Annotated in this window: 60 protein-coding genes and 1 pseudogene (1 of these 61 only partly in view); 50 read left to right on the top strand and 11 right to left on the bottom strand. The window is 70.1% G+C overall.

Annotated elements, in window-relative coordinates:
* The 3 genes in view from VFI59_06375 to VFI59_06365 are tightly spaced (at most 9 nt apart) and all read left to right on the top strand, a layout consistent with a single transcriptional unit that may run on beyond the window.
* Positions 1-233: the final stretch of a lysophospholipid acyltransferase family protein gene (locus VFI59_06375; GenBank protein ID HET6713317.1), read on the top strand. 448 nt of this gene lie to the left of the window's left edge; 233 of the gene's 681 nt are visible here — the last part of the coding sequence; the start codon falls outside the window, past its left edge; the stop codon is at positions 231-233.
* A 9-nt stretch (positions 234-242) separates the two neighbouring features.
* Positions 243-1,421: an aminotransferase class I/II-fold pyridoxal phosphate-dependent enzyme gene (locus VFI59_06370; GenBank protein HET6713316.1), complete on the top strand. Its 1,179-nt coding sequence runs from the start codon at positions 243-245 to the stop codon at positions 1,419-1,421.
* The gene (locus VFI59_06365) at positions 1,418-2,548 is read left to right on the top strand and encodes a D-alanine--D-alanine ligase family protein (GenBank protein HET6713315.1); all 1,131 of its coding nucleotides are present in this window, start codon (positions 1,418-1,420) and stop codon (positions 2,546-2,548) included. Before VFI59_06370 ends, VFI59_06365 begins: the two co-directional genes overlap by 4 nt.
* Before the next feature lie 19 nt (positions 2,549-2,567).
* Here VFI59_06365 and VFI59_06360 read toward each other — a convergent pair whose 3' ends face one another.
* Positions 2,568-2,801 (bottom strand): Lrp/AsnC ligand binding domain-containing protein, encoded by a 234-nt coding sequence (locus VFI59_06360; GenBank protein HET6713314.1) that lies wholly within the window; start codon positions 2,799-2,801, stop codon positions 2,568-2,570.
* A 74-nt stretch (positions 2,802-2,875) separates the two neighbouring features.
* Between VFI59_06360 and VFI59_06355 the strand changes: the two genes are divergently transcribed.
* Positions 2,876-3,193: a hypothetical protein gene (locus VFI59_06355; GenBank protein ID HET6713313.1), complete on the top strand. Its 318-nt coding sequence runs from the start codon at positions 2,876-2,878 to the stop codon at positions 3,191-3,193.
* Between the two features lie 12 nt (positions 3,194-3,205).
* Here VFI59_06355 and VFI59_06350 read toward each other — a convergent pair whose 3' ends face one another.
* From VFI59_06350 to VFI59_06335, 4 genes are all read right to left on the bottom strand, one after another.
* The gene (locus VFI59_06350; protein HET6713312.1) at positions 3,206-5,308 is read right to left on the bottom strand and encodes a copper-translocating P-type ATPase; all 2,103 of its coding nucleotides are present in this window, start codon (positions 5,306-5,308) and stop codon (positions 3,206-3,208) included.
* A gap of 140 nt (positions 5,309-5,448) precedes the next feature.
* Positions 5,449-6,948 (bottom strand): phosphoenolpyruvate carboxykinase, encoded by a 1,500-nt coding sequence (locus VFI59_06345; protein HET6713311.1) that lies wholly within the window; start codon positions 6,946-6,948, stop codon positions 5,449-5,451.
* A 222-nt stretch (positions 6,949-7,170) separates the two neighbouring features.
* Complete coding sequence (gene rpmB / locus VFI59_06340) at positions 7,171-7,371, bottom strand: 50S ribosomal protein L28 (GenBank protein HET6713310.1); 201 nt, start codon at positions 7,369-7,371, stop codon at positions 7,171-7,173.
* A gap of 28 nt (positions 7,372-7,399) precedes the next feature.
* Positions 7,400-7,807 (bottom strand): TlpA disulfide reductase family protein, encoded by a 408-nt coding sequence (locus VFI59_06335; protein HET6713309.1) that lies wholly within the window; start codon positions 7,805-7,807, stop codon positions 7,400-7,402.
* A gap of 192 nt (positions 7,808-7,999) precedes the next feature.
* Here VFI59_06335 and recG point away from each other — a divergent pair, with 192 nt between their 5' ends.
* From recG to mutM, 8 genes are read left to right on the top strand one after another with little or no spacing between them, the layout of a single operon-like run.
* Positions 8,000-10,243 (top strand): ATP-dependent DNA helicase RecG, encoded by a 2,244-nt coding sequence (gene recG, locus VFI59_06330; protein ID HET6713308.1) that lies wholly within the window; start codon positions 8,000-8,002, stop codon positions 10,241-10,243.
* A 39-nt stretch (positions 10,244-10,282) separates the two neighbouring features.
* Positions 10,283-10,849 carry an RsmD family RNA methyltransferase gene (locus VFI59_06325; protein ID HET6713307.1) on the top strand — a complete coding sequence of 189 codons (567 nt, stop codon included), beginning with the start codon at positions 10,283-10,285 and terminating at the stop codon, positions 10,847-10,849.
* A gap of 57 nt (positions 10,850-10,906) precedes the next feature.
* Entirely contained in the window at positions 10,907-11,401 is a 495-nt protein-coding gene (gene coaD, locus VFI59_06320; GenBank protein ID HET6713306.1) for a pantetheine-phosphate adenylyltransferase, read from the top strand.
* Positions 11,401-11,985, top strand: a complete 585-nt coding sequence (locus tag VFI59_06315) for a hypothetical protein (protein HET6713305.1) — start codon at positions 11,401-11,403, stop codon at positions 11,983-11,985. The genes coaD and VFI59_06315 overlap by 1 nt, the downstream gene beginning before the upstream one ends.
* Entirely contained in the window at positions 11,982-12,494 is a 513-nt protein-coding gene (locus VFI59_06310; protein HET6713304.1) for a YceD family protein, read from the top strand. Before VFI59_06315 ends, VFI59_06310 begins: the two co-directional genes overlap by 4 nt.
* Before the next feature lie 30 nt (positions 12,495-12,524).
* Positions 12,525-12,701 (top strand): 50S ribosomal protein L32, encoded by a 177-nt coding sequence (gene rpmF, locus VFI59_06305; GenBank protein HET6713303.1) that lies wholly within the window; start codon positions 12,525-12,527, stop codon positions 12,699-12,701.
* A 57-nt stretch (positions 12,702-12,758) separates the two neighbouring features.
* Entirely contained in the window at positions 12,759-13,484 is a 726-nt protein-coding gene (rnc, locus tag VFI59_06300) for a ribonuclease III (protein ID HET6713302.1), read from the top strand.
* Positions 13,471-14,313: a bifunctional DNA-formamidopyrimidine glycosylase/DNA-(apurinic or apyrimidinic site) lyase gene (gene mutM / locus VFI59_06295; GenBank protein ID HET6713301.1), complete on the top strand. Its 843-nt coding sequence runs from the start codon at positions 13,471-13,473 to the stop codon at positions 14,311-14,313. Before rnc ends, mutM begins: the two co-directional genes overlap by 14 nt.
* Positions 14,314-14,323: 10 nt before the next feature.
* Here mutM and VFI59_06290 read toward each other — a convergent pair whose 3' ends face one another.
* Positions 14,324-14,911, bottom strand: coding sequence for an isochorismatase family protein (locus VFI59_06290; GenBank protein HET6713300.1), 588 nt, complete (start codon positions 14,909-14,911; stop codon positions 14,324-14,326).
* A 9-nt stretch (positions 14,912-14,920) separates the two neighbouring features.
* Here VFI59_06290 and VFI59_06285 point away from each other — a divergent pair, with 9 nt between their 5' ends.
* From VFI59_06285 to VFI59_06270, 4 genes are read left to right on the top strand one after another with little or no spacing between them, the layout of a single operon-like run.
* Positions 14,921-15,244 carry an acylphosphatase gene (locus tag VFI59_06285; GenBank protein ID HET6713299.1) on the top strand — a complete coding sequence of 108 codons (324 nt, stop codon included), beginning with the start codon at positions 14,921-14,923 and terminating at the stop codon, positions 15,242-15,244.
* A 42-nt stretch (positions 15,245-15,286) separates the two neighbouring features.
* On the top strand, positions 15,287-18,736 hold the full coding sequence (locus VFI59_06280; protein HET6713298.1) for an AAA family ATPase: 3,450 nt from the start codon (positions 15,287-15,289) through the stop codon (positions 18,734-18,736).
* A gap of 10 nt (positions 18,737-18,746) precedes the next feature.
* A complete protein-coding gene (gene ftsY, locus VFI59_06275; protein ID HET6713297.1) occupies positions 18,747-19,808 on the top strand; it encodes a signal recognition particle-docking protein FtsY in 1,062 nt (353 codons plus the stop codon).
* Positions 19,809-19,837: 29 nt separating this feature from the next.
* Positions 19,838-20,227, top strand: a complete 390-nt coding sequence (locus VFI59_06270) for a response regulator (protein HET6713296.1) — start codon at positions 19,838-19,840, stop codon at positions 20,225-20,227.
* On the opposite strand, the gene VFI59_06265 is transcribed toward VFI59_06270, so the two are convergent.
* Positions 20,196-20,894: a HAMP domain-containing sensor histidine kinase gene (locus VFI59_06265; GenBank protein ID HET6713295.1), complete on the bottom strand. Its 699-nt coding sequence runs from the start codon at positions 20,892-20,894 to the stop codon at positions 20,196-20,198. The genes VFI59_06270 and VFI59_06265 overlap by 32 nt on opposite strands.
* 83 nt (positions 20,895-20,977) lie before the next feature.
* On the opposite strand from VFI59_06265, the gene ffh reads away from it, so the two are divergent.
* The 11 genes and pseudogenes from ffh to VFI59_06210 all read left to right on the top strand — a co-directional run bounded on the left by ffh (position 20,978) and on the right by VFI59_06210 (position 27,397).
* Entirely contained in the window at positions 20,978-22,327 is a 1,350-nt protein-coding gene (gene ffh / locus VFI59_06260; protein ID HET6713294.1) for a signal recognition particle protein, read from the top strand.
* Positions 22,328-22,351: 24 nt separating this feature from the next.
* Positions 22,352-22,834 (top strand): 30S ribosomal protein S16, encoded by a 483-nt coding sequence (gene rpsP / locus VFI59_06255; protein HET6713293.1) that lies wholly within the window; start codon positions 22,352-22,354, stop codon positions 22,832-22,834.
* 9 nt (positions 22,835-22,843) lie between these two features.
* Positions 22,844-23,074: a KH domain-containing protein gene (locus tag VFI59_06250; GenBank protein ID HET6713292.1), complete on the top strand. Its 231-nt coding sequence runs from the start codon at positions 22,844-22,846 to the stop codon at positions 23,072-23,074.
* 1 nt (position 23,075) lies between these two features.
* Complete coding sequence (gene rimM, locus VFI59_06245; GenBank protein ID HET6713291.1) at positions 23,076-23,588, top strand: ribosome maturation factor RimM; 513 nt, start codon at positions 23,076-23,078, stop codon at positions 23,586-23,588.
* 34 nt (positions 23,589-23,622) lie between these two features.
* A complete protein-coding gene (gene trmD, locus VFI59_06240) occupies positions 23,623-24,306 on the top strand; it encodes a tRNA (guanosine(37)-N1)-methyltransferase TrmD (GenBank protein HET6713290.1) in 684 nt (227 codons plus the stop codon).
* A gap of 82 nt (positions 24,307-24,388) precedes the next feature.
* Positions 24,389-24,727, top strand: a pseudogene (rplS, locus tag VFI59_06235) (50S ribosomal protein L19).
* Between the two features lie 258 nt (positions 24,728-24,985).
* Complete coding sequence (gene lepB / locus VFI59_06230; GenBank protein ID HET6713289.1) at positions 24,986-25,642, top strand: signal peptidase I; 657 nt, start codon at positions 24,986-24,988, stop codon at positions 25,640-25,642.
* A gap of 2 nt (positions 25,643-25,644) precedes the next feature.
* Positions 25,645-26,295 carry a ribonuclease HII gene (locus VFI59_06225; protein ID HET6713288.1) on the top strand — a complete coding sequence of 217 codons (651 nt, stop codon included), beginning with the start codon at positions 25,645-25,647 and terminating at the stop codon, positions 26,293-26,295.
* Between the two features lie 15 nt (positions 26,296-26,310).
* Positions 26,311-26,628, top strand: coding sequence for a DUF2469 family protein (locus tag VFI59_06220; GenBank protein HET6713287.1), 318 nt, complete (start codon positions 26,311-26,313; stop codon positions 26,626-26,628).
* Between the two features lie 66 nt (positions 26,629-26,694).
* Positions 26,695-27,063, top strand: a complete 369-nt coding sequence (locus VFI59_06215) for a YraN family protein (GenBank protein ID HET6713286.1) — start codon at positions 26,695-26,697, stop codon at positions 27,061-27,063.
* Between the two features lie 151 nt (positions 27,064-27,214).
* The gene (locus VFI59_06210) at positions 27,215-27,397 is read left to right on the top strand and encodes a hypothetical protein (GenBank protein ID HET6713285.1); all 183 of its coding nucleotides are present in this window, start codon (positions 27,215-27,217) and stop codon (positions 27,395-27,397) included.
* A gap of 21 nt (positions 27,398-27,418) precedes the next feature.
* Here the strand turns inward: VFI59_06210 and VFI59_06205 are convergent, their stop codons facing one another.
* Positions 27,419-28,954 carry a pyridoxal-dependent decarboxylase gene (locus VFI59_06205; protein HET6713284.1) on the bottom strand — a complete coding sequence of 512 codons (1,536 nt, stop codon included), beginning with the start codon at positions 28,952-28,954 and terminating at the stop codon, positions 27,419-27,421.
* A 92-nt stretch (positions 28,955-29,046) separates the two neighbouring features.
* Here VFI59_06205 and VFI59_06200 point away from each other — a divergent pair, with 92 nt between their 5' ends.
* The 19 genes from VFI59_06200 (at position 29,047) to VFI59_06110 (ending at position 48,828) form a co-directional block, all read left to right on the top strand.
* On the top strand, positions 29,047-30,582 hold the full coding sequence (locus tag VFI59_06200; protein ID HET6713283.1) for a YifB family Mg chelatase-like AAA ATPase: 1,536 nt from the start codon (positions 29,047-29,049) through the stop codon (positions 30,580-30,582).
* Positions 30,572-31,738 (top strand): DNA-processing protein DprA, encoded by a 1,167-nt coding sequence (gene dprA / locus VFI59_06195; protein HET6713282.1) that lies wholly within the window; start codon positions 30,572-30,574, stop codon positions 31,736-31,738. Before VFI59_06200 ends, dprA begins: the two co-directional genes overlap by 11 nt.
* Before the next feature lie 112 nt (positions 31,739-31,850).
* Positions 31,851-32,795, top strand: a complete 945-nt coding sequence (locus VFI59_06190; protein ID HET6713281.1) for a tyrosine recombinase — start codon at positions 31,851-31,853, stop codon at positions 32,793-32,795.
* Positions 32,796-32,798: 3 nt separating this feature from the next.
* Positions 32,799-33,674, top strand: a complete 876-nt coding sequence (whiG, locus tag VFI59_06185) for an RNA polymerase sigma factor WhiG (GenBank protein ID HET6713280.1) — start codon at positions 32,799-32,801, stop codon at positions 33,672-33,674.
* A gap of 73 nt (positions 33,675-33,747) precedes the next feature.
* Positions 33,748-34,254, top strand: coding sequence for a M23 family metallopeptidase (locus VFI59_06180; protein HET6713279.1), 507 nt, complete (start codon positions 33,748-33,750; stop codon positions 34,252-34,254).
* Positions 34,255-34,300: 46 nt separating this feature from the next.
* Positions 34,301-35,839 (top strand): PQQ-binding-like beta-propeller repeat protein, encoded by a 1,539-nt coding sequence (locus VFI59_06175; protein HET6713278.1) that lies wholly within the window; start codon positions 34,301-34,303, stop codon positions 35,837-35,839.
* On the top strand, positions 35,836-36,804 hold the full coding sequence (locus VFI59_06170) for a hypothetical protein (GenBank protein ID HET6713277.1): 969 nt from the start codon (positions 35,836-35,838) through the stop codon (positions 36,802-36,804). The genes VFI59_06175 and VFI59_06170 overlap by 4 nt, the downstream gene beginning before the upstream one ends.
* A 175-nt stretch (positions 36,805-36,979) precedes the next feature.
* Complete coding sequence (rpsB, locus tag VFI59_06165; protein HET6713276.1) at positions 36,980-37,972, top strand: 30S ribosomal protein S2; 993 nt, start codon at positions 36,980-36,982, stop codon at positions 37,970-37,972.
* On the top strand, positions 37,969-38,610 hold the full coding sequence (gene tsf, locus VFI59_06160) for a translation elongation factor Ts (protein HET6713275.1): 642 nt from the start codon (positions 37,969-37,971) through the stop codon (positions 38,608-38,610). The genes rpsB and tsf overlap by 4 nt, the downstream gene beginning before the upstream one ends.
* 47 nt (positions 38,611-38,657) lie before the next feature.
* Positions 38,658-39,386, top strand: coding sequence for a UMP kinase (pyrH, locus tag VFI59_06155; GenBank protein HET6713274.1), 729 nt, complete (start codon positions 38,658-38,660; stop codon positions 39,384-39,386).
* A 9-nt stretch (positions 39,387-39,395) separates the two neighbouring features.
* Complete coding sequence (frr, locus tag VFI59_06150; protein HET6713273.1) at positions 39,396-39,959, top strand: ribosome recycling factor; 564 nt, start codon at positions 39,396-39,398, stop codon at positions 39,957-39,959.
* The gene (locus VFI59_06145; GenBank protein ID HET6713272.1) at positions 39,956-41,683 is read left to right on the top strand and encodes a phosphatidate cytidylyltransferase; all 1,728 of its coding nucleotides are present in this window, start codon (positions 39,956-39,958) and stop codon (positions 41,681-41,683) included. The genes frr and VFI59_06145 overlap by 4 nt, the downstream gene beginning before the upstream one ends.
* 45 nt (positions 41,684-41,728) lie before the next feature.
* A complete protein-coding gene (dxr, locus tag VFI59_06140; protein HET6713271.1) occupies positions 41,729-42,886 on the top strand; it encodes a 1-deoxy-D-xylulose-5-phosphate reductoisomerase in 1,158 nt (385 codons plus the stop codon).
* A gap of 11 nt (positions 42,887-42,897) precedes the next feature.
* Positions 42,898-44,043, top strand: a complete 1,146-nt coding sequence (locus tag VFI59_06135) for a M50 family metallopeptidase (protein HET6713270.1) — start codon at positions 42,898-42,900, stop codon at positions 44,041-44,043.
* Positions 44,044-44,147: 104 nt separating this feature from the next.
* Positions 44,148-44,843: a response regulator transcription factor gene (locus tag VFI59_06130; protein HET6713269.1), complete on the top strand. Its 696-nt coding sequence runs from the start codon at positions 44,148-44,150 to the stop codon at positions 44,841-44,843.
* Positions 44,840-46,207, top strand: coding sequence for an ATP-binding protein (locus tag VFI59_06125; protein ID HET6713268.1), 1,368 nt, complete (start codon positions 44,840-44,842; stop codon positions 46,205-46,207). Before VFI59_06130 ends, VFI59_06125 begins: the two co-directional genes overlap by 4 nt.
* On the top strand, positions 46,204-46,653 hold the full coding sequence (locus VFI59_06120) for a secondary thiamine-phosphate synthase enzyme YjbQ (GenBank protein HET6713267.1): 450 nt from the start codon (positions 46,204-46,206) through the stop codon (positions 46,651-46,653). The genes VFI59_06125 and VFI59_06120 overlap by 4 nt, the downstream gene beginning before the upstream one ends.
* Positions 46,654-46,694: 41 nt before the next feature.
* The gene (ispG, locus tag VFI59_06115) at positions 46,695-47,792 is read left to right on the top strand and encodes a flavodoxin-dependent (E)-4-hydroxy-3-methylbut-2-enyl-diphosphate synthase (GenBank protein HET6713266.1); all 1,098 of its coding nucleotides are present in this window, start codon (positions 46,695-46,697) and stop codon (positions 47,790-47,792) included.
* Between the two features lie 64 nt (positions 47,793-47,856).
* Positions 47,857-48,828 (top strand): hypothetical protein, encoded by a 972-nt coding sequence (locus VFI59_06110; protein HET6713265.1) that lies wholly within the window; start codon positions 47,857-47,859, stop codon positions 48,826-48,828.
* Positions 48,829-48,838: 10 nt separating this feature from the next.
* Here the strand turns inward: VFI59_06110 and VFI59_06105 are convergent, their stop codons facing one another.
* Genes VFI59_06105 through VFI59_06095 form a run of 3 tightly spaced genes read right to left on the bottom strand, consistent with a single transcriptional unit; the run spans position 48,839 to position 51,529 of the window.
* On the bottom strand, positions 48,839-49,417 hold the full coding sequence (locus VFI59_06105; GenBank protein ID HET6713264.1) for a TIGR03086 family metal-binding protein: 579 nt from the start codon (positions 49,415-49,417) through the stop codon (positions 48,839-48,841).
* 58 nt (positions 49,418-49,475) lie between these two features.
* Positions 49,476-50,042, bottom strand: coding sequence for an aminodeoxychorismate/anthranilate synthase component II (locus VFI59_06100; protein HET6713263.1), 567 nt, complete (start codon positions 50,040-50,042; stop codon positions 49,476-49,478).
* Positions 50,039-51,529, bottom strand: a complete 1,491-nt coding sequence (locus VFI59_06095; protein HET6713262.1) for an anthranilate synthase component I family protein — start codon at positions 51,527-51,529, stop codon at positions 50,039-50,041. Before VFI59_06095 ends, VFI59_06100 begins: the two co-directional genes overlap by 4 nt.
* Positions 51,530-51,853: 324 nt before the next feature.
* Here VFI59_06095 and VFI59_06090 point away from each other — a divergent pair, with 324 nt between their 5' ends.
* The 4 genes from VFI59_06090 to VFI59_06075 form a co-directional block, all read left to right on the top strand.
* Positions 51,854-53,626, top strand: coding sequence for a hypothetical protein (locus VFI59_06090; protein ID HET6713261.1), 1,773 nt, complete (start codon positions 51,854-51,856; stop codon positions 53,624-53,626).
* A 74-nt stretch (positions 53,627-53,700) separates the two neighbouring features.
* A complete protein-coding gene (locus tag VFI59_06085; protein HET6713260.1) occupies positions 53,701-55,407 on the top strand; it encodes a proline--tRNA ligase in 1,707 nt (568 codons plus the stop codon).
* A gap of 129 nt (positions 55,408-55,536) precedes the next feature.
* On the top strand, positions 55,537-56,004 hold the full coding sequence (rimP, locus tag VFI59_06080) for a ribosome maturation factor RimP (protein ID HET6713259.1): 468 nt from the start codon (positions 55,537-55,539) through the stop codon (positions 56,002-56,004).
* On the top strand, positions 56,001-56,535 hold a 535-nt coding region (locus VFI59_06075; GenBank protein HET6713258.1), incomplete at its 3' end, for a NusA N-terminal domain-containing protein. The genes rimP and VFI59_06075, both read left to right, overlap by 4 nt.

The following is a 56,535-nucleotide window of genomic DNA, read 5'->3' as shown; positions in this document are numbered from 1 at the left end:
TCGCGAGCTGGGGTTCGCAGGCGGTGTGGCAGAAGTCCGGCAGGGGCAGCATGAAGCTCGGGCGTCCGGTGTGGCTGCAGGTCGGGCCGCCGATCGACCTCTCGGGCCGCAGCGACGAGGTCGACGACGTCGAGGTGCTGCGCGAGATGACCGCCGACCTCATGTCGGTGCTGACGACGATGGTCGAGGACCTGCGGGCCCGCTACCCGAGGCGCTGGTCCGACGACGGGTAGGCTCCGAGCATGACCGACGATCGGGGCTTCTCGACGAGGGCCGTGCACGGCGCGACCCCGCGGGTCGACCAGGAGACGCCGAGCGTGCCCTTGTATCAGACCTCGACGTTCCGCTTCCCCGACTCCGAGGCCTACGCCGAGACGATCGCGTTCCGCGCCCCGGGCTACACCTACACCCGCGGATACGGGAACCCGACGGTCGCCGCGTTCGAGCAGCAGATGGCCGCGCTCGAAGGCACGGGGGCTGCGTTCGGGTTCGCGTCCGGTATGGCGGGCATCCACTCGGTGTTCGCCGCGCATGCGGGGGCGGGCGACCGCGTCGTCATGAGCGCCGAGCTGTACGGGGGCACGTACGCGCTCGCGACCCGCGTGCTTCCTCGGAACGGCGTCGAGGTCACCCTCGTCGACCCGCACGACCTCGATGCCGTGCGGGCGGCCTTGCCGGGCGCGTCGCTGTTCCACGTGGAGACGATCGCCAATCCGAACGTCACCGTCGCCGACCTCGAGGGCCTCGGCGAGGCGTGTCGCGACGCCGGCGTGCCGGCGTCGGTCGACAACACGTTCGCCTCCCCCTACCTTTGCACGCCCGCCACGTACGGCTTCGATTACGTCTGCCACTCGGCCACGAAGTACGTCGGCGGTCACCACGACCTGATCGCGGGTGTGGTGTGCGCGAGCGAGGAGGGACGCGAGCGGCTGCGCGACGTGGCGATCGACACCGGGGGCACGATGGCCCCGTTCGAGGCATGGCTCTGCCTGCGTGGACTGATGACGCTCGCTGTGCGGCTCGACCGTCACTCGGCCAACGCGATGACGCTCGCGACGGCGCTGGAAGGACATCCGAAGGTGGAGCGCGTGCGCTACCCGGGCCTCGTCTCGCACCCGCAGCATGAGGTGGCGGCGCGACAGTTCGCCCACGGGTTCGGCGGCATGATGGCGATCGAGGTCGCCGGCGGTGTCGGCGGGGGGAAGCGGTTCTGCGACGCGCTCGAGCTCGCGTGGGTCGCGACCAGCCTCGGCGGCACGCACACCCTCGTGGGTCATGCTGCCTCGACGACGCACCGCCAGATGGACCCGGCGGCGCGCCGCGCCGCGGGCATCGCCGATGGGCTCGTGCGGGTGAGCATCGGTATCGAGGACGTCGAGGACATCCTCGACGACGTCGAGCGGGCACTGGAGAAGGTGTGAGCGAGCGGCGCCGCATCGTGGTGCTGTTCGGGGGTCGCTCGGCCGAGCACGAGATCAGCTGCATCTCCGCTCGCTCGGTGATGGACGCCCTCGATCCTGCGCGGTTCGACGTCGTGCCCGTCGGCATCTCGAAGCAGGGGACGTGGCACCTGATGGCGGGGCCGCCGGCCCTGCCGTCGGAGACGGGGCGGATGCCCGAGGTGACGGCGGGGGCCGGCGCGGGAACCGGGGTGTCGCTGGCGGGCGAGGGTGCCGCCCGCGAGCTCGTCGCCGCCGACGGCAGCCGCGCCCCGATCGACGTGGTGCTGCCCGTCCTGCACGGCCCGATGGGCGAGGACGGCGCGGTGCAGGGCATGTTCGAGCTCGCCGACGTGCCCTACGTGGGGGCCGGCGTGCTCGGGTCGGCGATCGGCATGGACAAGGCGATCCAGAAGGTGCTGTTCACCGCCGCCGGACTCCCCGTCGGCCCGTGGGACGCGGTGCGCGAGCCCGAGTGGCTGGAGGATCCGGAGGGGGTCGCTGCCCGGGTCGCGGCGCTCGGCTACCCGATCTTCGTCAAGCCGGCGACGCTCGGCTCGTCGGTGGGCATCACGAAGGCGCACGATCCCGGGGAGCTCGATGCCTCGATGGCCGAGGCCTTCCGGTTCGCCCGCAAGGCCGTCGTGGAGCACGGTTTCGAGGCAGCGCGAGAGATCGAGTGCGCGGTGCTCGGCAACGATGACCCTGTCGCGTCGGTCTGCGGCGAGATCGTTCCCACCGGTCACGAGTTCTACGACTACGCCTCGAAGTACCTCGACGCCAGGGGCGCGCGTCTCGACATCCCTGCCGACGTCGATCCCGCGGTGCAGGCGCGCGTGCAACGCATGGCGGTGACCGCGTTCCGAGCGATCGAGTGCTGGGGCATGGCGCGAGTCGACTTCTTCCTGCGGGGGGAGGAGCTCATCATCAACGAGATCAACACGATCCCGGGATTCACCGAGATCAGCATGTACCCGAAGCTCTGGGAGGCGAGCGGCCTCGGCTACGGCGGCCTGATCGAGCGGCTGATCGATCTCGCGATCGAACGCCACCTCGCGGAGCGGCAGAAGCGGACGACGGCGCCCGAGCTCGAGGCGCCGCCTGACTGACCGCCGCCCGGCAGGGCGGCTAGAGGTGCACGACCGGGCAGGTCAGGGTGCGCGTGATGCCCTCGACCGCTTGGATGCGGGCGACGACCAGCTTCCCCAGCTCGTCGACGGTCTTCGCCTCGGCGCGCACGATCACGTCGTAGGGGCCGGTGACGTCCTCGGCCTCGGCGACCCCGGTGATCGAGCGCACGGCGTCGGCGACCGCTGCGGCCTTGCCCACCTCGGTCTGGATCAGGATGTACGCGTGAACCACGGTGCCCCCTCCGCTCGTTGGGAGGCTGATGCTAGCCGTGGACGCGCGCCCGGCGCAACGCGCATCCTGGCGGGGTGGAAGCGATCGAGATCGTGGCCGCGCTCGTCTTCGCGGGGCTCGGCGTGCGCTCGTTGGTGCACTGGGTGCGCACGCCGTATGAGAGCACGAAGGCCTCGGACCTGGCCCTCTACGCGCTCTTCGTGACGGGGCGAGTCGGCATGTGGTTCGTGCTCGCGGTGGCGTTCGCGCTCTACGCGCTCACCGACACTCGCGGCCGCGCGTTCGTCGACGACGCCCGCGAGTACCAGTGGCTGTACCTGGTCTTCCTCGCGCTCGGAGCGGTGCAGTTCGTGGCCGCGTACTTCCTGGGGCAGCGCGCCAAGGGCCGCTGAGGAAGGGAACGATCACCCGGTGACGGGAGATGGGGCAAGGATGTCGGGGCGCAGGTCGACCCGGCGCAGCAGTTGCGCGTTCAAGGCGACCACGATCGTGGACAGGCTCATCAGCGCGGCGGCGAGCGCCGGCGGCATCAGGATGCCGGCCCACGCGAGGGCCCCGGCCGCGAGCGGGATGGCCACGACGTTGTAGCCGGTTGCCCACGCGAGGTTCTGGAGCATCTTCCGGTAGCTGGCCGCCGAGAGCCGCCGGACCGAGAGCACGCCGCGCGGGTCGTCGCTCGCAAGCACGACGCCGGCCGACTCGATCGCGACGTCGGTGCCGGCGCCGATCGCGATGCCGACGTCGGCGCGGGCGAGGGCCGGGGCGTCGTTGACCCCGTCGCCGACCATCGCCACCCTCAGCCCGCGCGCCTGCAGTTCGGCCACCTTGCCGTCCTTCTGCTCGGGCAGCACCTCGGCCATCACGTCGTCGACGCCGAGCTCGTCGGCCACGGCCTCGGCCACCTGGCGAGCGTCGCCGGTGATCATCACGACCCGGATCCCCTCTGCGTGCAGGGCGTCGACCGCGGCACGGGACCGGGGACGCACGGCGTCCTCGAGTGCGAGGGCTCCGACCACTTGCCCGTCGTCGACGACGGCGAGGACCGTGGCGCCCCGACCGTGCCACGACGCCACCTGCGGTTCGAGCGCCGACGGGAACGAGAGGCCACGCTCCTCGAGCAGCGCCGGTCCGCCGACGGCGGCGCGGGAGCCGTTCACCGCGGCCTCCACGCCCCGTCCGGCGATCGACCGGAAGTCCGACGCCTCGGGCACCTCGCCGACCGAACGGCCCGCGGCGACGATCGTGCGGGCGAGCGGATGCTCGCTGTCTGCCTCCACCGCGGCTGCCAGGCGCAGCACGGCGTCGTCGTCGCCATCGACCGAGGCCACGTCGTGCACCGTTGGCCGACCCTCGGTGAGGGTGCCGGTCTTGTCGAACAGCACCGCATCCACGGTCCGCATGCGCTCCAAGGCGAGGCGATCCTTGACGAGGATGCCCGCGCGCGCGGACATCGCCGTCGACAGGGCGATCACGAGCGGGATCGCGAGGCCGAGCGCGTGGGGGCACGCGATCACGAGCACGGTGACGGTGCTCTCGAGCGCCTGGTCGGGATCGCCGACGGCGAGCCAGGCGATGAACGTGACGATGCCGGCGCCGAGCGCCGCGTAGAAGAGCATGGCGGCGGCGCGATCGGCGAGGGCCTGGGCCCGCGACCTCGACGCCTGCGCATCGGCGACCAGCCGTCGGATGCCCGCGAGCGCTGTGTCGTCGCCGACCGCCTCGACCCTCACGCGCACCGAGGAATCGGTGGCGACCGTGCCGGCGACGACGCGGTCACCGACGCCACGCAGGACAGCCCGCGATTCGCCGGTGATCATCGACTCGTCGAACGCCGCCGCCCCGGTCTCGATCGTGCCATCGGCCGGCACCCGTCCTCCGGGGCGCACGAGCACGAGGTCGCCCGGCCGCAGGTCGGCGATGGCCACCTCCTCGGTGCTCGCGCCCGCGACGCGCTCGGCCACGTCGGGCAAGAGTGCGGCCAGCGCGTCGAGGGCGCTCGACGCCTGCCCGATCGCCTTCATCTCTTGCCAGTGACCGAGCAGCATCACGTCGATCAGCAACACGAGCTCCCACCAGAAGTCGAGGTCGAGCAGGCCGGCCTCGCTCGCGAGGCTCGAGGCGAACGCCACGGCGATCGCGAGGGAGATCAACAGCATCATCCCGGGGGCCCGATCGCGAAGCTCGTTCCAGCCGCCCCTGAGGAAGGGGGAGCCTCCGTAGACGAAGACCGCGGTTCCGAAGACCAGCGGGATCCACCGATCGGCCGGCACGCTCGGCGCCGAGTAGCCGAGGAGCTCTTGGAGCATCTGAGACCAGAGCAGTACGGGAACGCTCAGCAGCAGGCTCAGCCAGAAGCGGTCGCGGAACATCGCGACGCTGTGGCCCTCGTGAGCGTCGTGCCCTCCGCGTCCCGGGTGGGCGTCATGCCCGACGTGAGCACCGTGTCCCTCGTGGCCCGAGTGCGCAGAGCGGTCCTCGGCGCCGTGACGGTCGTGGTGCGTCTCCACCGTTTCCTCCTCCCGAGCCGTGCCGTCCTTGCGAGAGGATATATACCCAGGGGGGGTATCTGTCAAACGGTGGTGTTCAGGGACTCGCGACGCACTGAGCCCGGGCGGGTATGTCCACCGGTGCGCCGGCGGCGATGGGCTCAGCCCACGGCCTTGATGATCTCCTCGCTGAGCTGCGTGAACTGCTGCAGATGGGCGACACGGTCACTCTTCAGCGCCTCGACCATCTGTGCGTACTCGTCGCCGCGACCCTGGCGCGCGTAGAGCTTCCGCGGCTGGAGCTTCTCCTCGTCCTCGAGGTCGGCGACAGACGTCGCGACCAGGTAGCCGAAGTCGGGGTCCTCCTCGAACGCGATCGTCTGCTCGGCGATGCCCTTCACGCACGCCGAGGTGTCGGGGATGCGCAGCTTCTTCGAGCGGTCGTCGTCGTCCTTGCCGCCGACCCGCCCGGTGTTCAGCAGGTACGTCTCGATCGGGTGGGTCGCCAGCAACTCGAGCAGACGGTTGCCCTGCAGGCCGTGGGGGAGCGGGAAGAACGGGTTCGTGCCGGGCACCCGCAGGAACTTGCCCTCCTCAGCGGCGCCGCCGGCAGCGGTACCGGTGGTCTCGCCGAGCATGAAGAACGCGGCCGCCTGCTCCTGGTCCAGCTTCGACACGGCCGGAATGATGTTCTCGTTGCGGTTCAGGATGAGCAGGTAGTCGACGGGTCCGACATCGCGGGCGTCACCGTAGGCCATCAGATCCCTCATCTCGAAGACCGCGCGGCCGTTCTTCGTGTAGTTCTCGTTAAAGAAGTCGACCGAGCCGTCACCATCCATGTACACGTTCTCGAGGTAGGCGGTGGGCTTCACCACCGCCCCGTGGATCGACGGCTCGAAGTCGGGGTCGAGCCCGAACGTCTTCGCGAAGCAGCCGTTCTCCGTGCCGTATGCGTGTCCACCCGGCATCAGGCCCACGAAGTCGTCTTGGATAGGCAGCGAGCCGTTCTGCGTGGTGAACGTCGTCGTCGTCTTCCCGGTTCCGGACAGGCCGATGATCATGAAGACCTTGTCGCCGTGCGCGGTCGGGATCACCTTGAGCCCGGCATGCAGCGCGAGGCCGCCCTTGTTGTAGACGATGTCGTTCCACATGCGCAGGCCGCCCTTCTTGGACTCACCGAAGTAGTCCGAGTTCAGGACCCGCGTCACGTAGTTGTCGAGATCGACCGCGATCACGCGATCGTCGGGGTATCCGGGCGCCTCCAGACCGGGCGTGTAGATCACCTGGACCACGGGCTCGGCGCCGTCATCGCGCTTGAAATAGAGCTTCTGCTGCATGCCGGCGATGTTCGCGTAGCGCTTCTCCATCAGCAGGCGGGCGGCCGTGCGCATGTCGGGGTCGTTGCCGATGTAGCCGTCGATCTGGACCATGTCGTGCTCGGCGATGTACGCGTCCTGCGCCTTCGCGATCGCGTCGTAGTCCTCGCGCGTCATCGTCTTGCCGCTCGATTCCCGGTCGACCACGTACGTGCTGGCGGCGCTGCGCGAGAGCACGTTCGTCTGCGTGTTCGTGTTGCCGTACTCGGAGATGCGTGTCTCGGGCATCTCCTCGGCGAACGTCCTGAGTTCCTCAGGGGTGGGGTTGACGAGAACCTCTGCCACGGTGGGCCTCCTCGCGAGGGGTCGGGTGGAGCGCACGCCGCGTGAGGACACATCGGCGCATGCAGTCAGTCTATCGAACGGGCTTGGGGCGCCCCGACGCTCCACGGGGGCGACCTGGACCGGTCCGACTATACGGAAAGGACAAGTCGACGCGCAGAGGACGGCGCCCGGGACGACAGGCCGTGACCGGATGCCGCCGGAGACCGAAGGAGGACTTGGCCGCTAGGCGGAGCGGGGGATGCGCGTGACCTTGCCCGCCTTGATGCATGAGGTACATGCATTGACGCGGCGGGGAGTGCCGTCGACGAGGGCACGCACCTTCTGCACGTTCGGGTCCCAGCGGCGGTTGTTCCGCTTGTGCGAGAAGGTCACGGCCTTGCCGAAGAACGGCTTCTTCCCACAGATGTCACAGACAGCGGCCATAGCCCGACGAGGCTACCAGACGCGTCGTTCAGCCCGTGATCGCGGCGAGATGCTCGTCGAGGGCGCTCTGGCTGAGCTCGCCGTCGACCTTGGCGGCCTCGTCGCCCTCGGCGTCGAAGAAGACCGTCACCGGCAGGCCGAAGCTGCCGAGCTCGGTGCGGATCGCGCCGTCGGGATCGAACAACGAGGGGAACGGCACCGAGTACTCGGCGATGAACGCCTCGGCGCCCTCTCGCGAATCCAACGTGTCGACCCCGAGGAACTGGACGTCGGGATGGGCAGCGGTCGCCTCGGAGAGCATCGGCATCTCTCGCTTGCAGGGCTCGCACCACGAGGCCCACAGGTTCACGACCACCGGCGTCCCCCGCAGATCGTCGAGCAGCGCGCGGAACCCGTCGGCGTCGGCGGTGGGCAGCTCGTCTGCGGTCGAGGGCATGGCCAACGAGGGTGAGGCAATGCCGTCGGAGGACGGCCGATCACAGGAGGAGATCGAGAGCGCCGCGACGATGAGGAGCGGGACGACCGGACGAGGCATGAGCCCATCGTAGGTGTCGCGCAGCTGACCCGAGGTGCTCATGTGACCCGCGCTCGGCGCGGGTGGTCGGGGGCGCGTGATACAACCGGCTGCGTGAGCGCGCACCGAGCAGGCCCCCCACTGACACTCGCGTCTGCGATCCTCGAGATCGACCCCGCGATCGCCAAGCGCCGGGCCGGGTTCCGCACGAAGGGTGACCCCGCGTACGAGGTGCTCGCCGGGAGCGCGTTCGAGATCCGCACCGTCGGCGACCTGCTGCACCACTACCCGCGGCGTTACATCGACCGATCCCGCGTTGAGACGATCGCGCACATGAAGCTCGGCGCGTACGTCACGGTGATCGCGCGCGTGCGCAAGGTCGCGAAGCGCCTCACCCGCAGGCGCCAGACGATGGTCACCGTGACCCTCGGGGACGGCACGGGATACCTTGACTTGACGTTCTTCAACCAGCCCTGGGCCGCGACCCTCTACCGCGAGGGCGCCGAGCTTGCGGTCTCGGGGGTCGCCACGCTGTACAAGGGACGGCTGCAGCTCTCCAACCAGGAGGTCGAGTTCCTGCGGGGCGACGACGCCGATCTCGTTCACACGGCGCGCATCACCCCCGTGCATCCGGCCGCCGAGGGCGTGACCACCCGCACGATCCGCGAGTTACTCCATCGCGCGCTCGAGCGACTCGGCCCGATCGCCGATCCGATGCCGGCCGAGATCGTCGACGCCGAGGGCCTCGGCTCGTACGACCGCGCATTGCACGACATCCACTTCCCCGCCGACGAACGGGCGCTCGCGGCGGCCCGCGAGCGCCTGAAGTTCGACGAGTTGTTCACGCTCGAGCTGGGGGTAGCCTTCCGCAAGCACCGTGTGGAAGCCGAGAGCGCCGGAGTTCTCCACGACCTCGGGGGCCCGCTCGCCGATCGCCTGCTCCGGACGATCCCCTTCGAGCCGACCGAGGCCCAGCGCCGGGCGATGGGCGAGATCGGCGCGGCGATGGCGAGGCCCCACCCGATGAACGTGCTGCTGCAAGGCGACGTCGGCGCCGGCAAGACGCTCGTCGCCCTGCACGCGGCGCTCGTGGCGATCGACTCCGGCCACCAGGCGGCGATCATGGCCCCGACCGAGGTGCTGGCGGGGCAGCACTTCCGCTCGGTGCAGGATCTGCTCGGTCGCATGGGCGGCGTGTCGTACCTCGAATTCGCATCGATCCGGGCGGCCGGGGCGGCTGACGGGCAGGCCTCGCTGCTCGACGCGCTCGACGGGCCGTCGTCACCGGACGAGCCCACCGTGACCTACGCGCTCCTGACCGGCGCCGTCACGGGGAAGGACCGCCAGCGCACGGTCGACGCCGTGGGCGAGGGCAGCGTCGATCTCGTCGTGGGCACCCATGCCCTGGTGCAGGAGAGCGTGGCGTTCGCCGATCTCAGCCTCGCCGTGGTCGACGAGCAGCATCGTTTCGGCCTTCACCAGCGCACCGCCCTGAAACGTAAGGGTGGCGAGGCCGACGTGCTGATCATGACGGCGACCCCCATCCCGAGGACGCTCGCGCTGACCTACTACGGTGACCTCGACGTCGTGCTGCTCGATGAACTTCCGAAGGGGCGGCTCCCGATCGCGACGCAGGCCGCCCGCACCTCCGCGCAGCGGTCGGCGGCGTACGAGCTCGTCCGCGAGGAGGTCGCCGCGGGTCGCCAGGGGTTCGTCGTGTGCGCCGCGATCGACGAGGGCAACCGGACGCAGGTGAAGGCCGCCGAGGCCGAGGCGGAACGTCTCGCGACCGAGGTCTTCCCCGACCTGCACATCGAGCTCTTGCACGGACGCATGCGTCCGAAGGACAAGGACGCGATCATGGAGCGGTTCCGCGCCGGCGAAGCGCATCTGCTGATCTCGACGACGGTGATCGAGGTTGGTGTCGACGTGCCGAACGCGACCGTGATGCTGGTCGAGAACGCCGAGCGGTTCGGTCTTGCCCAGCTCCATCAGCTCCGTGGGCGTATCGGGCGCGGCGAGCACCCGGCCACGTGCGTGCTCTTCGACGAGTCCGACGAGGACAACGTCGAGGCCCGGGCTCGCATCGACGCGATGGTGCGCACGACCGACGGCTTCGAGCTCGCCGACGAGGACCTGCGGCTGCGCGGCGAAGGCACGCTGTTCGACGCGAAGCAGTCGGGCATGCCCGACCTGCGGCTCGCCCGGCTCGCCGAGGACATGGCCCTCGTCGCCCGCGCGAGGGCGCGCGCGTTCGCGGTGATCGACGATGACCCGCAGCTCGCACGCCACCCCGAGCTGCTCGACGAGCTCCGCCACCGGTTCGAGCGCTCGGTCGAGTGGCTGTTCCGCTCCTGAGCCCGGAGCCGCCGGAACCCGGCCCGATACCCTGAGCCGATGCGTATCGTCGCCGGCTCCGCGAAGGGGGTCAGGCTGGGGCCGGTCCCGCCGTCCGTGCGCCCCATCTCCGACCGTGCTCGTGAGGGGCTCTTCTCGAGCCTCGGGCCGGAGGCGCTCGAGGGTGCCGTCGTCCTCGACCTCTACGCGGGCACCGGCGCCGCCGGCATCGAGGCGCTCTCCCGGGGGTCCGAGCGGGCCCTGTTCGTCGACCGGGCGCCCGCGGCGGTGAGCGCGATCAAGCGGAACCTGGCTGCCACCAAGCTCTCGGATCGGGGCGAGGTCGTGCCGTCGAGCGTCGCCCGGTTCGTCGGCAGGGACGACGTGCCGGGGGCCCCGTACGACCTCGTGTTCTGCGATCCCCCGTACGACCTGGGCAGCCCGGAGGTGGACGATGTCCTGCGCGAACTCGCTGATGGATGGCTGCGAGATGAGACCTGGACGGTCGTGTTGACCCGGGGTCACAAGAGTTCCACGCCTGTCATTCCGCTACACTGGGCCGTCGCGAGGCAGCTGCGGTACGGCGACAGCCTCGTGATCCTGTTCCGGCCGGGGGGATCTGCCTGAGCGCTGGCCGAAGCGACCGGCCGAGACGACCGGCCAAACGACGACCGGGAGGTTCCATTGGGCCTGACCGCCCTGTGTCCGGGGACATTCGATCCCGTCACCAATGGCCATCTCGACATCATCGAGCGTGCGAGCCAGACGTTCGCGACCGTCGTGGTGGCGGTGCTCGAGAACCCCGCCAAACGACCGATGTTCCGCATCGACGAGCGCGTCGCGATGCTCGAGAAGGCGTGCGCCGGCATGGCCGGCGTCGAGGTCGAGGCGTTCGACGGTCTGCTCGTAGACTTCGCCCGCTCGCGCGGCGACGCCGTGATCGTGAAGGGCCTGCGGGCGGTCTCGGACTACGAGTTCGAGATCCAGATGGCGCAGATGAACCATCGCCTCGGCCGGGTCGAGACCCTCTTGATGCCGACGAACCCCTCGTGGTCGTTCCTGTCGTCCTCGCTCGTGAAGGAGGTCGCTCGGTTCGGCGGCGACATCGAGGGTCTGGTGCCCGACGAGGTCCGCACGCTGCTGCGGGAACGCCTCGAGAGCGAGCGGGGCGGTGCCTGATGGACATCACCGCCCGGCTGACGCATCTCGACGAGATGGTCCGTGAGGCAAAGGCGATGCCGTTGTCGTCGTCGGTGCTCGTGAACCGCGACGAGGTGCTCGACCTGATCGCGGAGATGCAGGAGGCCCTGCCCGACGAGATCAAGCAGGCGCGCTGGATCGTGAAGGACCGTGAGGACCTGCTGGCCAAGGCCAAGGCCGATGCCGAGGTCATCGTGGAGCAGGCCCGTGACGAGCAGTTGAAGATGGCTCGTCAGGAAGCCGTGGTCGCCCGGGCAGCCGAGGAGGCTGAGCACGCGTTGGCCGAGGCGAACGAGCAGGCGCGCTCGATGCGCCGCGAGGCAGAGGAGTACGTCGACGCCAAGCTGGCGCAGTTCGAGATCGCGCTGCGCCGCATCCTGGAGGAGTCTCAGTCGTCCTCGCGCGCGCTCGCGAAGACCCTGGACCAGGTGGAGGTCGGTCGCGAGAAGCTGCGGACGCCGGGCACCGTGGCCGAGCAGGCGCTCGGAGGGCCTGAGGACGACGACCGCGATGCCCGTTCCTCTCGTGCCGAGACCCCGCTGTACGACGAGGAGGAACGATGATCGCCGCGGTCGACGTCCGCGACCTGATCGGGCAGCCTGGGTCCTCGAGGCACCATGCCGTGGGTGACCCCCTCGTCGGCCTCGGCACCGAGCTCGCCCGCGTCCGCGAGGACGTGCCGGTCCGCGGCGACCTGCTGCTCGAGGCGCTGGTGGAGGGCATCCTCGTCTCGGGCACGATGCGGGGAACGCTCGCGTTGCGCTGCGCTCGCTGCCTCAAGGAGTTCGAGCGACCCTTCGCCGTCGAGGTGCATGAGATGTTCGTCGTCGATCCCGAGCCCGACACCGACGACTACCCGCTCGACCCCGAGGGTTCGCTCGAGCTCGACCAGATGCTCCGCGACGTGATCGGCGTCGAGTTGCCCTTCTCCCCGCTGTGCCGCCCCGAGTGCCAGGGCCTGTGCCCGGTGTGCGGGGGCGACCGCAACCTGGCCGAGTGCCCCGGCCACGCGGAGGTCGACCCGCGATGGTCGGCCCTCGACCAGCTCGCCCCCCTGCTCGACGAGAACTGAGACCTGACCGAACGATCGAAGGAGCGACCGATGGCGGTTCCCAAGAAGAAGCAGAGCAAGTCCCGCGGCGACAAGCGCGCCGCCAACTGGAAGGCGTCGGCACCCGCCTACGCCGAGTGTCCACGATGCAAGCAGCCCAAGCTCTCACATCGGGTCTGCGCGAACTGCGGCTACTACGCCGGTCGGCAGGCGATCGAGGTCGAGTAACCCGTCGTGGCCGGATCGCAGGCCGACGCCCGGGCCGGGGCCGGGGCGACGTCGCCGCTGGAATCGCTCGATGCCGCGCTGGGCGTGAGGTTCTCCGACCTCGCGCTGCGTGAGGCAGCGCTGACGCACCGCTCGTTCGCGTTCGAGCGCGGGCTGACGGTGACCAACGAGCGGCTGGAGTTCCTGGGGGACTCGGTGCTCGGCCTCGTGGTCACCGACATGGCCTACGCCGCGTACCCCGACATGCCAGAGGGCGCCCTCGCGAAGCTCCGCGCGGCGATCGTGAACATGTCCGCGCTCGCCGACGTGGCGCGTTCCCTGGGCCTCGGCGACGTGGTGCTGCTCGGCAAGGGCGAGGAACAGAGCGGGGGTCGCGACAAGTCCTCGATCTTGGCCGACGCCCTCGAGGCGGTCTTCGGCGCCGTGTACCTCGACCGTGGGCTCGCCGTCGCCACCGAGCTGATCGAGCGTCTGTTCCGACCACGCATGCAGGCCTACGTGCGAGGCGAGGGCGATCGCGACTACAAGACGATCCTGCAGGAGCTCGCCTCGCAGGCGCTTCGCTCGATGCCCGAGTACCGGCTCGAGGAGCGCGGACCGGACCATGAGAAGGAGTTCACGGCCACCGTGCACCTGGGCGGCGAGCCGATGGGAACCGGCATCGGCCGGTCCAAGAAGGAGGCCGAACAGCGAGCGGCCGCCCAGGCGTACGCACGCATCGCCGAGCGCCTGGCGCCGGACTCGGGCGGCCTCGTGAGGGGGGACCAGGGTGGAGCTGCCTGAAGTCGAAGTGATGCGCCGCGACCTCGAGAAGGACGTCGTGGGGCTGCGCATCAAGGAGGTCGAGGTCAAGGGCTCGAAGAACGCGATGCGCGTGATCCGACGTCACAAGACGCGGAAGGACTTCACCTCGCGCCTGGTCGGCCGCAGGATCACGAAGGTCGAGCGGCGGGGCAAGTACATCCTGATGACCCTCGACTCGGGTGACGTGTTGGTCGTGCACTTCGGCATGAGCGGGCAGTTCCACCGGGGCACGGGGCGCGTCGCGATGCCTCCCCACACGCACGTCGTGCTGACGTTCCAGCAGCGCGGCGACCTGCGCTACGTCGACCCGCGCACGTTCGGTGAGATGTTCGTGACGGGTGCCGACGACCTCGGCAAGGTCAAGGAGCTGCAGCACCTCGCGATCGACCCCCTCGACCAGGTGTTCACCTGGCCGACGTTCCAGTTCCTGCTCGCCGATCGCGCCTCGAAGATGAAGCAGCTCCTGATGGACCAGAAGTTCATCTCGGGCCTCGGCAACATCTACTCCGACGAGGTGCTGTTCCACGCGGGCATCCGCTACGACCGTATGAGCGACGCGTTGTCCTCGCAGGAGGTGCGGCGGCTCTACCGCGCGATCCAGGAGGTGTTGCAGGAGGCGATCAAGCTCCGGGGCACGACCCTGGACGACGAGGCGTACGTCGACCTCTTCGGGAACCCGGGCGAGTACGGGCCCGAGCTCAAGGTGTACGGGCGGCTCGGGCTTCCGTGTCGCCGGTGCCGCACGCCGATCGAGAGCGTGAAGATCTCGCAGCGGAGCTCGTTCTACTGCCCTCAGTGCCAGAGCTGAACGGCGACCTTCACACGAGCTCGGCGCCCGACTCGCGCATGCGCGCCAGGGCCGTGGCTCCGTCGCCGGGCCGGAGCTCGACGGGGCGCACGGCGTCGGTCAGCACCTCGACCGGATAGCCGAGCATCCTGGCGTCGAGCACGGTCTCGACCACGCAGTAGTCGGTGGCGAGCCCACAGATCACGAGTCGCTCGATGCCGTTGGCCACGAGCATCTCGTGCAGCAGCGTGTCCCCTCGCTCGCCTGAGAGGGGGTCTCGCACGCTGAAGCCGGAGTAGCCGTCGCGGCCGTCGTGGCCCTTGCGCACGACCTCGTGGTCCGCGACCAGCAGGTCCGGATGGAACGCGGCACCGGGCGTGTCCTCCACGCAGTGCACCGGCCAGATCCCCCCGTCGCGTTGGAAGTGCGGCGTGTGCTCGGGATGCCAGTCCTGCGTGTAGACGACGAGGGCCCCCGCCGCTCGTGCGCGTTCGACCTCGGCGTTCACGGTCGGTACGATCTGCTCCCCGTCGGCGACGTACAGACTGCCGGACGGGTCGGCGAAGTCGTTCTGGACGTCGACGACGAGCAGGGCGGTGTGGGCGTCGTAGGTTGCCATGGGCGCTCAATGTACCGAACGCGCGGACGGTCAATCGGCTGTCGCCGATGGCACGATGGCGGTGTGCGAAGGGTTCACGTCGAGGTTCGGGGAAGGGTTCAAGGCGTCTTCTTCCGGTCGACGTGCGTCGAGCGGGCACGGGCGCTCGGCATCGGCGGGTGGGTCCGCAACACCCTCGACGGCCGGGTCGAGGCGGAGTTCGAGGGCGAGCCCGATGCGGTCGACGCGATCGTCGCCTGGTGCTCGGAAGGCCCGCCGTTCGCCCACGTCGACGGGGTCGATGTCCGGCAGGAGCGGCCGACCGGCGAGCGGGATTTCCGGGTGGTCCGGTAGCTTGCGCCGGTCAGAATCACATCCCTGTTAGCATCCGCCCACATGTTCCTCCGGTCGATCTCGATCCGCGGGTTCAAGTCGTTCGCGGACAAGACGGTGCTCGAGTTCATCCCGGGCGTGTCGGTCATCGTCGGGCCCAACGGCTCGGGCAAGTCCAACCTGGTCGACGCGATCAGCTGGGTGCTCGGTGAGCAGGGAGCCCGGTCGCTACGAGGCGGGCACATGGCCGACGTGATCTTCGCGGGTACGCCCTCGCGCCCCGCGCTCGGCATGGCAGAGGTCAAGCTCGTGATCGACAACGAGGCGGGCAAGATCCCGGTGCCGATGAGCGAGATCGAGGTGGCGCGCACGATCTTCCGGTCGGGGGAGTCGGAGTACCGCATCAACGGTCAGGTCGTGCGACTGCTCGATGTGCAAGAGTTGCTCGCCGAGACCGGTATCGGGCGGGCGTTGCACACCGTCGTCGGGCAGGGCCAGCTCGAGGAGGTGCTCCTCGCCAAGCCCGAGGACCGCCGCAAGTACATCGAGGAAGCCGCGGGCGTCGCGAAGCACCGCCGCCGCAAGGAGCGCGCCGAGCGAAAACTTGCGAACCTCGACCAGGACCTGTTGCGCCTCGCCGACGTATTCTCCGAGCTGCGCCGGCAGCTGAAGCCGCTGCAGCAGCAGGCCGAGATGGCGAAGAGGCACGAGAGCCTCACCGCCGAGGCCGAGCGGCTCTCGCGCACCCTCGCGGTTGCGCGCCTCCGCGCCCTGCTGCGGGAGAAGGAACGCCGCGCCGAGGGGTGGCAGCGAGGTCTCGACGAGCGCACTGCCGCGCGCGAGCGGCTCGACGCTCTCGACGGCGAGGTGCTCGCAGCCGCCGACGCCCGTGCCGCCGCGTCGGTCGCGCTCGCCGAGGCCGAGGTCGGCTTCCGCAGCACCGCCGAGGACCGGCGCCGCGCGGAGCAGGCCTTCCGCGAGGCAGTGGCGCGGGAGGGCGCCGCCCACGAGCAGCTCGCGTCGCACGCCTCGCGCGCCGCGAGGATCGACGCCGCCGACACCGAGATCGCCCGCATCGAGGCCGAGCTGACCAGGGTCGTCGCCGAGCTCGAGGACCGCGAGCGCGATCTCGAGGCCGCCGAGCACGCGTTCCGGGCGGCCGAACAGGAACGCCACCGCATCGAGGAGCTCCGGCGCCGGGTCGGTGAGGAGGCGGCCGGTCGTCGCGCCGAGGTTGAGGCGCTCGAGCGCTCGCTCGCGTCGAGCGAACGCGAACGCGAGCGGCTGGCCGAGTCGCTGACGTCGGTGCGCGACCGTATCGCCGAGGTCGATGCCGAACGCGCTGGGCTCGAGGCCGAGATCGAGTCGTTCGACGACCAGTCCGCGCCCATGAGCGAGAAGCGCGCGGCTCTGGAGGCCGAGCGCCGAGGCCTGATCGACAAGATCGAGGAGCTCGACGACGTGCGGCGCCGGCACGAGGCGCGCCGCGATCTGCTCGAGGCCCGACGTCAGGACATCGAGGAAACGGCGGGGTCCCGCTTCCTGAAGGGGCACAAGGGCCGCGCGATCGGGTTGCTGAAGGACCTGGTCAGGGTCGAGTCGGGGCTCGAGCGTGCGCTGGTCGCAGCGCTCGGGCCGCTCGCCGATGCCGTCGTGTACGACGACGGCGAGCGTGCGCTTGCCGACGCTCCCGAGGGCGACGGCGCGATCCTCGCGATCGCGTCGGGCGGGCCCGTGCCGATGGGCCTGGCCGGCGAGCGCAAGCTGCTCGCCGCGGTCGTGGCCGAGCCGGCTGCCCGGGGCATCGTCAGCACGGTGCTCCGCGACGTCTACCTCGCCGAGACGGTCCACGAGGCGTCGGAGAAGCAGGGCCGCCACGCCTCCGCGTCGTTCGTGACCCCCGAAGGCGTCCTCGTCGGTCCCGCTGTGATCCACACGGCCAAGGAGGCCGACGGCCGCGCCCGCGAGATCAGGGCCGAGCTCCAGGTCGTCGTGCACGACCTGTCGGCCACCACGAACGCGCTCGGGCCGAAGCGTCAACGACTCGACGAGATCGGCGGTGAGGTCGACTTCCTGCGGCAGCAGATCGAGGCCGCCGACGCGGAGATCACCGCGGTCGCCGAGCGTCTCGCCGGCCTCGAGCGTGACCTCAGCGGCATGCGCAAGGAGGAGGAGCTGCTCGACCAGCGCCTGACGGCGCTCGACGAGACCGTCGCGGTGGCCCGTGAGCGCCTGATGTCGCTCGGGCCGGCGGCCGCCGAGCCCGTGCCCGAGTTGCCGCCGATGCCGCAGCCGCCGGTCTCCGCCCGGGTGGCGGTGGAGACGCTGCGCCGCGACCGCTCGGCCCACGACGTGCGGCTGGCGGCGCTGCGGACCGAGCGCAACGAGCTCGCCGCCGACGACCCGGTAGCGATGAGGGCCGCGCTCGAGGCCGCCGAGGCCGCTCGTCAGACCGCGGAAGCAGAGGTGGCTCGCGCCGAGGCCGCCGCGCTCGGGGCCGCAGGCGCGCGCGACACTGCCGCGGCCGCCGAGCGCGAGTTCGCCGAGCGTGAGGCCACCGTCAACAAGGCGTGGCGCGACGCGTCGAACGAGCTCGAGCGCCTGCGCGGGGCCTACGAGGGCGACGACCGCACGCGGGGCGACATCGAGCGACGCATCCGCGAGGCGGAGCGTCTGATCCGTGAGGGACACCAGGCCGATCCCGAGGCGCTCCTCACCGAGCTGGGCGACGACGATTCGATCGAGGCGCTCGAGAAGCGATCCGAGCTCGTGCAGCGCCGGCTCGCCCTGCTGGGCCGCGTGAACCTGCTCGCGACCGGCGAGTTCGAGGCGCTGCAGGAGCGGTACGACTTCATGGGTCGCGAGCTCGACGACGTGAGGAAGGCGCGCCGCGACCTGCTCGAGGTGATCGCCCAGGTCGATCGCGAGATCACCGAGACCTTCGCCGTGGCCTACCAGGACGTCGCGACGCAGTTCGAGCGCCTGATCAAGGATCTCTTCCCGGGCGGCGAGGGCCGCCTGGTGCTCACCGATCCCGCAGAGCCGCTCACGAGCGGTATCGAGATCGAGGCGAGCCCCGGCCGCAAGCGGGTCAAGCGCATCTCGCTGCTGTCGGGCGGGGAGCGCTCGCTCACGGCCATGGCGTTCCTCTTCGCGATCTTCACCGCGCGCCCCTCGCCGTTCTACCTGATGGACGAGGTCGAGCCCGCGCTCGACGATGTGAACCTTCACCGGTTCCTGCGGCTCGTCGAGGGCTTCGCCAGGGAGTCGCAGGTGCTGATCGTCACGCACCAGAAGCGCACGATGGAGATCGCCGCGATGATGTACGGCATCTCGCTCAACAAGGACGGCACCACGAAGGTGGTCGCCCAGCAGCTCGACCACCCGACGCCGCTCGAGACCGACGCCCGGCTCGAGGGTGAACGGGAAGCCGCGGCCGTCGCGTTTGCCCCCCAGACCTCCGCCGACGACGAGCCGGTGATCGAGGTGCCAGAGGGCGAGCCGGTCGGCTAGCCTCGCGACAGTGGAGTTCTACATCCTCGTCTTCGGGGTGCTCGCGATCGTCGCGGTCGTCGCCTTCTTCACGATCCGTTCCTCCAGGAGCGCACGCCTGCGCCGGCTGGAGCGCGACACGCACACGGGGAAGGGCCACGTCCGCGAGCCCACCCGCATGCATCCGGCGAAGCAGCGACACGAACCCGTGCGCCACGAGGCCGGGGCGTCGGGCGGCGTCTTCCACCGGGAGGGGCTCGGCGCCAAGGTCAAGGCGCTCTTCAAAGGCGGCGCGGGCGACGATGCCTGGGGCCAGCTCGAGGATCTCCTGATCAAGGCGGACGTCGGGCCGCGGGGTTCGGCCGACCTGGTCGGGCGCGTCAGAGCCGACTTCGCAGGCGGCGCCGATCCGGTTGCCTTGCTGCGGCAGGAGATCGTCGACGTGCTCGGGCCCGACGGTTCCTTGCGCCTGCCCCAAGGCCGGCCGGGCGTCGTGATGGTGGTCGGCGTGAACGGCGCCGGCAAGACGACCACGATCGGCAAGCTCGCGAAGCGGCTCGCCGGCGAAGGCAAGCAGGTGAGCCTCGCAGCCGCCGACACGTACCGCGCGGCGGCGGGGGAGCAGCTCGAAGTCTGGGCGACGCGGGCCGGTGCCCAGCTCGTGAGCCAGGAGCGCGGCGCCGATCCCGGGGCGGTGGCGTTCGACGCCGTGAGTTCGGCGATCGCCCGCGGTGCCGACGTGCTGATCGTCGACACCGCCGGCAGGCTTCACACGAAGACCCCGCTGATGGACGAGCTCGGCAAGGTCAAGCGCGTGATCGAGAAGGCCGGGGCGCAGGTCGACGAGACCCTGCTCGTGCTCGACGCCCAGACGGGGCAGAACGGCATCGCGCAGGCCCGGGCGTTCACCGACGCCGTCGAGGTGACCGGGGTGGTGCTCACGAAGACCGACGGCTCGGCGAAGGGCGGCATCGTGCTGGCCGTTCGTGAGGAACTCGGCCTGCCGGTCCGCTTCGTCGGCGTCGGCGAGGGAGCCGACGACCTGCGTCCGTTCGACGCGAACGCCTTCGCCGAGCGTCTGCTGTCCGGCTGACCTCACACAGGAGAGCGGAGGGGATCGCGTTGACCGATGTCCGCATCCTCATCGTGGAGGACCACCCCACGATGCGTGAGGCGATGCGCCTCGTGCTCGAGGGCGAGGGTTTCTCGATCGAGGAGGCGGCCGACGGTCAGCGCGCGCTCGAGATGGTGCGCGCCGACCCGCCCGATCTGATGTTCCTGGACATGAACATCCCGGGGTCGAGCGGTGCCGAGGTCCTGTCCGCGGTCCGTGCCGATCCGGTCACCGCGGGGGTGCGCGTGATCATCGTGACGGCCGACGGCGAGGAGGGGCGCGAACGCGCGATGGCGCTGGGCGCCGACGAGTACTTCACGAAGCCGTTCAGCCCCATCACCTTGCTGCGGACGGTCGAACGAGTGCTCAGCGCCCCGCCGCACGCACCGGAAGCGTGACCCGGAACGTAGTACCCCCGCCGGGCGTCGGCTCGGCGGCGACCTCGCCGTCGAGGGCATCGACGAGGCGTCTCGCGATCGCGAGTCCGAGGCCTGAACCCTCCGCGGAACGAGCGCCTTCGGCCGTGCGGTAGAAAGGCTCGAACACACGCTCGCGCTCGAGGGCCTCGATGCCGATGCCGTGATCGATCACGGCGATGCCGATCTCATCGCCCGCGACGGGATCGACCTCCACGGCGACCAGCGAGGCCTCTTCGGAGTACTTCAGGGCGTTGGTGAGCAGGTTCGTGAGCACCTGCCCGAGCCGCAAGGCGTCGGTCTCGATCGTCGGCGGCGTCTCGGTGGAGACGCGCAGCTCGACGCGTTCGCCGCCTGGGATCTCCCTGACGAGCTGCTCGAGGGCGGGCACGAGCACGATCGGCTCTGGGTGCACGGCGAGCGACGCGTCGACGAGGCTCTCCATCGTGACGAGGTCGTCGGCCAGGCGGATCAGCCGGTCGGTCTGGGCGGCGATCACCTGCAGGAACTCATCGATCTCATCCTCGGTCAGCTCGTCACGTCTGCGTTGCAGCATGTCCACGAACCCGCGGATCGCGGCGAGCGGACTTCGCATCTCGTGGCTGGTCACCGCGACCAGACTCACGTCACGCAGATCGGACTCCGGCATGCAACCCCCCAGTAGAATCCTAGTCGCCTCCCCGCCTCCGGGCAGGCCGCGCCACGATCCCGCAGACGACACGACGAGGTCCGATGTTCGACACGCTGACCGAACGGCTCGACGGCACGTTCAAGAAGCTACGGTCGCGAGGCAAGCTCCACCCGAAGCAGGTCGATAACGCTCTGGCCGACATGCGCACGGCCCTGCTCGAGGCAGACGTCGCCGTCGAGGTGGCCGACGACTTCCTCGAGCGGGTGCGAGCGCGCGCGCTCTCCGAAGAGGTGATGAAGAGCCTCACGCCGGGTCAGCAGGTGGTGAAGGTGGTGAACGAGGAGCTCACCGTCACCCTCGGCGGTGAGCACCGCCCGTTCGAGCTCGGCGGTGCCCGGCCGGCCGTGATCATGATGGCCGGCGTGCAGGGCTCCGGGAAGACGACCGGCTGCGCGAAGCTCGCGAGGCACCTCAAAGGCAAGGGCAAGCGCCCCTTGCTGATCGCGGCCGACCTCGAACGGCCCGCGGCCGTCGAGCAGCTGCGTCTGCTCGGGCGCGAGATCGGTGTGCCGGTCTGGTCCGAGGGCAAGGATCCCGTGAAGGTGGCGAAGCAGGGTCTGAAGGAGGCCGATCGCCAGGACGCCGACGTCGTGATCATCGACACCGCGGGCCGGCTGCACGTCGACCCCGAGATGATGCGACAGGCACGCAGGATCAAGGACGTCACGAAGCCGCAGCACGTGCTGATGGCTGCCGACGCGATGACCGGCCAGGACGCCGTCGTGCAAGCGCGGGAGTTCATGCGGGAGGTCGACACCACCGGCTTCGTGCTCACGAAGCTCGACGGCGACGCGCGCGGCGGCGCCGCGCTGTCGATCACCGCCGTCACCGGCCGCCCCGTGTACTTCGTCGGCACGGGTGAGAAACCCGACGACCTGGAGGCCTTCTACCCCGACCGCATGGCGGGCCGCATCCTCGGCATGGGTGACGTGCTGACCCTGATCGACAAGGCGCAGGAGAAGCTCGACACGGCCGAGGCGCAGAAGGCGGCCGAGAACATGTTGAAGGGACAGTTCACGTTCGAGGACTTCCTCGACCAGCTGCGGCAGGTGCAGAAGCTCGGCTCGATGGGCGACCTGCTGAAGATGCTGCCGGGGGTGCCGGGCGGCAAGAACGCGATGAAGGAGATGGCCAGCGCGATCGACGAGGGCGAGCTGAATCGCGCCGAGGCGATGATCCTGTCGATGACGCCGGCCGAGCGCCGCGAACCCGGTATCATCTCCGGGTCGCGCCGCCTGCGGATCGCGAACGGATCCGGGGTCACGACCGCCGACGTCAACTCGCTGCTCAAGGATTTCGAGAGCGCGAGGAAGATGATGCGCACGATGATGGGCGGCAAGCGCATCCCCGGCATGATGAAGATGCCTTCGGCGAAGCTGCCGAAGCGATAGGTGAACGAGGACTGGGAACGAGACATGGCGACACGCATCCGACTGCGGCGCATGGGGGCGAACAAGCGCCCGTTCTACCGCGTCGTGGTGGCCGATCAGCGCTCCCCGCGCGACGGCCGCTTCATCGAGAACATCGGCAAGTACCATCCGCTCGAGGACCCGAGCCTGATCGAGATCGACGCCGACCGCGCCCTGCACTGGCTGCGGGTCGGCGCCCAGCCGAGCGACCAGGTCCGCAACCTCATGGTGAAGGTGGGCATCTGGGACACGTTCGTCGCCGAGCGTCCGAGCGCGGCCGGCCAGGTCAAGGTGCGCGAGTCGAAGCCCGACGAGCCCAGGCTCTCGAAGAAGGCGGCGGCCAAGGCCGCCGCCGCGGCAGAGGAGGCAGCGGTCCCGCCTTCGGCAGTCGAGGCAACGCCCGCCGAGGTCGAGGCGCCGGCAGAGGCGGCCGCCGAGGCCGAGGCCGGGGACGTGTCCACCGAGGCCGAAGCTTCCGCAGAGGAGTGACGCCCGGCCGTGCGGGACCTCGTCGACTTCCTGGTGCGGGAACTCGTCGATGACCCCGATGCCGTCGAGGTGACCGAGTCCGAGGACGAACGCGGCCCGCGTTACACGGTGCGCGTGGCGCCCGACGACATGGGCAAGGTCATCGGCAAAGGCGGTCGCACCGCGAAGGCGATCCGCGCGGTCGTCCGCGCGGCCGCGACGCGTCAGGGCACGAGCGCCTACGTCGATATCGCCGACTGAGGTGCACGAGCCGACCGTCGCCGTCGGTCACGTCACGAAGGCCCACGGCATCCGGGGCGAGGTGGCGGTCGAGGTGCGCTCTGACAACCCCGAGCGGTTCGTCGACGGTGCGACGCTGTTCACCGAGGACGGTCGCTCGCTGACGATCGAGCGTGCGCAGCCGCACGGCGCACGGATGCTCGTGAAGTTCTCGGGCATCGACGACCGTTCCGCCGGGGAATCGCTGCGCGGTCACGTGCTCGTGGTGCCGGAGTCGTGGCTCCCGGAACTGCCCGAGGGGGAGTACTGGCCGTTCCAGCTCGAGGGATGCCTCGTCGTGACCGAGTCTGGGCGCGAGCTCGGCTCGGTGTCTGGCGTGATCCCCAACCCCGCGAACGACCTCTGGGTCGCGATCGGCGCGGACGGGCAGGAGACCTTGGTGCCGGCGATCCGCGACGTGATCGTATCGGTCGACGTCACCACGAGACGCATCGTGGTGCGTGACGTGCCTGGCCTCACCGCTCCCGAAGAGTGAGCCCCGATCGGCGGAGGCGCGGTAGCCTCCGGCCGTGCGGATCGACGTCATCACGATCTTCCCCGAGCTGGTGCGCGCCCCCCTCGGCCAGAGCTTGCTCGGCAAGGCGATCGAGGCGGGGGTGCTCGACGTGTTCGTGCACGACCTGCGCGACTGGACCGACGACCCGCATCACACCGTCGACGACGCGCCGTTCGGCGGCGGGCCCGGCATGGTGATGAAGCCGGACGTCTGGTTCCGAGCCGTCGAGGCGCTCGATCCCGACCGCGGCCGCGCGCTGCTGCTCTCGCCCGCCGGACGCCGGCTCGAGCAGGGCTTCGTGAGGGAGCTGGCGGCCGAGTCGCACCTCACGTTGCTGTGCGGACGGTACGAGGGAGTGGACGAGCGTGTCGTCGAGGGCCTGCCGGCGGAAGAGGTCTCGATCGGGGACTACGTGCTCTCGGGCGGCGAGCTGCCGGCGCTCGTCGTGATCGAGGCGGTCACGCGACTCGTGCCCGGGGTGATCGGCCGGCGGGAGTCGTACGAGCAGGACTCGTTCGCGGATCCGGGCAGGCTCGATCACCCGCACTACACCCGCCCCAGGGAATTCCGCGGCATGTCGGTGCCCGATGTCCTGGTCGGGGGGGACCACGGCGAGATCGAGCGGTGGCGGCGAGAGGCGGCCGAGGCCAAGACCCGTCGGAACCGGCCCGACCTGGCCGGCGGTCGCGGTTCCTGATCGACCCCGCTCCGTCGCCGGAACGTCACATCGGGCACGGCGGTCGGGCGGAGGCCCGCTGGTACACTCGTCGGCCGTTGCCATGAACAAGACCGATCTCATCGAGCAGTCCTACCTGCGCAGCGACATCCCGGAGTTCCGCCCCGGCGACACCGTGAAGGTGCACGTTCGGGTGGTCGAGGGCAGTCGAGAGCGCGTGCAGGTCTTCCAGGGCGTGGTGATCGGGCGCCAGAACGGCGGGCTGCGCGAGACCTTCACCGTGCGGAAGATATCCTTCGGCGTCGGCGTGGAGCGCACGTTCCCCGTGCACTCGCCGTCGATCGCGAAGCTCGAGATCGTGAGCCGCGGCCATGTGCGGAGGGCGAAGCTCTACTATCTGCGTGAGCTGCGGGGCAAGAAGGCCCGCATCAAAGAGCGGCGGATCGACGATGCGAAGCTCGCGGCGATCGAGGCTGCAGCCCTCACGGCGGCCGAGGAGGCGGACGTGACGGCCGACGAGGTCGAGGAAACCTCGGGCGAGGCGATCGAGGCTCGCGTCGAGGCGTCCGAGGTCGACGGGGTCGAGGTGGCGGACGAGGGCGAGGAGCCCGAAGCGTCCGCCGAGCCCGAAGCCGCCGAGCCCGGGGCGAGCCTCGACGAGGCGGAGCTCGTCGACGAGGAGAAGGCCGAGGCCTGATCCGTGGCCGATGGGCCCACCGGCGTCGCCGAGCCCACCGCCTCACCATCCGAAGCGCAGCGACGCAGCCGCTGGCGTGAGCTTCCCGTGCTCGTGGGCGCCGCGGTGCTGCTCGCGATCGCGATCAAGCTCATCGTCGTGCAGGCGTTCTCGATCCCGTCGGCGTCGATGGTGCCGACGCTGATCGGAGGAGATCGGATCCTGGTCTGCCGCATCTGTCTGCGTTTCGACGACGTCGATCGCGGCGACGTGATCGTCTTCGAGGGTCCCGACGCAGCGACCCCCGATCGCGGGCTCGTCGGCGGAGCCCTGCACTGGCTCGGCGAGACCCTCGGCGTGGCGAACCCCCCGCACGAGGATTTCGTGAAGCGGGTGGCGGGTCTTCCCGGCGACACGGTCGAGATCGACCGCTCCGGCGCCCTCTACGTGAACGGTCGGCCGGTGGAGGAGCCGTATCTGAACCGACCGGTTCCCAGGCAGGATTTCCCACCCACGACGGTGCCCGATGGCATGCTATTCGTCCTCGGCGACAATCGGGGCAATTCGGGTGACTCGCGATGCGACCCGCCTGGATGCACCGGCCTCGTGCCGGAGGACCGGGTGATCGGGGTGGCGTTCCTGCGGGTCTGGCCCCCGGCCAGGATCGGAGTCGTGCGGTGACGATGGATCGGTACGAGCGGCTGCTCGCGGCGCAGGGGTTCACGCGGGTCGCGGGCGCCGACGAGGCAGGCCGGGGGGCCCTCGCGGGGCCCCTCGTGGCCGCCGCCGTGATCCTGCCCGACGGCTTCGACATCGACGGCATCAACGACTCGAAGCTGTTGAGCGAGCCGCAGCGCGAGGCGGCGTACGAGCGCATCGTCGCCTCCGCCGCCTGGATCGCTTGCAAGGCCGAACCGGCGGCGATCGACGCGCGCGGGCTACACCGGACAAACATCTTCCTGCTGCGCCGCGCCGCGAAGGCGCTTGAGCCCGACTACGTGCTCACCGACGGGTTCCCGGTGCCCCGCATCCCGTGCCCCTCGATCGGGGTCAAGAAGGGCGACGCCGTGAGCGCGAGCGTCGCGGCGGCATCGATCGTCGCCAAGGTGACGAGGGATCGCATCATGCGTCGGCTGCACCGGCGCTTCCCCGACTTCGGGTTCGACCACAACAAGGGCTACGGCACACCTGATCACCTCGGGGCGCTCGAGCGCCACGGGCCGACCCCGGTGCACCGACTGTCGTTCGCGCCATGCTCCCAGCCGTCCTTGTTCGCGCCCGATCCGGCCGCCGAGCCCGCCGAGGGACGGGATGAGGCTCATGCCCGGGCGTGAGAAGCTGAACCCATGATGAGCGACGACGACATCGAGCGGTTCGAAGAGGAGCGCGAGCTCGAGCTCTATCGCGAGTACCGCGACGTCCTCCCGATGTTCACCTACGTGATCGAGACGGAGCGTCGCTTCTACCTCGCGAACCAGGTGCATCTGACGCCCCTCGACGAAGGGTGGGTGCAGATCGACCTGACCGACGCTTGGGTATGGGACATGTTCCGCCCGGCCCGCTTCGTCGCCAGCGTGCGGGTCATGACCCGGCGCGACGTGAACGTCGAGGAGCTCGCCAAGCGCGACGAACCCACGACGATCCCCGACACCCCAACCGCTCCGTAGACCGGCGACCGCGGCTAAGGGCCCCGCACGCTCGCCGTGTCACACCCCCAGCGTAACGTCCTTGGCATGTTCGACGCGCGCTCGAGCCTCGGCGCCCGCGGCGAGCGGTTCACGCTCGATCTCTACCGGCAGCGCGGGTTCACGCTCGTCGCCGCGAACTGGCGATGCAGCCTCGGCGAGATCGACCTCGTGCTCAGGCGCGGCGACCTGCTCGTGTTCTGCGAGGTGAAGACGCGCCGCGGATCCCGGCGCGGGGCGGGGTTCGAGGCGGTCGACCAGCGGAAGCAGCGCAAGGTGCGGGCCCTCGCCGAGGTCTTCCTGCTGACCCACGGCCTGGGGCCGGTCTCGGTACGGTTCGACGTGGCGAGCGTGGCGGCCGGCCCGGGAACGCCCGGCCACCCGATGCACGTCGAGCTCTTCGAGGACGCGTTCTGAGCGCGGTGTCTCGGAGCACGCTCGGCATGCCTGCCGAGGCGTGCGCTCGGCTTCCCTCGCACTAGGCCGAAGGTACAAGCCGCCGTCTCCGTCGACGGTGCCGTTCGGCGGTGGCGTGCCCGGCGTGGCTCGCCCTACCATCGGCGGCATCATGACGACCGGGCCGCACCAGTCCGACGAGGCCAGGCCGCGACGGCGGCCGTGGGACAACACCGGCCTGCGCCACGGTATGGAGGGCCGGCCGATCGAGGGTGTCGACGGGCTCGCGCTCCAATCGTCGATCGTGGCCCGCGCCCCGGAGCCGGCACGGCGGTGGCTGCGCCCGTCGCGCTGAACGACCCTCCGGCAGGCGCGGCTACTCGAGATCCATCGCTCGACGCACGTCGGGTGATAGCCGACGCAGCGCGTCGAGCATGCGATCGACGTCGGCCTCGGTCGACAGATAGTTCACGATGCCGGCACGAAGGAACGTGCGTCCCCGCAGCGTCGTCACGCTCACCCACGCGTCGCCGCTGACCTCGAGCGCTCGCTGCAGGCCCGCCTGGTAGGCGTCGAGCACCTCGGGCGGCCGGTCGTCGTGTCCGGGCGGCAGGTGCCGGAAGCAGACGACGCTCAGCTCCGGCTGGGCCGGCACGGCCTCGAGGTCGGGCTCCTGGCGGCATCGGGCCGCCAGGTAGGCGGCGAGGTCGTCGTTCTGCTGGATCAGGGAGCCCAGCCCGTCCGTGCCGAGCTGCTTCCAGCTCATCCAGAGCTTCAGCCCGCGGAATCGGCGCGTGCCCTCGAGCGAGTACTGGTACCAGTTCAGCGGCTCGTCCTCTGGACGGCTCGACGCGTAGTACTCGGGCGCCTGGTGGAACGTGCGCAGCAGGTCCTCACGCCGGCGCACCACGAGCGCTCCGATGTCGTAGGCCTGGAAGAACCACTTGTGCGGGTCGACCGTGACGGTGTCGGCTCGCTCGAGCCCGGGCACCCGATGTGCATCTCGCCGTGAGAGCCGCGCGGCCCCGCCGTAGGCGGCGTCGACGTGCAGCCAGACGCCCTCTCGCTCGGCGACGTCGGCGAGCGCCGGCACGTCGTCCACCGATCCGGTGTTCGTCGAGCCGGCGACGGCCGCGATCGCGAGCGGCGTCAGGCCGGCGCCTCGGTCTCGCTCGATCGCGGCGGCAACCGGTTCCGCCAACATCCGAAAGCGGTCATCGCTCTCGACGATCACGAGCGTCTCGTCGGGGAAGCCGAGCACGCCGAGCGCCCGGGCGATCGAGAAGTGCGTCTGATCACTCGCGTACACCCGCACGCCTTCGAGGTCGCCGCCCCGCGGGGCTCCGGCGGAGCCACGGAGCTTGGTAAGCCAGACGTCACGGGCGACCGTCATGGCCATGACGTTGGCCATCACGCCGCCGCTCGTGAGCACCCCCCATCCGTCGGCGCCGAAACCGATCAGGTCGCGGAGCCAGGTGGTGACCTCCTCCTCGACGAACGTGCCGATCGGGCCGGCGTGCCAGACGTCGACGCCCTGATGGATCCACTGCGAAAGCATCTCGCCGGCGATCGAGCTCGGCAGCGGCGGCGGCGTGAAGTAGCTGAACGAGCCCGGGTGCTGGGCGTTGTAGGTGGCAGGTGCGACGCGCGCACGGAACTCGGCGAGCACGTCGACCCAGGGACTGGGTGACATCGGTGCCGGCGCGGCACGGTTCGTCGGCCCGAAGAAGTCGCGCCGCGCTTCGGGATACGTGCGCGCGTGCATCGGGCGGCGCAGCGCCTCGCCGTAGAGCCAATCGAGGGCCTCGCGCCACGTCTGCGCCCCGAGGGCCTCCAGCGCCGCGCGTGCCCGAGGCTCGTCGGCGAAGCCGATCAGCTCGGGCTCCGGGCTCCAGTCGAAGCGGTCGGACACGGCGGCGAGGCTAGCAGGGGACCCCGGGACCTGGGCACGGCGGTGACGAACGTCACCGACACCGGAGGATGCTCGCCGTAGCGTGCCGTCGCATGTACGGACGGGTGCTCGGGGTGACCGTGCTCGGGGTCGGAGGGCACCTCGTGACGGTCGAAGCCCATGTCGGACGCGGCCTGCCGTCCCTCACGCTCACCGGGCTGCCCGGCGCCGCCGTGCGCGACGCGTGCGAACGCATCCGCCCGGCGGTCGAGAGCCAGGGACTCGAGTGGCCGCTGCGACGCGTGGTGGTCAACCTCGCGCCGGGGACCGTTCGCAAGGAAGGGCCGGGCCTCGATCTCCCCGTCGCGGCCGGTGTCTTGGCCGCCACGGCTCAGATCCCGGCCACCGCGCTCGGGCGATACGCGCTCGCGGGTGAGCTGTCGCTGAAGGGCGAGCTGATGCCGACCCCCGGTGTGCTGTCGGTCGCCATCGCGGCGGCGCGAGCGGGCCTCGAGGGCGTGATCGTGCCGCGCGCGAACGCGCTCGAGGCCACGCAGGTCGATCGGCTCCGGGTCGTGTCGGCGGTCACGCTCAGCGAGGTCGCGGGCTTCCTCAGGGGAACGTGGCAGCCGCCAGCGATCGACGAGGAGGCGCTCGAAAGCGACGGGCCCGTCGAGGTCGACTTCAGCGATGTCCGCGGGCAGATCCAGGCCCGGCGGGCCCTCGAGGTCGCAGCGGCCGGCGGTCACAACGTGCTGTTGGTCGGCTCACCGGGGGCAGGCAAGACGATGCTGGCACGCCGCATGACCACGATCCTGCCGAGACTCGCGCGCGACGAATCGCTCGAGGCGACGCAGCTGCACTCGGTCGCCGGACTACTCGCCGGGCGCGGGGTGTTGCGGTCGCGTCCGTTCAGGGCGCCGCACCACTCGATCTCGATGACCGGCTTGCTCGGAGGGGGCACGACGTACCTGCGACCGGGGGAGGCCTCGCTCGCTCACCACGGCGTGCTCTTCCTCGACGAGCTCACGGAGTTCCGGCGCGATGCGATCGAGGGCCTGCGTCAGCCACTCGAGGACGGCCGCGTCGTCGTCACCCGGGCCGTCGGGTCGGTCGAGTTCCCCGCGAGGTTCACGATGGTCGCCGCCGCGAACCCGTGCCCCTGCGGGTTCGAGGGGGATCCGCGACGTCACTGCCGGTGCCGGCAGGATCGGGTCGATCAGTACCGGCAGAAGCTCTCCGGCCCGTTGCTCGACCGGATCGACCTCCGGCTGCGCGTGCCACGGCTCACGAAGCACGAGCTCATGGGTGGCGAAACGGGGGAGGGTTCCGTCTCGATCCGCGAGCGGGTCCAGGCGGCCCGTGACCGTCAGCGCGCGAGGTGGTCCGACCTCGGCGTGGCGTGCAACGCGCACCTGCCCGGTCCCGTCGCCCGTCGCCGAGTGAGGCTGACCGCGGACGCCGAGGCCACCCTCGGTGCAGCCGTCGACCAGCTCTGCCTCACGGGGCGCGGGTTCGACCGCGCGATCAAGGTCGCGCGCACGATCGCCGACCTCGACGCCGCCGACGTCGTTCGAACCGAGCACGTCGCCGAGGCTCTCTCCTATCGCGACGGGATCGTCCAGGAGGGGCTGGCGCGTGCGGGCTGAGGGGCCTCGGCAGCGGCGCAGCGACGTGCCCAGGCGAGCGCTCGACGTGCCGCCGGGGTTCCCCGACGGCTACGCGGAAGGCGCTGGGGCCCGAGACGCGCTGTTGGTGCTCTCCGCGCTCCGGGGCATCAAGCCGTACCAGCTGCACGAGCTGGCATGGGCCGAGGGCACGGCCGAGGCCAGTCTGGCGGCGATCCGGGCGGGTGCGGCCGGCAGCGAGGCAGATCAGGAGTGGGCGCGGGCGCTCGTCCCGACCGCGATCGAGCACGAGGCCAGGTGCCTCGGCGCGAGATTCGTCACGCCTCTCGACGAGGAGTACGTGCCGCAGTTCCTCGAGCTGCTGTACGACCCGCCCGTGGCGATCTTCGTGACCGGACGCTCGCTCTGCGAGTTGCCCGACCGGGTCGCGATCGTGGGGGCGCGCAACTGCTCGCCTTCGGGCAACGAGGTTGCCATGCGCATCGGGGCCGCGCTCGGGGGGGTGGGTGCGTGCGTCGTGAGTGGGGCGGCCCGAGGTATCGACGCGGCCGCCCACCGCGGCGCCCTCAACGCTGCCGGTACCAGCATCGCCGTGCTCGGTTCCGGGCACGACCTGCCGTATCCGAAGGGCAGCGCTGAGTTGATGGCGCGCGTTGCCGCGTCCGGGGCCGTGGTGAGCGAGTATGCGCCCGGCGTGGTGGCCGAGCCGTTCCGGTTTCCCGCGCGCAACCGACTCGTGGCGGCCCTCGGCCGCGCTCTCGTGGTCGTGGAAGGAGCGCGCGGCAGCGGATCGATGATCAGCGTCGATCACGCGCTCGACCTCGGCCGCGACGTCTTCGCGGTGCCAGGGCCAGTGACGAGCCCCCTGGCCGAGGTGCCGCTCTCCCTGATCCGCGAGGGGGCCACCATGGTCCGGGGCGCCGACGACCTGCTCGACGACCTCGGGTACTCTGCCCGACTCTCGGTCGAGCCGCCGCCGACCCTCATCCGCGACGAGCGGGCGGTCTACGATGCCCTCGGAGGCTCGGGGCTCGCCGACGCGATCGCGTCCCAGACCGGTCTGTCGCTCGCCGCCGTGACCACCATTCTGCTGTCGCTCGAGCTCAAGGGGCTCGTCCGCACCGTCGGCGGCCGCTACGAACGGACGGTGGCGGGCGCTCCGAGCACGGTGTCCTGAAGCGGCGCGCGCGTTCGCCCTGGGAAGCTTGCAGCGAGCCCTTGCCGTTGGTAGACAAGGGCGGCCTGCGGCCGGCCTGAGTCGCCCGGTCCCCTGGAGCCGAAAGGACGATGTGCGCCCCGACGACGAGCTTCCCCCGTCAGAGTTCAAGCTGATCGACGCGTTCGCCTCGCACCTCGCGCTCGAGCGCCATCTCTCGGCCAATACCGTCACCGCCTACCGGCGCGACCTGTCCCAACTCGCGGTGTTCCTGCACCGTGGCCGAGGGTCGCTGGCCACGGCCAGCTACCCGCAGTTGCGCCGGTACCTCGCCCAGCAGCACACGCTCGGATACGCGCGCGCCTCCGTGGCCCGCAAGGTGGGCTCGATCCACACGTTCTACCGGTGGGCGCTCGCCGCGGGCCGCGTCGGCGACGATCCGTCGCTGCTCCTCGGACGACCCAAGGTCGTGAACCGGCTGCCGACCGTGCTGCGGGCGGGCGAGGCCGCCGCCCTCGCGGAGGCGCCGGTGTCGGTCCCCGACGATGGGGCCGAGGTGAGGCCGATCGACCGTGCGGTCGCGCTGCGCGACGTCGCGACGCTCGAACTGATGTACGGCTCGGGCCTACGCGTCGGCGAGGTCGCCGGTCTCACGATCGACCGCATCGACCTCGATCGGCGACGGGTTATGGTCATGGGCAAGGGAGCCAAGGAGCGCGAGGTACCGATCTCCGACTACGCGGCCGAGGCTCTCGAGGCGTACCTGCGCGACGGACGACCGGTGCTCGCTCCGCAGGGTGCTCGTGAACTGTTCCTCAACCGGCGAAGGAGGCCCTTCAGCTCCAGGGATATCCGTACGATGGTGGAACGATATGGCGGTACAGTGCTGCCGGGCCGGCGAGTCACGCCGCACACCCTGCGACACTCGTTCGCCACGCACCTTCTCGAAGGAGGAGCCGACATCCGAGCCGTGCAGGAACTGCTGGGGCACGCGAGCGTTGCGACCACGCAGCGCTACACGCACGTGTCGCGCGCTCGGCTGTTCCAGGCCTACGAACAGAGCCATCCGAGGGCCTGAGCCGTGACCCCAGCGAAAAAGACGGCCACGAAGGCGCCGGCGAAGCCGGCCGCGAAGGGCGGCGCGAAGACGCGGGCCAAGGCCGTGGCCTTCGACCCGACCGTGACGATCCCACCGCACGTCGACGACGAGCTCGGACAGCACTGGCATCGGTTCAAGAGCACCGGCGAGGACGACGCCCGCGAGAAGCTCATCTTGCACTACGCGCCGCTGGTGAAGTACGTCGCGAGCCGGGTCGCGACCGGGCTTCCCGCCAGCGTCGAACAGGCCGACCTCGTCAGCTACGGCATGTTCGGGTTGATCGACGCGCTCACCAAGTTCGAACCCGGCCGGGGCAACAAGTTCGAAACGTACGCGATCCCGCGCATCAAGGGCGCGATCATCGACGAGCTCCGCGCGATGGACTGGGTGCCGCGGTCGATCCGGTTCAAGGCGCGGGAGATCGAGAAGGCCCACACCGACCTCGAGTCGATGCTCAAGCGTCAACCCACCGAGCAGGAAATGGCCGAGCGGCTGGGCATCACGCGTCGGGAGCTGCACGACGTCGTCTCGCAGATCTCCTTCGTTTCTGTGCTCGCCCTCGACGAGCTCGTCTCGGTGGGCGCCGACCGCGGCGAGCAGGTCTCGCTGATCGACACCCTCGCCGACCGCGGCATCGACCCGACATCGGGCGTCGAGTCGCAGGAGACCCGTGGGCTCCTGGCGGCCGCGATCAACGAGCTCTCCGAGCGCGAGAAGATCGTCGTCACCCTCTACTACTTCGAGGGGCTCACGCTCGCCGAGATCGGGCAGATCCTGGGGGTCACCGAGTCCCGGGTCTGCCAGATCCACACGAAGGCGGTCGGCGGTCTCCGCGGCCAGCTCACCGAGGTCGAGTAGCCCACGCCTCCTTCCTCGCCTGACGTGACCGAGGTCACGGTCCCGGCGGCGTGAGGGAGCTAGCGTGTGCGTCATGCAGATCCCGCGAGCGATCCTCACGTGCTGGGCGGCCCTCGCCATGGTGGCGCTCGGACCCGCTGCCGCGTCGACAGCCGCGTCCGCAACGTGGAGCTGGCCGGTCGAGGGTCCCGTGATCCGCGGATTCGACCCGCCGGACTCGCCGTACGGGTCGGGTCACCGGGGCATCGACATCGCGGCCCCCGCCGGAAGCGTCGCGGTCGCCCCAGCCGACGGCACGGTGGCGTTCGCCGGTCCCGTCGGGGGGCGCCTCTTCCTCACGATCGACCACGGCGGCGGGGTCGAGTCGACGTTCTCGTGGGTCGCACTGCTCGAGGTCCGCCGCGGCGACGTGGTGCGGCAGGGGCAGCCGGTGGCTCGCACGGGCGGCGGCCACACCGGAGATCTCATCCCCAACCTGCACTTCGGGGTGAGGCTCGACGACGCCTACGTCGATCCGCTCGCCTACCTGGCGCCGATCGATGTCAGCGCATTCATCAGGCTCGCGCCGCTCGTCGCTTGATCATCGTCGACCTGCGCCGAGCGCCGGCGTTTAGGATGGCGCGGCCGTGCTGACCTCCCTGGTGCGTCTCGCGTCGTCCCGCCGTGCCCTCGGCACGGTGGTCGCTGCTGCGTGCGTGCCCGTGACGCTGGCGACCGGCCTCGCCGCCGCCCAGGTCGCGGGCTCTTGGACCGAGTTCCAGGGGGGACCGGCGAAGACCGGCGTCGCGGCCGAGGGCCCCGATCCCGGATACCGCCGAGCGTGGAGCACCGCGGTGGAGCCGAGCGGTCCCGGGAACCGGTTCGGTCTGTCGGCCCCGGTGATCGCCGGCGACGTCGCGGTCGCGGTCGGAGCCGATGCGGTGATCGGCCTCGACGTCGGGTCGGGCGAGCAGACGTTCGCGGTCGATCGCGCTGCAGGTCCCTCGGCGCCCGCGGCCTCGGCCTCGCTCGGCGACCGGACGGCGATCGTGTACACGGAGGGGTGGGGTGAGGGCCCGCCGCCCGAACCCGGCGCCGAGGAGGCTCCGAGCCCGTCGGCGAGTCCACCGGCCGCGGTCGGCTCCGACGAGGTCGTCGCGGAGTCACGCCTGGCCGCCTTCGATCTGGAGAGCCAGGAATCGCTGTGGCCACCTGTGCCGCTCGACGGCGTGAGCCGCACGGGAGTCACCGTCGACGGTGGGTCGGCGTTCGTCGGCGTGAACGGCGGCACGGTGATCTCGGTCGACCTCGCCGACGGCCGCGTCGACTGGCGCCGGGAGCTCGATGCGATGCTCGTCACCCCGCTCGCCGTGACCGATGCCACGGTGCTGGTGGGCCTGCAGGGCGACACCGACACGCAGCCCGTGATCGTCGCGCTCGACGCCGGCACCGGCGAGGAGCGGTGGCGGCACGAGCCCTCGGCGCGATCGTCCGTGGTCTCCGCCGTCTCCGCCGACAGGGGCACTGCGTTCGCCATCTTCGCGGGCCTGTCCGAGACGTCGGTCGTGGCCCTGGACCTGGCCGACGGCGCCGAGCGCTGGAGCCGCCGCGTGAACTCCACGTTCGACGTGATCGCGCCTCCCGTCGTCGGGGCGGAGTCGGTCTTCGTGACCGACCTCATCGGTCACACGCGTGCGTTCGACGCGACCTCGGGCGAGCAGCGCTGGGACTTCGCGCAGAACGCACCGGTGTTCCGCAGCGTGCCTGTGCTCGTCGGCGCCCACCTGCTCGTGCCGACCCTCGAGGGGGAGCTCGGCGCGATCGACGCCGAGACGGGCGAGCTCGTCTGGCGGTTGCCTGCGGACGGTGCCCCGCTCCGCTCCCTCGCCCCGGCGGGCGAAGTGCTCGTGGCGACGCGTGGCGGGGTTCGATCGGGCGTCGACGCCCTCGAGCACGATCCCGACGCCGTGCTCGTCCGAGAGGCCTCGCCCACGACGTTGGCGGTGGGTCGCATGGTCGGCGCGATCGCGATCGCGGCGATCCCGTTGCTCGTCCTCGTGCTCCTACTGGGACGGATGCTCGCCGCCCGCATGGGCCCGGCCTTCCCGGGAGACGAGGCGCCGGGCACTGAGGACGAGCCGGTCGTCGACCCCTGGGAGACGGACGCCGAGGACCCGACGTCGTGACGAACAAGCACAAGCGCTCGAAGCCCCGCGACCGCGCCGACGGTCAACGATCCTCCCCACGGGCGACCGACGGAACGCAGGCGGCCCCACGGCGTGGGTTGCTCGACTCGATCTTCACCCCACGGGTGACCGGCTCGACATCGATGCCGAGCATCCGTGCCTCGGCTGCGCGAGGCGTCACCGTCGTCGCGGGCACGCCGGTGATCGCGATGGGCTCAGTCGTGCTCGTCGTCCTCGAGTGGCTCGCTGCGCTGGCGCTCGGGTACGAAGGGCCGTTCGCGCTGTTCGTCAACGTCCTCGGGTTGGCGCCGATCGGCACGAGCTTCGACGCCACGCTGTCCACGGCCCTGTTCGGCTTGCAGGGCGGGTTCTTCGCGATCCTCGGGTTCGTGGCGTTCCGCGCGGTGGTGCAGGCGCTCCTCGTGGCGGCGGTCGTGGAGATCCTCCGCTCGTCGCCCCTCGGCCGATGGACCCTGATACGGGCGATCCGGACCCTGCCGGTGTCGCTGGCCGTCAACATCGCCGGCATCGGGTTGCTGACCCTCGCGAGCCTCCTCGGCCCGTTGCTCGGCCCGGCGTTCGGGCTCCTGATCCAGATGGCCGCGCTGGTCGGCGGCGTCTACGTGCTGAGCTTCGCCCCGGTGATCGCGGCCGACGAGGGCCGCCGTCTGTCCGACGCGATGAGCCGGTCCGTCAGGGCCGCCCGCATGCCGGGTGCCGGCAACCTCACGCTCGCGGCGATCTACGTCGTGGCCTCGATCGCGCTCCTGGTCGTGCCGGGCAAACCGGGATCGGACCTCGGGGTGAACCCGACCGTTGCGGCGTGGGCGATGGTGCTCGTGGCCAACCTCCTCCACGTGGTGATGCAGGCGACGGTCGCGTTCCGCTACCTCTCGGTGGCCGACGAGGTGCCGGAAGGCGCCCCGAGGCGGCAGGTGGCGCCTCGCGGGCGATCCCGCGGTTGACCGACCCTCCGCCACGGTCGATGGCGGAATCGCACTGTTAGACTCGCCGCGCCGGCGCATCCGCGCCGAGCTCACACGTTCGGGGACCGCATCGCCGGGGTCCCGCGCCTCACGAAGGCGGGCCGGTGACGGGAGGATCCGGGCGGAGGACGAAAAAACCGAGAAGGAGGCATCCGTGCCTGTCGTGACCAGGCGGGAGCTCCTCGAAGCGGGCGTGCACTTCGGCCACCAGACCCGTCGGTGGAACCCGAAGATGCAGCGATTCCTCTACGGGGAGCGCTCCGGCATCTACATCATCGACCTCGAGAAGTCCCTCGCCGGGCTCGAGGAAGCCCACGAGTTCGTGCAGGGCCTCGGCCGTCGGCGCGGCATCGTGCTGTTCATCGGCACGAAGAAGCAGGCTCAGGAAGTCGTGCAGGAGCACGCCACCCGCATCGGTATGCCGTATGTGAACCACCGCTGGCTCGGCGGCATGCTCACGAACTTCACCACGATCTCGAAGCGACTGCTGCGCCTGCGCGAGCTGCACGAGATGGATCGCACCGGCGCCCTCGACTACCTCCCGAAGAAGGAGGCGATCAGGCTCCGGCACGAGCGCGACAAGCTCACGCGCAACCTCGGCGGCATCCAGGACCTCGAGCGTCTGCCCGACGCCGTCTTCGTGATCGACACGAAGAAGGAGCACATCGCGGTCAACGAGGCCCGGAAGCTGGGCATCCCCGTGATCGCGATCATCGACACGAACTGCGACCCCGACGAGGTCGACTACGCGATCCCCGGCAACGACGACGCGATCCGCGCCGTCAGCCTCGTGACCCGCGTGGTGGCCGACGCGCTCGCGGAGGGCTACGGCATGGCCAAGGACGAGGACGTCGAGCGCGTCACCGCACGCGCGGCCGTGCCCGCGCCCGCCGGACCGCGCTCGACGGCCGCACCCGCGAGGGTCGAGGAGCACGAGACCCCGTCGGCGGAGGACGCCGCCGCGATCGCTGCGAGCACGGTCTTCGAGCCCGACTCGCCCGAGGCTCCGGCAGCGGAAGCGCCCGCCGAGCCGATGCCCGGCGATGCGGCCGAGCACGGCGAGGACGCCTCCGAGGACGCCGTCGTGACCGATCCGGTCGAGGCCGTGGCCTCGGCCGTCACCGATACGCCAGAGGAGACGGCATGAGCGACTACTCGCCTGCCGCCGCCGAGGTGAAGCAGCTCCGCGATGCCACCGGCGCCGGCATGATGGACTGCAAGAAGGCCCTGATCGAGTCCGGTGGTGACCTCGATCGGGCCGTGGAGTACCTGCGTGAGAAGGGCCTCGCGTCGGTCGCCAAACGTGCCGGTCGTTCCGCCAACCAGGGGCTCATCGATGCGTACGTGCACTTCAACAACACCGTCGGGGTGCTCGTCGAGGTCAACTGCGAGACCGACTTCGTGGCCAAGACCGAGGACTTCCAGCAACTGGTGAAGGACATCGCGCTGCACATCGCGAGCCCCTCCGCGCCGCGGTTCCTGACCCGCGACGAGGTGCCGCAAGACGAGATCGATCGGGAGCGCCACTTCGCCGAGGTGCAGGCCAAAGAGGCCGGCAAGCCCGAGAGCGTGATCGAGAAGATCGTCGAGGGGAAGATCAACGCCTACCTCAGGGACATCGTGCTGCTCGACCAGCCGTTCGTGAAGGACGACTCGAAGACGGTGCAGCAGCTGCTCGACGAGACGTCGGCCAAGGTCGGCGAGCGCATCGCGATCCGCCGGTTCGCGCGGTTCAAGCTGGGCGAGGCCGGCGACGACGAGGCGACCGACGGCGGCGAGTCGTAAGGTCTGGGTCGACCACGAGCGGTAGGCCCGACGGGGGAGGGGAGCGCATGGCCGACGACGGAGGCACTCCGCGAGCCCAGTACGGGCGCGTGCTGCTCAAGCTCTCCGGCGAGGCCTTCGCTCCGGCCGACGCCGAGTACGGCATCAACACCGACGCCACGGCGCTGATCGCCCGCCAGCTGGCCGAGGTCGTCGACTTCGGGGTGCAGACGGCCGTCGTCGTCGGCGGCGGCAACATCTGGCGTGGCCGGCAGGCCCCCGGCATCGATCGCAACCGTGCCGACTACATGGGCATGCTGGCCACGGTGATGAACTCACTGGCCCTGCAGGACGCGCTCGAGAAGATCCACGTCACGACGCGGGTTCAGACGGCGATCTCGATGACCCAGCTCGCCGAGCCGTTCATGCCGCTGCGCGCCCGTCGCCACCTCGAGAAGGGGCGCGTGGTGATCTTCGCCGCAGGCCTCGGCGTGCCCTTCTTCTCGACCGATACCTGCGCCGCCCAGCGAGCCCTGGAGATCGGGGCCGACGCGTTGCTCAAGGGCACCAAGGTCGACGGGGTGTACACCGCCGACCCCGTCCTCGACCCGTCGGCCAAGCGCTTCGACGACATCGAGTACGTGGACGTGCTGAAGGAGGGCTACCAGGTCATGGACGCCACCGCGATCTCGCTGTGCATGGAGAACAAGCTGCCGATCATCGTCTTCAACCTCCGCGAGGAAGGGAACATCCGACGCGTGGTCAACGGCGAGCAGATCGGCACGCTCGTCCACTGAAGGAGTCCGATGACGATCGATTCCAGCCTCAAGGATGCCTCTCACAAGATGGAGCAGGCGGTCACCCACCTGAAGGACGAGCTGTCGGCGATCCGCACCGGCCGCGCGACCCCTGCGGTGCTCAACCGAGTCACCGTCGAGTACTACGGCACGCCGGTGCCCTTGAATCAGCTCGCCTCGATCAACGTGCCGGAACCTCGGCTGCTCTCGGTGCAACCGTTCGACAAGGGCGCGATCGGGGCGATCGAGAAGGCGATCCAGTCCAGCGATCTCGGCATCACCCCGTCGAACGACGGTCTGGTGATCAGGCTGGCCTTCCCGCCCCTCACCGAGGAACGGCGAAAGGAACTCGTCAAGCAGGTCCACGCTCGCGCCGAGGAGGGCCGCGTCGCCGTGCGCAACGTTCGGCGCCACGCCAAGGAAGAGATGGAGAGGCTTGAGCGCGAGGGCGGCATCTCGGAAGATGACCTCGTGCGAGGGGAGAAGGAGCTCCAGAAGCTGACCGACCGACACGTGGCTGAGATCGACGAGATCCAGGACCACAAGGAGCAGGAGCTCATGGAGGTCTCGTGACGGGCGACAAACGCAACGGCGACGATCTGTTCGAGGACCTCGACAAGTTCTTCGCGCCGATCAAGGACGTGGATTGGGACGAACCGGCGTCGGCCGGGGCCCGTGAGACGCCGAGCGAAGAGCACGTGTCGGTTCGCGCCGACGAGCAGGAGGTCGCCGGCCCGGCGACGCCCGTCGAGCCAGAGGCATCCGAGCGGCCCGAGGAATCCGAGGACGAGGACTGGTACGACACCACGGTCCTGGAGACGATCGAGGGCATCGGCGCCGACGACGAGCCCGAGGTCGAGGTCGTCGCCGTGGGCGAGGTCGCCGACGAGGAGATCGGCACCGAGGTCGTCGGGGAGGACGTGGAGCCGGTCCCCGGTCAGGCGGGCCTGTTCGGCCAGGGCCACGAGACCGAGGACGAAGGCGACGGCGGATGGGAGGTCTCGGCCGACGACGAGGCGGTCGTCGGCGAGTACGCCGAGGCGACCCTGGTGGGCGACGACGAAGAAGCGGGCGAAGGCATCGATACCGAGACTGCCCCGATCGCCACGATCGACGAGCTGATGGGCGACGTGGAGTCGCCCGGCGAGGGCGACGTCGAGCAAGCCGCCGAGTACTTCGCGCCGTCGGTCCGCGACGAAGCCGCCGAGGAGCCCGAGCAGGTCGTGGTCGGTGCCGAGGGCGTTGGGTGGGACGACGGTTCCGCCGTGACACCCGACGTCGGCGGCACCCTGATCGGCGAGCTCGGGCCCGACGAGGTCGAGCAGGACATCCTCTCCGATCTGGCAGGGGCCGAACCCGAAACCGAGACCGTGATGGTGGGCGCGGGCGAGGGGCTCGGCGGCCCGAGCTGGCAGGAACCGGGCGCCGTCGAGGTCGGCGCCGACGTCGAGCGCAGGGGTCCCGGCCCTGGCGAACGAGACGTGCCGGCCGCGTTCCTGACCGGTGCGGTGCTGGCGATCGCGGCGCTCGCGGCGCTGCTGATCGGTGACTGGTTGTTCGGATTCCTCGCTGCTGCGATCGTGCTGCTGGCGCAAGGAGAGCTCTTCGGCGTGATGGTGAAGCACCGCCGTCAGCCGGCCACCGCCGTCGGGCTGATCGCCGGCGCCCTGATGCTCGCCGCCGCGTACTTCCGGGGTGAGAGCGCAGTGCTCGCGATGTTCACGCTCGGTGTGGCGGCCACGTTCCTGTGGTTCATGTCCGGGCCCGCGAGCGCCCGCAAGGACGTCACCGCCAACGTCGGGCTCACGATCCTGAACATGGCGTGGGTGCCCTTGCTCGGCAGCTACCTGCTGGTCCTGCTCCAGGGCGAGAGCGGCACGTCGCTCGTCGTCAGCGTCATCGGCCTGACCTTCGTGTACGACACGGCGGCGTTCCTGTCTGGCTCGGTGTGGGGCGGTCAGTTCTTCCAGCGCCCGCTCGCCCCGACGGTGAGCCCGAAGAAGTCGATCGAGGGCGTGATCATCGGTTCCCTCGTGACGGTCGTGGTCGCGGTCACGCTGGTGACCTCGTTCGTGGATCCCTTCGAGAACCTTCGCATCGAGGCGCTGCTACTCGGCCTCGTCGTCGCGGCCGCCGCGACGTTCGGCGATCTGGCGGAGTCGCTGGTCAAGCGCGACGTGGGCATCAAGGACATGGGCAGCATCCTGCCGGGACACGGCGGTGTGCTCGACCGGATCGACTCGCTGCTGTTCGTCGCGCCTGCGGCGTTCTTCCTGTATCGCATCATCGTCGCCTGATCGTCGTTCCGAGCGTTCTGCCTGGCTCGGGGTACCCTTGAGCGCATGAAGTCGTTGACGATCCTCGGCTCCACAGGGTCGATCGGCACGCAGGCGCTCGATGTCGTCCGCCATCACCCCGACCGGTTCAAGGTCGTCGGGCTGTCCGCGGCCGGGGCGAACCTGGAACTCCTCGCCGGGCAGATCCGGGAGTTCCTCCCGCCCGTCGTCGCGATCGCCGACGAGGATGCCGCCGTCGACGTGAAGGCGAAGATCGGCGCTGTGCCGGGTGTCGAGGTCGTCGAGGGCCCTGACGCCGCCGAGCGCCTGGCCGGCGAGACCGAGGCCGACCTGGTCTTGAACGCGCTGGTCGGCTCCGCCGGACTCGCACCCACCCTCGCCACGCTGCAATCCGGGAAGACGCTCGCTCTGGCCAACAAGGAGAGCCTCGTCGTGGGCGGCGAGCTCGTCACCGATCTGATCAAGGGAGAGCCCGAGCGCCTGTTGCCCGTGGACTCCGAACACGCCGCGCTCGCGATGGCGACGCGGGGCGAACGACGCGAGGATCTGAAGCGCGTCGTGCTGACCGGCTCGGGTGGGCCGTTCCGCGGCTGGACCCGCAACGAGCTCGCGAAGGCCAGCGTCAAGGAAGCGCTCGCCCACCCCGTGTGGACGATGGGGCCGAAGATCACGATCGACTCGGCGACGCTGATGAACAAGGGACTCGAGGTGATCGAGGCGCACTACCTGTTCGACCTCGAGTACTCCTCGATCCACGTGCTGATCCACCCCGAGGGCTTGGTGCACGCGATGGCCGAGTTCCGCGACGGCAGCCTGCGCGCCGAGATGGCGACCCCCGACATGCGACTGCCGATCCAGCTCGCGCTCGCCTGGCCCGAGCGCCTGCCCTCCGGCGTCGAACCGGTGCCGCTCACCGACCGCCCGCTCACGTTCGAGCCAGTCGACCGCGAGGCATTCCCCGCCGTCGACCTCGCGTACCGTGTCGGCGGTCTCGGCCTCACGTTCCCGGCGGTGATGAACGCGGCGAACGAGGTCGCCGTGATGGCGTTCCTCGAGGGGAAGATCCCGCTCACACGCATCGTCGAGCTGGTGCAGACCGTGGTCGACGAGCATGAGCCCGCTTCGGTCGTCTCGATCGTCAGCATCGAGCGCGCAGACGGCTGGGCGCGTCAGCGAACCGCCGAGCTCGCCGAGGAGCGATAGGTCCTTCCCCCATGAACTTGTTCATCGGCGCCCTCATCTTCCTGCCCTTCCTCACGGTGATCATCGCGATCCACGAGCTGGGCCACTTCCATTTCGCGCGCCGCTTCGGCATGAAGGTCACCGAGTACTTCATCGGCTTCGGACCCTGGAAAGTCTGGGCGAAGCGCAAGGGCGAGTTGGAGTACGGCGTGAAGCCGATCTTCGTGGGCGGGTACGTGAAGATCGCCGGCATGAACCCGTTCGAGGAGAATCCGCCCGAGGACACCTCTCGCCTGTACGGGTCGAAGCCGATCTGGCAGCGCGCGGTCACGATCTTCGCCGGGCCGGGCACGCACTTCGTGGTGGCGGCGCTGATCTTCGCGGTCTGGCTGATGGTCTTCGGCGATCCGCGAACGGCACCGCTCACCCCCCTCGTGATCGACCAGGTCGAGGTCACGATGAACGGCGACGAGTCGCCCGCGGCGGCCGCCGGCATCGAGGCAGGGGACCGCATCGTGCGGCTCGGCGGAACGCCCGAGCCGACCTCCGAACAGCTCACCGAGATCGTCACATCCCAGGTCGCGGACCGGCCGGGTCAGCCGCTCGTGGTCGTGGTGGACCGGGGCGGGGAGCGCGTCACGCTCTCGGTCGTACCCGAGCTCGCCGAGGTCGAGGGGGAGACCCGCGGTCGCATGGGCGTGATCGTGGCGCCGCCCGACCCCGAGCCGAGCGGTGTCGTGGCCGCGCTCGTGGGCGGCGTGAAGGAGGTCGGGTTCGCGGTCCGTGAGTCGTTCTCCCAGATCGGAAGGGTGTTCGGCCCCGAGGGTGTCGGGCGTGTGTTCGGCCTGCTCTTCAACGACGAGCCACGGACCGTCAACGATGCGGCGAGCGTCGTGGGCATCAGCCAGCAGGTCGGTGCGACCTCGTCGGCAGGGGACTGGTCGACGATCCTCTACCTCTTCGGGTTCGTGACGGTGTTCGTCGGCCTGATCAACCTCGTGCCGTTACCGCCGTTCGACGGCGGGCACCTGCTCACCCTCGCGATCGAGAAGGTGCGCGGCAAGCCGGTCGACATGCGCACCCTGATCCCGATCTCGGCCGCGGTGATGGCGTTCTTCGTGATGTTCGTCGGGGCGACGATCGTGCTCGACGTGACCAAGCCGATCACGCTGCCGTAGACCCGTTCGGGTCCGTTCACCGGATCCGTTGCACCCGAACCGCCGCCACGATATCTCAACACGACCTCGGACCGCAGCACACATGCCCCGGATACGATGCTCGCGTGAATCAGCAGACCGTGCTCGTCGTCGACGACGAGGAATCCATCGCCGAAGCCGTGAGGGCCCGGCTCGAGTCCGAGGGCTATCGGGTGCTCGTGGCGCTCGACGGCCCCGACGCGATCGAGCAGCATGCCGCGCATCACCCCGACCTCGTCGTGCTCGACCTGATGCTCCCGGGCATGGACGGCCTCGAGGTTTGCAAGCAGATCCAACGCGACGGCTGGACGCCGGTGCTGATGCTCACGGCCAAGACCGAAGAGGCCGACAAGGTCGCCGGTTTCGCCGTCGGGGCCGACGACTACCTCACGAAGCCGTTCAGCCTGCGTGAGCTCGCCGCGCGGGTGAAGGCGATCCTTCGACGCATGGAGCGCATGGGCGAGCAGAAGGACACCGGTCCGATCGAGCATCACGGGCTCGTGATGGACCCCAACCGACGCCGGGTCACCGTCGACGGCGAGGACGTCGGGCTCACCCCCCTCGAGTTCGAGATCCTGCTCACCCTCGCCCGTGACCCCGGCGTCGTTCTCTCCCGCGATCAGCTGATGGACCGCGTCTGGGGCTACCGCGACTTCGCCGGCGGGCGGGTGGTCGACTCCCACGTCGCGCGCATCCGTCGCAAGCTCGGCGAGGACGGCAACGAGCCGAGGTTCATCCGCACCGTGCACGGCGTGGGGTACGCGTTCCAGGAACGGTCGTGAGCTCCCGGCCGCTCGAGCGCTTGCCCACGATCCGCGGCAAGCTCGGCAGCACGATCGTCTTCGCCGTCGCGATCACGCTGTTGATCTCGTACGTCCTCATCGGCTTCGCGCTTCGCGAAACCCCCAAGGACTCCGAAGCGATCGACGCGCTCTCGCTCGCCAAGCGCCTCGCGAGCGGCTCCCTTGCCGATCCGCCGCCCGACGCGATGGTCGTTCGTCGCACCGCCGTCGGTGAGGTGACCGTCGAGGGTGTGAATCTCGGGGTGCTGCCGCCCGACACCCCGGGGCGGCTGCCCCGGTGGGGCGTGATCGGCAACCACGTGTGGGCGTCGATCCCCACCGACGACGGCGGCAGTCTCATCGTCCTCTACCCGTCGCCGACCCGCGGGTTCTTGGGACGCATGTCGGCGACGCTCGGGTTCCTGCAGAGCGAATGGCGGCCGTTCCTCGCCGCGGGTGCGATCGCGGCCGTGATCGCTCTCGCGATCTCTCGGTGGCTCGCCCGCGGCATGACGCAGCCGCTGCGGGACATGGCCGAGGCCGCGCGTCGCATGGAGACCGGCGACTATTCGACCCGCGTGCACACGAACTCGCGCGACGAGGTCGGACAGCTCGCGGTCGCCTTCAACCGCATGAGCGCGGAGCTCGAGCTCCTCGAGACGTCGAGGCGTGACCTGGTCGCCAACGTCTCCCACGAGCTCAAGACGCCGATCACCGCGATCCGGGCGCACCTGGAGAACCTGCTCGACGGCGTCGAGGAGCCGAACCACGAGGTCCTACAGGTCATGCTGGCGCAGTCCGAGCGACTCGGCCGCCTCGTGGAGCAGCTGCTCGACCTCTCGAAGCTCGAGTCGGGTGAGATGCCGCTGCGCCGCGAGGAGGTCTCGCTCGGCCCGCTGGTGACGCAGGTGATGTCGGAGATCGAGGTGGCGAGCGCCGATCGCGACGTCGACGTGCGCAGCGACGTGCCCGACGATCTGCCGTCGATCGAGGCCGACCCCGAGCGAGTGCACCAGGTGATCTTCAACCTCGTCGACAACGCTGTCCGGTTCACCCCCGAGGGAGGCGAGGTGCGGATCGAGGCGCACCGTCACAACGGCTCGGTCGAGGTGAGCGTCGCCGACACCGGGGTCGGCATCCCGCCCGAGGCGCTTCCCCGCCTGTTCGAGCGCTTCTACCGCGTCGACCCCGCGCGAGCGCGCGAGGACGGCGGAACCGGGATCGGTCTCGCGATCGCGCGGTCCGTCGTGGAGGCACACGGTGGCACGATCCGTGCGGAGAGCGAGCCCGGCCAGGGCAGCACCTTCACCTTCGATCTGCCGGTCGCTCGTCCGGCGGCCCCCACGAACAGGAGGGATCCGTGAAGTCAGTCACCACCACCGTCACGACCTCGGCCCCGGAGCGATACGCGTTCCTCGACCTCACCGACGACCTTCGCCGGGCGGTCAAGGATTCCGGTGTGACCGAGGGCGCCGCGATCGTCTTCTGCGCCCACACGACGTGCGCGCTGCTGATCAACGAGTGGGAGGACGGTGCGATGGCCGACTTCCGACGCCACCTCACCGACCTCGTGCCGCACGAAGGCGTCTACTACCAGCACGACGACTTCGAGGTCCGCACGCAGAACATGAACCCCGACGAGCGGGAGAACGGCCACGCGCACGTGAAGGCGATGCTGCTCTCCGCGACCTCGCACGCGATCCCGGTGGTCGCGGGCGAGCCCGCCTTCGGCACGTGGCAGCGGCTGATCCTCTTCGAGATGGACGAGCCCAAGGATCGGACGGTCACGTTCCAGGTGTTCGGCGGCTGACCGCGGCCGGCGGAACGCAGGAGCCTGGGAGACTGGCGGGCGTGGGCATCGAGCGCAGGAAGAGCCGGCAGATCGATCTGGGCGGCGTCGCGATCGGCGGCGACGCTCCCGTGTCGATCCAGTCGATGACCACGACGAAGACCGCCGACATCAACGCGACCCTGCAGCAGATCGCCTCCCTCGTCGCGGCCGGCGTCGACATCGTGCGCGTCGCGGTGCCGCATTGGGAGGACGCCGAGGCCCTCGTCGCGATCGCCGCGAAGTCCACCGTGCCGGTCGTCGCCGACATCCACTTCCAGTGGAAGTACGCGATGGCCGCGTTGGAAGCCGGCATCCAGGGCCTTCGCATCAACCCCGGCAACATCAAGTACCAAGACAAGGTGCGGCTGATCGCGCGAGAGGCGAAGGATCGCGGCGTGCCGATCCGGATCGGAGTCAACGCCGGGTCGCTCGAGCCAGACCTGCTCGCGAAGTACGGGAATCCGACCGCCGAGGCCCTCGTCGAGAGTGCGCTGAACGAGGCGCACATCCTCGAGGACGAGGACTTCCTCGACATCAAGATCAGCGTGAAGCACTCGAACCCGCTCGTGATGATCGAGAGCTACCGGCAACTCGCTGAGGCGTGCGACTACCCACTTCATCTCGGCGTGACCGAGGCGGGTCCGATGCCGCTCGGCGGCGTGAAGAGCGCGGTGGGCATCGGCACGCTGCTCGCCGAGGGCATCGGCGACACGATCCGCGTCTCCCTCACCGACGATCCGGTCGAAGAGGTCAAGGTCGGCACGACGATCCTGCGATCCCTGGGGCTCCGCAAGCGCGGCCTCGATCTCGTCGCGTGCCCGTCGTGCGGCCGGGCCGAGGTGAACGTGTTCGAGCTCACGCAGAAGGTGAACGCTGCGATCGAGAAGGAGCGCTTCAGCGTGCCGATGCGGGTCGCGGTGATGGGCTGCGTCGTGAACGGGCCGGGGGAGGCGCGTGAGGCCGACGTCGGCATCGCCAGCGGCAACGGCCTCGGGTTCATCATCCGCCAGGGCGAGGTGGTGGCGAAGGTGCCCGAGAGCGAGCTCGTCGACGCCCTGCTCGCCGAGGCACGCGCCGTCGCCGCCGAGAAGGTCACCGCCGGCGAGCGTGCCGACTAGTCCGAACCGACGAGCGGCGGAACGGACTCAATCCGCCGACCACTCCGGGCCGATACACGCCGCAATGAGTCGAGCTCGCGCCGCCGCCGCCGCCTCGGTCGCCGCAGTCGCCGTCGTCGCGATGGTCATGCCCTCGACGGCGGGACCGGCCGGCCGCGGGCCCGTGCCCGGCACGACGTGCGAGGTCTTCCCGGCCGACAACGTCTGGCGGATGGACGTCTCGGCCCTGCCGAAGCATCCGAAGAGCCAGATCTGGAAGCGTTCGAGCCACGCGGGGTCGACCGATCTGCATCCCGACTTCGGCCCGCCGGCGTACGGGATCCCGTACGGCGTGGTCGACGCGTCGCACGGCGACGCGGCGGTGGACTTCCAGTATGCAAGCGAGAGCGACGACGGCCCGTACCCGTTCGGCCCGGACGTCGCGATCGAGGGCGGCTCCGACCGTCACGCGCTGATGCTCGACCGGGACGCCTGCACCTTGTACGAGCTCTTCAACGCACGGTGGAACGGCGGCGACCCGACCGCCGGTAGCGGCGCGATCTTCGACCTCGGCTCGAACGACCTTCGCCCCGCGGGATGGACGAGCGCCGATGCAGCCGGACTGCCGATCTTCCCTGGCCTCGTTCGATGGGACGAGGTGCAGGCCGGTGAGATCGACCACGCGATCCGGTTCACGGTCGCCTGCACCATGCGACGCTTCGTGTGGCCCGCCCGGCATCAGGCCGGGTTGAGCGACCGCCGGTGCCCGCCGATGGGAGCCCGGTTCCGACTGAGGCAGGGGTTCGACATCTCCGGGTTCAGCCCGAATGCGCGGGTCGTGCTGCTCGCCATGCAGCGCTACGGCTTGATCGTCGCCGACAACGGGAGCGACTGGTACTTCCAGGGCACGGTCGACGACGGGTGGACCAACGGCCTGCTCGATCAGCTGAAGGAGGTGCCCGCGGGCGCGTTCGTGGCGGTCGACGCCAGGGGATGCCGCGTGTCGAAGGACAGCGCCGAGTTCGCGTACGGACCGGACTGCCCGGCGCCGGATTGACCTCGTTCGGTCAGCCGAACGGTGCGGCCGGACTGCGACCCGACAACGCGACCAGCCGGGTCGACGCGTCGGCGTCCTCGGATACCTCGACCGGCGGGGCGAGGATGCCTGCTTCGACCCACCCCGCAGCCTGTGGCGCGAACCAGACGTACAGTTCGCGTGCGACCTCGTCGGGGATCACGTGCGCGACGCCGATCGCCTGAGCGACGTCCCACCCGTGGATCGACGCGTCGAACAGCATCTGCGTGAGGTACTCGTCCGGGGTGAGCTCTCCGCCCGACGTGTGCACCGGCACGTCGAGGCCCGACGTTCGGACGGCCTCGACCGCCGCCCGTTTCGCGGCACGCCATGCACCGATCGGATCGTCGCCCAGTCGGTCTCCCTCGTACCGGCTGCCGACCTGCGCGAGGGTCGCGCCAGCGACGAGGTCGGGCACCCACAGGGTCTCGTAGACGAGATGGTCGACGAGCGCGCGCAGGTCCCACTCCGTGCACGGGGTCGGGTCCGTCCACCGTTGCGACGTGATCGTCGCCACGTGCCGGTCCACCTCGTCGAGCGCCCGGAGGTAGCGGGCTGCCACGTCCTGCATCGCGTCCTCCCGTGCGGTGTGCGCGCACGGTAGCACCGCGCCGCCGACGATCGCGGTCTCAGCCGACGAGCGCGAGGAAGTTCCGCACGATCTTCGGGCCCTCAGGGGTGAGGATGCTCTCCGGGTGGAACTGCACCCCGAACCTGGGCAGCTCGCGATGCCGGGTACCCATCACGAGTCCGTCCTCGGTCCAGGCGGTGAGCACGAGCTCGTCGGGCAGCCGGTTTCGCTCCACGATCAGCGAGTGGTACCGGCCGGCCTCGAACGGATCATGGACCCCTTCGAAGATGCCGCTGCCGTCGTGACGCACCGACGAGGCCTTGCCGTGGACGGGTTCGGTGCGGTCGACCGCACCGCCGTACTCGATGCCGATGGCCTGGTGCCCGAGGCACACCCCGAGCACGGGCGTGCCGGCGGGGAGGGCTTCGAGCAGTTCGGTGAAGCACCCCGCGGATTCGGGGCGACCCGGGCCCGGCGAGAGGATCACCGCTGCGGGCACGCGCGCGACGAGCGCCTCGGCCGGCTCGGCGTCGCTCTTCACGACCTCGGTCTCGCGTCCGAGCGACTCGACCAGCTGCACGAGGTTGTAGGTGAACGAGTCGTAGTGATCGACGACCAGGATCATCGGACCGCCTCCTCGGCAGCCGGGTGGTCGACCCGGCCGGGCGCGACCGCCGGCAGCAGGGCCGAGGCCTTGGCCTTCGTCTCGTCGAGCTCTGACTGGGGGTCGGAGTCGGCTACGACGCCCGCGCCCGACTGCAGGTGGGCACTCCCATCCTTGACGACCGCGGTGCGGATCGTGATGCAGAAGTCCAGATCGCCCTGGAACGTGCAGTAGCCCACCGCCCCACCGTACGGCCCGCGGGCGTCGGGCTCGTGGGACGCGATCAGCTCCATCGCTCGACGCTTGGGGGCTCCGCTCAGGGTGCCGGCCGGGAACGTCACCGAGAGGGCATCGAAGGGGTGCATGTCGTCGCGCAGGTCGCCCTCCACCGTCGAGACGATGTGCATGACCTTCGTGAACCGCTCGACCTCCATCAGCTGGGACGGCGCGACGCTTCCCGCGGTGCACACGCGCCCGAGGTCATTGCGGGCGAGGTCGACGAGCATCGCGTGCTCAGCCTGCTCCTTCGGATCGGCGAGCAGCTCGTGCTCGAGCAGACGGTCGCGGACCTCGGTCTCTCCTCGGGGGCGGGTGCCCGCGATCGGGCGGGTCGACACCCGGCCGTGCTCGACGCGGACCAGCGGCTCCGGTGACGAGCCGGCGAGCTCGATGCCCATCATCCGCACGAAGAACATGTACGGCGCGGGGTTCGCGACCCGCAGGCGCCGGTAGATCGCGTAGCCACCGTCCGGCGCGGGGAACGTGACCCGTCGCGACGGCACCCCCTGGAAGATGTCTCCGGCCCGGATGTGCGCCTTGAACGAATCGACGATCTCGAGGTAGCGCTCGTCGGGCATGTTGGGCTCGCCCACGATGTCGGACGCTCCCGCCGGCATCGCGGCGAGTGGGGGAGGCGTCGCGTGCTCGATTCGGTCGGCCAGGTCCTCCACGGCGTCGACGCCGTCGTCGTAGCGGCCCCCCGGCACGTGGGAGACGAGCAGGAGGCGCTGCTTCCAGTGGTCGAACACGACCGCCCGGTCGACCACGAGCAGGGCGATCGGCGGCACCGGTGCAGACGAGGGGTCGGGAACCGGGTGGCCGTCGAGCAGCGTCGCCGCCTCGAACGCCACGTACCCCATCAACCCGCCGGTCAGTGCCGGCAGGTCGGGCTGTCGCGGAGCTCGCAGCGAGCGAGCGACCTCGATCAAGGCCTCTCGGGGGGCCCCGATCCCCGGTATGAACGGAAGCTCCCGGACGACGTCGACGATCCGCAGGCCGTCGCGATCGGCCACGATCGTGGCGGCCGGGTCGCCGGCCACGAACGAGTACCGGCCCCATCGCTCGGAGCGCTCCACCGATTCCAGGAGCAGCCCCGGACCGTCGCCGGCGAGCGCGGGGAACAGTCCCACGGGCGTGGAGACGTCGGAGAGCAGCTCAGCCCAGACCGGGACGAGCGGCCACTCGGCCGCGAGGGTATCGAACGTCTCGCGGTCGGGTCTGATCTGCATGTCCACGGTGCGGCGTCTCCTCAAGAGAACGAACGACCCCGGGGGTCGCCCGGGGTTCGCGGTCGTCGAGGCGGAGCGGTGATCGTCAGGCGAACGCGAGCGCCGGGGTGTCGCCCCAGCGCCAGGACCAGCGGAACGCCCGCGTCGACATCCTCCGATTGTGACCGCTGGGCCACGACGACGTCAACGACGCACCGGCTGCACGAGTCGCGTGAGGATCACCCGGCCGGCCGACGAGCATGCGTTACCGGAGGGGCTATCCTGTGCGCGCCGCGGTGCCATCGCCTGGATGGCCGCGAAGGCTGGAGGGGTTCAGTGAAGAGGATGTGGATACGCGCCGTCGCGACGGCGACGGCGCTGGGCCTGGTCGCCGGGGCCATCGCCTTGGCCGCGACCGGCACCACCACGGCGCCCAGACGGCCGGTGCGCGCGCTAGGTGCCAACGCCGACGGCGCCGTCGGTCTCGCGGAGGGCGAGGGCGGCGCGCGGGCCAGGCCGGTGTCCGGCAAAGTGGCGAAGCCGCACCGCACGGCGTCGTTGGCAGCCCTGCCCCAGCATCGGCCGACGAGGGTGCCGTGGGTGAAGAAGGAGCTGCGGCTCGAGGCGGGCGCGGAGGCGGACGCCGGGGAGCAGCGGCCCGCTCTCGATTCGTCGTCGACGCTCGACGAGGCCGACGGTGCGCTGCAGACCGAGCGTGGGGCGATCCAGATCCCGGCACCCGACCTCGAGGTCGGCGGGCTCGGCGCCGCGGCGAACCCATTCAAGCTCGTGCCGCCGGACCCGAACGGTGACGTCGGCGGTGGGTTCTACCTGCAGATGGTCAACGTGGCGTTCGCGATCTACGACGCCGACACGGGGGCCAAGATCGAGGGGCCGACCTTCATGTCGTCGCTGTTCGATCCCGCGACGCAGAAGCTCTGTGCGAGGCACGACGACGGCGATCCGATCGTCGTGTACGACGAGTACGCCGACGTCTGGTTGATCTCGCAGTTCGCCCTGAACTTCAACACGCCGAGGTTCGCGGAGTGCATCGCGGTCTCCGACACGAGCGATCCGACGGGTGCGTGGGTCGCCTACCAGTTCGACTACCCGAACCAGAACGTGTTGAACGACTACCCGAAGCTCGGGGTGTGGCCGGCGGCCAACAACTCCGCGTACTTCGCCTCCTTCAACCAGTTCCGCTGCAGCTCGAACGTGTGTGATTTCGACTGGCGGGGTGCGGGGGCGATCGCCTATGAGCGCGACGCGATGATCGCCGGCCTTCCTGCCGGGCAGATCTACGTGAACCTCTACGGCACCGACCCGAACCTCGGTGGCCAGCTGCCGTCGGACGCCGACGGCGCCTTGACGCCGGGTGCGAACCAGCCGAACGTGTTCATGCAGTTCGATGCGAACGAGTGGGGCTATCCCCATGATCAGCTCGAGCTCTTCGAGTTCACGGTCGATTGGGCCACCGACACGGCCACGTTCATCGGACCGACGCTGCTGACGACGGAGCCCTTCAACCCGTGGATCTGCGGAGTGGGGAAGACCTTCTGCGTGCCGCAGAAGGGCACCAAGACCAAGGTCGACGCGCTCAACGATCGCCTGATGTTCCGGCTGCAGTATCGGCACCTCGGGGCGGGCGACGCGCGCATGGTCGTGACGCACACCGTCCGTGCGGCCACGAAGCGGGCCGGGCTGCGCTGGTACGAGCTGATGGACGACGGCAGCGGCTGGGCGATCGTGAATCAGGGCACCTACTCGCCCGACGACACGAAGAGTCGTTGGATGGGCAGCGTTGCGATGGACGCCGACGGCAACATCGCCACCGGGTATTCGCTCTCGAGCGGCAAGATCTATCCGTCGATCGCGATCGCAGGTCGCACAGCGGGGGGTCCGGCGGACACGTTCGACCTCGCCGAGCGGAAGGTGTTCACGGGTCTCGGATCCGTGGACGGTCAGTTCGGCAGGTGGGGTGACTACTCCGACATGACCGTGGCCGAGGACGGCTGCACGTTCTACTACACGCAGCAGTACTACAAGAAGACCGGTCAGTGGAAGTGGGCGACGCGCATCGTTCGGTTCCAGATCGACCCGAGCGCCTGCGTCGCGTAGGCGTCGAGCGGTGCGTCGAGGGCCCCGGGCGAAGCCCGGGGCCCTCTCGCGTTCACCGGTATCCTGTGCGGCCTATGCGTCTGTCGAAGCTCTTCGTCCCGACCCTGCGTGACGACCCAGCCGATGCCGAGATCGCCTCGCACCGGTTGCTTCTGCGGGCGGGGTTCGTACGCCAGGTGATGGCGGGCGTGTACGTGACGCTGCCCCTCGCGCTTCGCACGATGCGCACGATCGAGGCGATCGTGCGCGAGGAGATGGACGCCTCGGGGGCATGCGAGATCCGCATGCCGATCGTGTTGCCCGCCGCGCCGTGGCAGGCGACGGGGCGCTACGACCTCTACGGCGACACGCTCTTCAGGTTCACCGATCGCCACGATCGGCAGCTCGTGCTCGGGCCCACCGAGGAGGAGGTCGTGACCCCCCTCGTGGCCGGTGACCTGCCCTCGTATCGAGACCTGCCCGTCAACCTCTACCAGGTCGAGTGGAAGTACCGCGACGAGTACCGGCCACGGTTCGGGCTGCTGCGTGTGCGCGAGTTCCTGATGAAGGACGCCTACTCGTTCGACCGCGACGAGGCCGGCCTTCGCGAGAGCTACCGGGTGATGTACGAGGCGTACGAGCGCATCTTCGACCGGATCGGCCTCGACCTCGCGATCGTGGAGGCCGATCCCGGCCAGATCGGCGGCGGCGTGAACCACGAGTTCATGGCGCGCGCCGCCGTCGGGGAGGACCTGTTCGTGGAGTGCGAGAACGGCGACTATCTCGCCGACACCGAGGCGGCGCGTCCGACGGCGCCCGAACCCGCCCCGCCCGGGTCGGAGCCGCTGACCGAGGTGGATACCCCCGAGACGCCGACGATCGAGTCGCTCGCGACCTTCCTCGGCATCGAGGCATCGCGCACCCTCAAGTGCGTATTGTTCGACGTCGGCGGGCGCACGGTGGCCGTGCTGGTTCCGGGTGACCGCGACGTGAACGTCAACAAGCTCGAGAAGCTCGTCTTCCCGGCGCAGGTTCGTCCGCTCGACGACGACGACTTCCCCGCGCGGGGCTTCGTGAAGGGTTACGTGGGACCGCAGGGCTTCGGCGACGACGTGGAGGTGTTCGCCGACCACCTCGTTCGGGGCGGGAACGACTGGGTCACCGGCTCGAACACCGTCGATCGCCACGTCACCGGCGCGAACCTCGACCGGGACTTCCGGGTGGACCGTTGGGAGGACCTGGTCGAGTTCCGGGAGGGCGATGCGTGTCCGATCGACGGTGGGCGGCTCCGGCTCGGGCGATCGATCGTGGTGGCGCACATCTACGAACTCGGGACGAGGTACTCCGCGCCCCTCGAAGCGACGTTCCAGGACGAGGACGGCACCCAGAAGCCCTACGAGATGGGGTGCTACGGCATCGGCATCAGCCGCATCCTTGCGGCGATCGTCGAGCAGCACCACGACGATGAGGGCATCGTCTGGCCGGCCCACCTCGCCCCGTTCCAGGTCGTCGTGATCATGGCCGGCACCGACGACGAGCGGGTGCGCGAGACCGCCGAGCGCATCTACCAAGGCCTGTGCGATCGAGGCGTCGAGACGCTGCTCGACGACCGTGACGAGCGCGCGGGCGTGAAGTTCGCCGACGCCGACCTGATCGGGTATCCGGTGCAGGTCACCGTGGGCAAGCGGGGGCTGGCTGAAGGATCCGTCGACCTGAAGCTGCGAGCCTCGGGGGAGCGTTCCAGCGCAAGGGTCGAGGGCGCCGTGCAAGCGGCCGTCGACCTGCTCTCGAGCGCCCCGTAGGCCGCGGCGACCGCACCGGGCCGTTCCCGCAGGTCGTGGGCTATACTCGTCTGCGTACAGGAGCTTTCAGACGTGTTTGCCGGAGGTGGGCTCGCGCCCACCTTCTCGTTCGTAGGGGAGGGTCGAGCGGTGGATGTAGAAGCGCTGCTCAGGCCCGTGATCGAGGCAGAGGGCTTCGAGCTGTACGACGTGACCCGGGGTCGCGAAGGGGGACGGAAGGTCCTCCGGGTGATCGTCGACGGGCCCCACGGGGTCGACATCGACACGTTGGGCAGGCTCTCCGAGCGCGTCTCGAGCCATCTCGACGACGAGGGGTACGAGACGGGTCCGTACGACCTGCAGGTCTCCTCGCCGGGGCTCGAGCGGCCGCTGAAGCGACCCGAGCACTTCAGCCGGACGGTGGGCGAGCAGGTGAGAGTGAAGACGACGGCGCCTCTGGCCGGTTCGAGGACCCATACCGGCACGCTGGCCGCCGCCGACGACGACGGCATCACGCTCGTCGTGGGCGACGAGGAACTCCGCGTGCGGCACGCCGACATCGCGTCGGCGCGCACGGTCATCGACTGGGGCGCCGAACTGAAGAGGAGCAACGCATGAACGCCGAGATGATCGCGGCGCTCCGAGAGCTGGAGCGCGAGAAGGGCATCGCCTTCGAAACGATCCTGACGGGTCTGGCCGAGGCGATGGCCTCCGCATACAAGACGTGGTGGAAACAGGAGAACCCCGACGCCGACGACGACTTCGTGGGCTTCCGCGCCGAGCTCGATCCCGAGACCGGTGACCTGCGCATGTGGAAGCAGGAGCTGGAGGAGATCGAGGTGCCGGCCGCCGAGGAGGGTGGCGAGCCCACCCTGGAGATGAAGGTCCTCGGCGAAGCAGAGGTGGAGGTCACCGACGACTTCAAAGGCCGTATCGGCGCGCAGACCGCCAAGCAGGTGATCTTCCAGAAGCTGCGCGACGCCGAGCGCGAGATGACCTACGAGGAGTTCGCCGGTCGCGAGGGCGACGTCGTGACGGGCATCGTGCAGCAGCAGGAGCGTCGCTACACGTTGCTGGACCTGGGCAAGGTCGAGGCGTTGCTGCCGCAGGCCGAGCAGGTGCCGTCCGAGCCCTACCGTCACGGGGAAC

It is taken from the genome of Actinomycetota bacterium (assembly GCA_035697485.1).
Classification (GTDB): domain Bacteria; phylum Actinomycetota; class UBA4738; order UBA4738; family HRBIN12; genus JAOUEA01.
This window is presented reverse-complemented; position numbering and strand designations above follow the sequence as displayed.

Bases quoted from the DNA above. Each gene is read 5' to 3' on its own strand.
- VFI59_06370 (HET6713316.1), top strand. From the start codon at position 243: ATGACCGACGATCGGGGCTTCTCGACGAGGGCCGTGCACGGCGCGACC.
- rpmB (HET6713310.1), bottom strand. From the start codon at position 7,371: ATGGCCGCTGTCTGTGACATCTGTGGGAAGAAGCCGTTCTTCGGCAAG.
- VFI59_06335 (HET6713309.1), bottom strand. From the start codon at position 7,807: ATGCCCTCGACCGCAGACGAGCTGCCCACCGCCGACGCCGACGGGTTC.
- VFI59_06325 (HET6713307.1), top strand. From the start codon at position 10,283: ATGCGTATCGTCGCCGGCTCCGCGAAGGGGGTCAGGCTGGGGCCGGTC.
- VFI59_06315 (HET6713305.1), top strand. From the start codon at position 11,401: ATGGACATCACCGCCCGGCTGACGCATCTCGACGAGATGGTCCGTGAG.
- VFI59_06310 (HET6713304.1), top strand. From the start codon at position 11,982: ATGATCGCCGCGGTCGACGTCCGCGACCTGATCGGGCAGCCTGGGTCC.
- rpmF (HET6713303.1), top strand. From the start codon at position 12,525: ATGGCGGTTCCCAAGAAGAAGCAGAGCAAGTCCCGCGGCGACAAGCGC.
- VFI59_06290 (HET6713300.1), bottom strand. From the start codon at position 14,911: ATGGCAACCTACGACGCCCACACCGCCCTGCTCGTCGTCGACGTCCAG.
- VFI59_06285 (HET6713299.1), top strand. From the start codon at position 14,921: ATGTACCGAACGCGCGGACGGTCAATCGGCTGTCGCCGATGGCACGAT.
- VFI59_06280 (HET6713298.1), top strand. From the start codon at position 15,287: ATGTTCCTCCGGTCGATCTCGATCCGCGGGTTCAAGTCGTTCGCGGAC.
- VFI59_06265 (HET6713295.1), bottom strand. From the start codon at position 20,894: ATGCCGGAGTCCGATCTGCGTGACGTGAGTCTGGTCGCGGTGACCAGC.
- ffh (HET6713294.1), top strand. From the start codon at position 20,978: ATGTTCGACACGCTGACCGAACGGCTCGACGGCACGTTCAAGAAGCTA.
- rpsP (HET6713293.1), top strand. From the start codon at position 22,352: ATGGCGACACGCATCCGACTGCGGCGCATGGGGGCGAACAAGCGCCCG.
- VFI59_06225 (HET6713288.1), top strand. From the start codon at position 25,645: ATGGATCGGTACGAGCGGCTGCTCGCGGCGCAGGGGTTCACGCGGGTC.
- VFI59_06220 (HET6713287.1), top strand. From the start codon at position 26,311: ATGAGCGACGACGACATCGAGCGGTTCGAAGAGGAGCGCGAGCTCGAG.
- VFI59_06215 (HET6713286.1), top strand. From the start codon at position 26,695: ATGTTCGACGCGCGCTCGAGCCTCGGCGCCCGCGGCGAGCGGTTCACG.
- VFI59_06210 (HET6713285.1), top strand. From the start codon at position 27,215: ATGACGACCGGGCCGCACCAGTCCGACGAGGCCAGGCCGCGACGGCGG.
- VFI59_06200 (HET6713283.1), top strand. From the start codon at position 29,047: ATGTACGGACGGGTGCTCGGGGTGACCGTGCTCGGGGTCGGAGGGCAC.
- VFI59_06180 (HET6713279.1), top strand. From the start codon at position 33,748: ATGCAGATCCCGCGAGCGATCCTCACGTGCTGGGCGGCCCTCGCCATG.
- tsf (HET6713275.1), top strand. From the start codon at position 37,969: ATGAGCGACTACTCGCCTGCCGCCGCCGAGGTGAAGCAGCTCCGCGAT.
- pyrH (HET6713274.1), top strand. From the start codon at position 38,658: ATGGCCGACGACGGAGGCACTCCGCGAGCCCAGTACGGGCGCGTGCTG.
- frr (HET6713273.1), top strand. From the start codon at position 39,396: ATGACGATCGATTCCAGCCTCAAGGATGCCTCTCACAAGATGGAGCAG.
- dxr (HET6713271.1), top strand. From the start codon at position 41,729: ATGAAGTCGTTGACGATCCTCGGCTCCACAGGGTCGATCGGCACGCAG.
- VFI59_06135 (HET6713270.1), top strand. From the start codon at position 42,898: ATGAACTTGTTCATCGGCGCCCTCATCTTCCTGCCCTTCCTCACGGTG.
- VFI59_06110 (HET6713265.1), top strand. From the start codon at position 47,857: ATGAGTCGAGCTCGCGCCGCCGCCGCCGCCTCGGTCGCCGCAGTCGCC.
- VFI59_06105 (HET6713264.1), bottom strand. From the start codon at position 49,417: ATGCAGGACGTGGCAGCCCGCTACCTCCGGGCGCTCGACGAGGTGGAC.
- VFI59_06100 (HET6713263.1), bottom strand. From the start codon at position 50,042: ATGATCCTGGTCGTCGATCACTACGACTCGTTCACCTACAACCTCGTG.
- VFI59_06095 (HET6713262.1), bottom strand. From the start codon at position 51,529: ATGCAGATCAGACCCGACCGCGAGACGTTCGATACCCTCGCGGCCGAG.
- VFI59_06090 (HET6713261.1), top strand. From the start codon at position 51,854: ATGTGGATACGCGCCGTCGCGACGGCGACGGCGCTGGGCCTGGTCGCC.
- VFI59_06085 (HET6713260.1), top strand. From the start codon at position 53,701: ATGCGTCTGTCGAAGCTCTTCGTCCCGACCCTGCGTGACGACCCAGCC.